60 protein-coding genes (2 of these 60 running past the window's edge) are annotated in these 55,071 nt (G+C 66.6%); 29 read left to right on the top strand and 31 right to left on the bottom strand.

Annotated elements, in window-relative coordinates:
- Positions 1–226, top strand: the final stretch of a protein-coding gene (gene ptsP, locus LX81_RS04605; RefSeq protein WP_111536123.1) for a phosphoenolpyruvate--protein phosphotransferase. 2,027 nt of this gene lie to the left of the window's left edge; only the last 226 of its 2,253 coding nucleotides appear in the window; its start codon lies beyond the left edge, outside the window; the stop codon is at positions 224–226.
- 72 nt (positions 227–298) lie between these two features.
- On the opposite strand, the gene LX81_RS04600 is transcribed toward ptsP, so the two are convergent.
- Together LX81_RS04600 and LX81_RS04595 are read right to left on the bottom strand one after the other, a co-directional pair.
- Positions 299–1,081 (bottom strand): EcsC family protein, encoded by a 783-nt coding sequence (locus LX81_RS04600; protein ID WP_111536375.1) that lies wholly within the window; start codon positions 1,079–1,081, stop codon positions 299–301.
- 47 nt (positions 1,082–1,128) lie between these two features.
- Positions 1,129–1,614: a GNAT family N-acetyltransferase gene (locus LX81_RS04595; protein WP_111536122.1), complete on the bottom strand. Its 486-nt coding sequence runs from the start codon at positions 1,612–1,614 to the stop codon at positions 1,129–1,131.
- A 72-nt stretch (positions 1,615–1,686) separates the two neighbouring features.
- On the opposite strand from LX81_RS04595, the gene LX81_RS04590 reads away from it, so the two are divergent.
- Both LX81_RS04590 and chrA read left to right on the top strand, forming a co-directional pair.
- Positions 1,687–2,292 (top strand): flavin reductase family protein, encoded by a 606-nt coding sequence (locus tag LX81_RS04590; protein WP_111536121.1) that lies wholly within the window; start codon positions 1,687–1,689, stop codon positions 2,290–2,292.
- A gap of 97 nt (positions 2,293–2,389) precedes the next feature.
- Complete coding sequence (gene chrA, locus LX81_RS04585; protein ID WP_111536120.1) at positions 2,390–3,604, top strand: chromate efflux transporter; 1,215 nt, start codon at positions 2,390–2,392, stop codon at positions 3,602–3,604.
- Positions 3,605–3,806: 202 nt separating this feature from the next.
- Here chrA and LX81_RS04580 read toward each other — a convergent pair whose 3' ends face one another.
- Positions 3,807–5,765: a bifunctional 2',3'-cyclic-nucleotide 2'-phosphodiesterase/3'-nucleotidase gene (locus LX81_RS04580; protein ID WP_111536119.1), complete on the bottom strand. Its 1,959-nt coding sequence runs from the start codon at positions 5,763–5,765 to the stop codon at positions 3,807–3,809.
- 145 nt (positions 5,766–5,910) lie between these two features.
- Between LX81_RS04580 and LX81_RS04575 the strand changes: the two genes are divergently transcribed.
- The 5 genes from LX81_RS04575 (at position 5,911) to LX81_RS04555 (ending at position 10,743) form a co-directional block, all read left to right on the top strand.
- Positions 5,911–6,921 (top strand): zinc-dependent alcohol dehydrogenase family protein, encoded by a 1,011-nt coding sequence (locus LX81_RS04575; protein ID WP_111536118.1) that lies wholly within the window; start codon positions 5,911–5,913, stop codon positions 6,919–6,921.
- A gap of 122 nt (positions 6,922–7,043) precedes the next feature.
- The gene (locus LX81_RS04570; protein WP_111536117.1) at positions 7,044–7,922 is read left to right on the top strand and encodes an S-methyl-5'-thioadenosine phosphorylase; all 879 of its coding nucleotides are present in this window, start codon (positions 7,044–7,046) and stop codon (positions 7,920–7,922) included.
- A 232-nt stretch (positions 7,923–8,154) separates the two neighbouring features.
- A complete protein-coding gene (locus tag LX81_RS04565) occupies positions 8,155–8,691 on the top strand; it encodes an adenine phosphoribosyltransferase (RefSeq protein ID WP_111536116.1) in 537 nt (178 codons plus the stop codon).
- Between the two features lie 4 nt (positions 8,692–8,695).
- Positions 8,696–9,391, top strand: a complete 696-nt coding sequence (locus tag LX81_RS04560; RefSeq protein ID WP_111536115.1) for a type 1 glutamine amidotransferase — start codon at positions 8,696–8,698, stop codon at positions 9,389–9,391.
- Positions 9,388–10,743 (top strand): glutamine synthetase family protein, encoded by a 1,356-nt coding sequence (locus LX81_RS04555; protein ID WP_111536114.1) that lies wholly within the window; start codon positions 9,388–9,390, stop codon positions 10,741–10,743. The genes LX81_RS04560 and LX81_RS04555 overlap by 4 nt, the downstream gene beginning before the upstream one ends.
- A 15-nt stretch (positions 10,744–10,758) precedes the next feature.
- Here the strand turns inward: LX81_RS04555 and phaR are convergent, their stop codons facing one another.
- From phaR to LX81_RS04540, 3 genes are all read right to left on the bottom strand, one after another.
- On the bottom strand, positions 10,759–11,319 hold the full coding sequence (gene phaR, locus LX81_RS04550; RefSeq protein ID WP_111536113.1) for a polyhydroxyalkanoate synthesis repressor PhaR: 561 nt from the start codon (positions 11,317–11,319) through the stop codon (positions 10,759–10,761).
- 118 nt (positions 11,320–11,437) lie between these two features.
- The gene (locus LX81_RS04545) at positions 11,438–11,890 is read right to left on the bottom strand and encodes a phasin family protein (protein ID WP_111536112.1); all 453 of its coding nucleotides are present in this window, start codon (positions 11,888–11,890) and stop codon (positions 11,438–11,440) included.
- 240 nt (positions 11,891–12,130) lie between these two features.
- A complete protein-coding gene (locus LX81_RS04540) occupies positions 12,131–13,933 on the bottom strand; it encodes a PHA/PHB synthase family protein (protein WP_111536111.1) in 1,803 nt (600 codons plus the stop codon).
- Positions 13,934–14,062: 129 nt separating this feature from the next.
- Between LX81_RS04540 and phaZ the strand changes: the two genes are divergently transcribed.
- Positions 14,063–15,385, top strand: a complete 1,323-nt coding sequence (phaZ, locus tag LX81_RS04535; protein ID WP_111536110.1) for a polyhydroxyalkanoate depolymerase — start codon at positions 14,063–14,065, stop codon at positions 15,383–15,385.
- A 7-nt stretch (positions 15,386–15,392) separates the two neighbouring features.
- Here phaZ and LX81_RS04530 read toward each other — a convergent pair whose 3' ends face one another.
- Positions 15,393–16,145: an alpha/beta hydrolase gene (locus LX81_RS04530; protein ID WP_111536109.1), complete on the bottom strand. Its 753-nt coding sequence runs from the start codon at positions 16,143–16,145 to the stop codon at positions 15,393–15,395.
- A 140-nt stretch (positions 16,146–16,285) separates the two neighbouring features.
- Between LX81_RS04530 and thrS the strand changes: the two genes are divergently transcribed.
- Positions 16,286–18,232: a threonine--tRNA ligase gene (gene thrS, locus LX81_RS04525; protein ID WP_111536108.1), complete on the top strand. Its 1,947-nt coding sequence runs from the start codon at positions 16,286–16,288 to the stop codon at positions 18,230–18,232.
- Here thrS and LX81_RS04520 read toward each other — a convergent pair.
- Entirely contained in the window at positions 18,229–18,552 is a 324-nt protein-coding gene (locus tag LX81_RS04520) for an arsenate reductase family protein (protein WP_111536107.1), read from the bottom strand. The genes thrS and LX81_RS04520 overlap by 4 nt on opposite strands.
- A gap of 187 nt (positions 18,553–18,739) precedes the next feature.
- On the opposite strand from LX81_RS04520, the gene LX81_RS04515 reads away from it, so the two are divergent.
- Entirely contained in the window at positions 18,740–18,946 is a 207-nt protein-coding gene (locus LX81_RS04515; protein WP_111536106.1) for a cold-shock protein, read from the top strand.
- Between the two features lie 491 nt (positions 18,947–19,437).
- On the opposite strand, the gene LX81_RS21845 is transcribed toward LX81_RS04515, so the two are convergent.
- A complete protein-coding gene (locus tag LX81_RS21845) occupies positions 19,438–20,172 on the bottom strand; it encodes a hypothetical protein (protein ID WP_146259388.1) in 735 nt (244 codons plus the stop codon).
- Positions 20,169–21,074 carry an FAD-dependent thymidylate synthase gene (gene thyX, locus LX81_RS04505; RefSeq protein WP_111536104.1) on the bottom strand — a complete coding sequence of 302 codons (906 nt, stop codon included), beginning with the start codon at positions 21,072–21,074 and terminating at the stop codon, positions 20,169–20,171. The genes LX81_RS21845 and thyX overlap by 4 nt, the downstream gene beginning before the upstream one ends.
- A 166-nt stretch (positions 21,075–21,240) precedes the next feature.
- Between thyX and LX81_RS04500 the strand changes: the two genes are divergently transcribed.
- Positions 21,241–21,675: a VOC family protein gene (locus tag LX81_RS04500; RefSeq protein WP_111536103.1), complete on the top strand. Its 435-nt coding sequence runs from the start codon at positions 21,241–21,243 to the stop codon at positions 21,673–21,675.
- Positions 21,642–22,358: a DUF1194 domain-containing protein gene (locus LX81_RS04495; RefSeq protein ID WP_234822489.1), complete on the top strand. Its 717-nt coding sequence runs from the start codon at positions 21,642–21,644 to the stop codon at positions 22,356–22,358. The genes LX81_RS04500 and LX81_RS04495 overlap by 34 nt, the downstream gene beginning before the upstream one ends.
- On the opposite strand, the gene LX81_RS04490 is transcribed toward LX81_RS04495, so the two are convergent.
- The 3 genes from LX81_RS04490 to LX81_RS04480 all read right to left on the bottom strand — a co-directional run bounded on the left by LX81_RS04490 (position 22,352) and on the right by LX81_RS04480 (position 23,598).
- Positions 22,352–22,849, bottom strand: coding sequence for a MarR family winged helix-turn-helix transcriptional regulator (locus LX81_RS04490; RefSeq protein WP_111536102.1), 498 nt, complete (start codon positions 22,847–22,849; stop codon positions 22,352–22,354). The genes LX81_RS04495 and LX81_RS04490 overlap by 7 nt on opposite strands.
- Before the next feature lie 75 nt (positions 22,850–22,924).
- Complete coding sequence (locus LX81_RS04485) at positions 22,925–23,194, bottom strand: succinate dehydrogenase assembly factor 2 (protein WP_111536101.1); 270 nt, start codon at positions 23,192–23,194, stop codon at positions 22,925–22,927.
- Positions 23,191–23,598 (bottom strand): helix-turn-helix domain-containing protein, encoded by a 408-nt coding sequence (locus tag LX81_RS04480; RefSeq protein WP_373280270.1) that lies wholly within the window; start codon positions 23,596–23,598, stop codon positions 23,191–23,193. The genes LX81_RS04485 and LX81_RS04480 overlap by 4 nt, the downstream gene beginning before the upstream one ends.
- Positions 23,599–23,693: 95 nt before the next feature.
- On the opposite strand from LX81_RS04480, the gene LX81_RS04475 reads away from it, so the two are divergent.
- On the top strand, positions 23,694–24,896 hold the full coding sequence (locus tag LX81_RS04475) for a pyridoxal phosphate-dependent aminotransferase (RefSeq protein WP_111536100.1): 1,203 nt from the start codon (positions 23,694–23,696) through the stop codon (positions 24,894–24,896).
- A gap of 23 nt (positions 24,897–24,919) precedes the next feature.
- Entirely contained in the window at positions 24,920–25,336 is a 417-nt protein-coding gene (locus tag LX81_RS04470; RefSeq protein ID WP_111536099.1) for a GlcG/HbpS family heme-binding protein, read from the top strand.
- 119 nt (positions 25,337–25,455) lie between these two features.
- Here LX81_RS04470 and LX81_RS04465 read toward each other — a convergent pair whose 3' ends face one another.
- The gene (locus LX81_RS04465) at positions 25,456–26,355 is read right to left on the bottom strand and encodes a UTP--glucose-1-phosphate uridylyltransferase (protein ID WP_111536098.1); all 900 of its coding nucleotides are present in this window, start codon (positions 26,353–26,355) and stop codon (positions 25,456–25,458) included.
- A 435-nt stretch (positions 26,356–26,790) separates the two neighbouring features.
- Here LX81_RS04465 and LX81_RS04460 point away from each other — a divergent pair, with 435 nt between their 5' ends.
- From LX81_RS04460 to ggpS, 3 genes are read left to right on the top strand one after another with little or no spacing between them, the layout of a single operon-like run.
- Positions 26,791–27,906, top strand: a complete 1,116-nt coding sequence (locus tag LX81_RS04460) for an NAD(P)H-dependent glycerol-3-phosphate dehydrogenase (protein ID WP_111536372.1) — start codon at positions 26,791–26,793, stop codon at positions 27,904–27,906.
- The gene (locus tag LX81_RS04455) at positions 27,903–28,670 is read left to right on the top strand and encodes an HAD-IIB family hydrolase (protein ID WP_111536097.1); all 768 of its coding nucleotides are present in this window, start codon (positions 27,903–27,905) and stop codon (positions 28,668–28,670) included. The genes LX81_RS04460 and LX81_RS04455 overlap by 4 nt, the downstream gene beginning before the upstream one ends.
- A gap of 10 nt (positions 28,671–28,680) precedes the next feature.
- A complete protein-coding gene (gene ggpS / locus LX81_RS04450; RefSeq protein WP_111536096.1) occupies positions 28,681–30,165 on the top strand; it encodes a glucosylglycerol-phosphate synthase in 1,485 nt (494 codons plus the stop codon).
- A 10-nt stretch (positions 30,166–30,175) separates the two neighbouring features.
- Here ggpS and LX81_RS04445 read toward each other — a convergent pair whose 3' ends face one another.
- A complete protein-coding gene (locus LX81_RS04445; protein ID WP_111536095.1) occupies positions 30,176–31,288 on the bottom strand; it encodes a polysaccharide biosynthesis/export family protein in 1,113 nt (370 codons plus the stop codon).
- A 138-nt stretch (positions 31,289–31,426) separates the two neighbouring features.
- Between LX81_RS04445 and LX81_RS04440 the strand changes: the two genes are divergently transcribed.
- Complete coding sequence (locus LX81_RS04440) at positions 31,427–32,260, top strand: NAD-dependent epimerase/dehydratase family protein (protein WP_111536094.1); 834 nt, start codon at positions 31,427–31,429, stop codon at positions 32,258–32,260.
- Positions 32,257–32,871, top strand: coding sequence for a sugar transferase (locus LX81_RS04435; RefSeq protein WP_211322707.1), 615 nt, complete (start codon positions 32,257–32,259; stop codon positions 32,869–32,871). Before LX81_RS04440 ends, LX81_RS04435 begins: the two co-directional genes overlap by 4 nt.
- Here LX81_RS04435 and LX81_RS04430 read toward each other — a convergent pair.
- From LX81_RS04430 to LX81_RS04420, 3 genes are read right to left on the bottom strand one after another with little or no spacing between them, the layout of a single operon-like run.
- Complete coding sequence (locus LX81_RS04430) at positions 32,868–33,524, bottom strand: YjbF family lipoprotein (RefSeq protein ID WP_170133847.1); 657 nt, start codon at positions 33,522–33,524, stop codon at positions 32,868–32,870. The genes LX81_RS04435 and LX81_RS04430 overlap by 4 nt on opposite strands.
- On the bottom strand, positions 33,515–35,698 hold the full coding sequence (locus LX81_RS04425) for a YjbH domain-containing protein (protein ID WP_170133841.1): 2,184 nt from the start codon (positions 35,696–35,698) through the stop codon (positions 33,515–33,517). The genes LX81_RS04430 and LX81_RS04425 overlap by 10 nt, the downstream gene beginning before the upstream one ends.
- Before the next feature lie 25 nt (positions 35,699–35,723).
- Positions 35,724–37,784, bottom strand: coding sequence for a polysaccharide biosynthesis protein (locus tag LX81_RS04420; protein WP_373280269.1), 2,061 nt, complete (start codon positions 37,782–37,784; stop codon positions 35,724–35,726).
- Positions 37,785–38,049: 265 nt separating this feature from the next.
- Here LX81_RS04420 and LX81_RS04415 point away from each other — a divergent pair, with 265 nt between their 5' ends.
- Positions 38,050–39,285, top strand: a complete 1,236-nt coding sequence (locus LX81_RS04415; RefSeq protein ID WP_111536370.1) for a putative DNA modification/repair radical SAM protein — start codon at positions 38,050–38,052, stop codon at positions 39,283–39,285.
- A complete protein-coding gene (locus tag LX81_RS04410) occupies positions 39,286–40,731 on the top strand; it encodes a UdgX family uracil-DNA binding protein (protein ID WP_111536090.1) in 1,446 nt (481 codons plus the stop codon).
- Here the strand turns inward: LX81_RS04410 and LX81_RS04405 are convergent.
- The 4 genes from LX81_RS04405 to LX81_RS04390 form a co-directional block, all read right to left on the bottom strand.
- Positions 40,728–41,120: a type II toxin-antitoxin system death-on-curing family toxin gene (locus LX81_RS04405; RefSeq protein WP_272939471.1), complete on the bottom strand. Its 393-nt coding sequence runs from the start codon at positions 41,118–41,120 to the stop codon at positions 40,728–40,730. The two genes, LX81_RS04410 and LX81_RS04405, sit on opposite strands and share 4 nt — an antisense overlap.
- Positions 41,117–41,341, bottom strand: coding sequence for an AbrB/MazE/SpoVT family DNA-binding domain-containing protein (locus LX81_RS04400; RefSeq protein WP_111536089.1), 225 nt, complete (start codon positions 41,339–41,341; stop codon positions 41,117–41,119). Before LX81_RS04400 ends, LX81_RS04405 begins: the two co-directional genes overlap by 4 nt.
- A gap of 60 nt (positions 41,342–41,401) precedes the next feature.
- Positions 41,402–42,499 (bottom strand): redox-regulated ATPase YchF, encoded by a 1,098-nt coding sequence (gene ychF / locus LX81_RS04395; protein WP_111536088.1) that lies wholly within the window; start codon positions 42,497–42,499, stop codon positions 41,402–41,404.
- Between the two features lie 64 nt (positions 42,500–42,563).
- On the bottom strand, positions 42,564–42,755 hold the full coding sequence (locus LX81_RS04390) for a hypothetical protein (RefSeq protein ID WP_111536368.1): 192 nt from the start codon (positions 42,753–42,755) through the stop codon (positions 42,564–42,566).
- Positions 42,756–42,837: 82 nt separating this feature from the next.
- On the opposite strand from LX81_RS04390, the gene trpA reads away from it, so the two are divergent.
- From trpA to LX81_RS04355, 7 genes are all read left to right on the top strand, one after another.
- Positions 42,838–43,629 (top strand): tryptophan synthase subunit alpha, encoded by a 792-nt coding sequence (gene trpA / locus LX81_RS04385; protein WP_111536087.1) that lies wholly within the window; start codon positions 42,838–42,840, stop codon positions 43,627–43,629.
- A 153-nt stretch (positions 43,630–43,782) separates the two neighbouring features.
- The gene (locus LX81_RS04380; RefSeq protein WP_111536367.1) at positions 43,783–44,451 is read left to right on the top strand and encodes a 50S ribosomal protein L25/general stress protein Ctc; all 669 of its coding nucleotides are present in this window, start codon (positions 43,783–43,785) and stop codon (positions 44,449–44,451) included.
- Positions 44,452–44,635: 184 nt separating this feature from the next.
- The gene (locus LX81_RS04375; RefSeq protein WP_111536086.1) at positions 44,636–45,724 is read left to right on the top strand and encodes a PAS domain-containing protein; all 1,089 of its coding nucleotides are present in this window, start codon (positions 44,636–44,638) and stop codon (positions 45,722–45,724) included.
- Complete coding sequence (locus LX81_RS04370; RefSeq protein ID WP_111536085.1) at positions 45,721–46,107, top strand: response regulator; 387 nt, start codon at positions 45,721–45,723, stop codon at positions 46,105–46,107. The genes LX81_RS04375 and LX81_RS04370 overlap by 4 nt, the downstream gene beginning before the upstream one ends.
- 54 nt (positions 46,108–46,161) lie before the next feature.
- On the top strand, positions 46,162–46,836 hold the full coding sequence (gene pth, locus LX81_RS04365; protein WP_111536084.1) for an aminoacyl-tRNA hydrolase: 675 nt from the start codon (positions 46,162–46,164) through the stop codon (positions 46,834–46,836).
- Positions 46,837–46,880: 44 nt separating this feature from the next.
- Positions 46,881–47,270 carry a DUF2237 family protein gene (locus LX81_RS04360; protein ID WP_111536083.1) on the top strand — a complete coding sequence of 130 codons (390 nt, stop codon included), beginning with the start codon at positions 46,881–46,883 and terminating at the stop codon, positions 47,268–47,270.
- On the top strand, positions 47,267–47,848 hold the full coding sequence (locus LX81_RS04355) for a DUF4893 domain-containing protein (RefSeq protein WP_170133846.1): 582 nt from the start codon (positions 47,267–47,269) through the stop codon (positions 47,846–47,848). The genes LX81_RS04360 and LX81_RS04355 overlap by 4 nt, the downstream gene beginning before the upstream one ends.
- A gap of 9 nt (positions 47,849–47,857) precedes the next feature.
- Here the strand turns inward: LX81_RS04355 and trpB are convergent, their stop codons facing one another.
- The 9 genes from trpB to aroA form a co-directional block, all read right to left on the bottom strand.
- Entirely contained in the window at positions 47,858–49,090 is a 1,233-nt protein-coding gene (trpB, locus tag LX81_RS04350) for a tryptophan synthase subunit beta (protein WP_111536081.1), read from the bottom strand.
- A 22-nt stretch (positions 49,091–49,112) separates the two neighbouring features.
- Entirely contained in the window at positions 49,113–49,562 is a 450-nt protein-coding gene (locus tag LX81_RS04345; protein WP_111536080.1) for a GNAT family N-acetyltransferase, read from the bottom strand.
- Positions 49,559–50,203: a phosphoribosylanthranilate isomerase gene (locus tag LX81_RS04340; RefSeq protein WP_111536079.1), complete on the bottom strand. Its 645-nt coding sequence runs from the start codon at positions 50,201–50,203 to the stop codon at positions 49,559–49,561. The genes LX81_RS04345 and LX81_RS04340 overlap by 4 nt, the downstream gene beginning before the upstream one ends.
- Positions 50,204–50,208: 5 nt before the next feature.
- Entirely contained in the window at positions 50,209–50,568 is a 360-nt protein-coding gene (locus LX81_RS04335; RefSeq protein ID WP_111536078.1) for a LapA family protein, read from the bottom strand.
- 7 nt (positions 50,569–50,575) lie between these two features.
- Positions 50,576–50,857, bottom strand: a complete 282-nt coding sequence (gene ihfB / locus LX81_RS04330) for an integration host factor subunit beta (protein WP_111536077.1) — start codon at positions 50,855–50,857, stop codon at positions 50,576–50,578.
- Between the two features lie 419 nt (positions 50,858–51,276).
- Positions 51,277–53,115, bottom strand: coding sequence for a 30S ribosomal protein S1 (gene rpsA / locus LX81_RS04325; RefSeq protein ID WP_272939470.1), 1,839 nt, complete (start codon positions 53,113–53,115; stop codon positions 51,277–51,279).
- Between the two features lie 21 nt (positions 53,116–53,136).
- Entirely contained in the window at positions 53,137–53,751 is a 615-nt protein-coding gene (locus LX81_RS04320) for a (d)CMP kinase (protein WP_111536075.1), read from the bottom strand.
- 37 nt (positions 53,752–53,788) lie between these two features.
- Positions 53,789–54,214 carry a GFA family protein gene (locus tag LX81_RS04315; protein ID WP_234822487.1) on the bottom strand — a complete coding sequence of 142 codons (426 nt, stop codon included), beginning with the start codon at positions 54,212–54,214 and terminating at the stop codon, positions 53,789–53,791.
- Positions 54,211–55,071: the 3' portion of a 3-phosphoshikimate 1-carboxyvinyltransferase gene (aroA, locus tag LX81_RS04310; protein WP_111536074.1), read on the bottom strand. The gene runs 492 nt beyond the window's last position; 861 of the gene's 1,353 nt are visible here — the last part of the coding sequence; its start codon lies beyond the right edge, outside the window; its stop codon occupies positions 54,211–54,213. The genes LX81_RS04315 and aroA overlap by 4 nt, the downstream gene beginning before the upstream one ends.

The following is a 55,071-nucleotide window of genomic DNA, read 5'->3' as shown; positions in this document are numbered from 1 at the left end:
CTGCGGCGAGGATGCGGGCCGCCCGATCGAGGCGATGTGCCTCGCCGCTCTGGGCCTCGACGGGCTCTCGATGCGCCCGGCCTCGATCGGTCCGGTGAAGCATCTCCTGCGCCGCGTCGATCTCGGCGAGGTCCGGGACGTGATGGAAGCGGCCCGCGCCGACGGCGCGCAGACGGTCCGCCCGGCGGTCAACGACTATCTCGGCCGCGCCCTGTCCTCGGGCTGACGCCCCGCGCCCCGCCGCCCCGGACCTGATCCGGGGCCTCGCGCCATGAGAAACCGCGCGCCGGGGCCGCGGTCAGACCACCATGCGCGGCGGCTTCACGCGCAAGCGAAACTCGCGCAGGATCGTCTCCACGTCCGCCTCCTCGTCGCGGGCGAGCGCGCGCAGCCCGAAATAGACCCGCGCCATCTCCTGGTAGTAGTTCGTGAAGGCGAAATTCGTCGTGGCCCCCGCCGCCGCACCGATGATCGGCACGGTCTGCGTGGCGAGCTTCTGGCCCAGCACGGTCGCGAGCCGCGGCGCCACCCGCGCCACGATCCCGTGGATCGCCGCCCCCGTCAGCGTCACGCGCGCCGACAGGAACGCCATGTCGGTGCCGTCGTCGCGCGAGAGCGGCCCGGCGGCCGCGAAGATCTGCAGGCAATGCGCGCGCACGGTCGGATCGGACGGATCGAAGCCGTGATCGGCCGCGATCCCCTGGATCGCCCTGAGAAGCATCGTCGTCGTCACCGGCAGTTCGGCCAGCGCCGTGGGAAGTCCGCCGGTGCCGCCGGCGGCCCCCATCGCGGTCGTCATCACGGTGTTGACCCAGTCGGGCCGGTCACCCATCCGCGTACGCGACCGCGCGGCGGCGCTGAACGCCACCTCGAGCGCGCGCTTCGTCGCCCGGTCGAGCTGGCTGCGCACCGACATCGGCAGCCGTTCGAGCAGATCCTCGGCCTGCCCGCCCACGAGGCTCAGAACCTGCATCCCGATCCCGTCCGCGGCGCGGAAGCGCAGGGCGAGGGCATCGAGCTTGGCCTGCGCTTCCGCGCCGAGTTCGACGTATTTCACGGGTTCGCGCTTCGGCGTGTCCATCTGGTCCATGCTAGAGATGATGGGGTCGGCGCGCGGCGATTCCAAGATCAGATCGCGCGCATGACCGAACCCGCGATCCCGTCCCAGGCTCCGGGCACGAGCGCCAGTCCCAGGACCCGCTCGGGATTGGTCGGCGGCGGCATCTCGACCTCCGCGAGCTTCGCGAAGCCGTAGCGCCCGTAATAGGGCGCGTCGCCCACCAGCATCACCCGCGGATGGCCGAGCGCCGTGGCCCGGCCGAGGCTCTCGCGGATGAGGAGCGCGCCCATCCCCTCGCCCTGCCGCGTCGGATGCACCGCCACGGGTCCGAGCAGCAGCGCGGGCACCTCCCCCACCCGGACGGGCCAGTAGCGGATCGCCGCCCCGAGGATCCCGCCCGCGTCGCGCGCCACGAGGCAGAGCGGTGCCACCGGCGCAACGCCCTCGCGCAGGCGGTAGGACGACAGCGCCTCGCGTCCCGGCGCGAAGCTGAGATCGAAGAGCGCCTCGACCTCCCACCGATCCTCCGGACGTTCCTCGCTGAACTGCCGCACCCGCGTCTCCCCGACCCCACTGGCGCCGCGCCTAGCACGACGCTAGGTCGGGGGGCAAACCGAGGAGCCCACATGTTCTACCGCCCCGAAGATGGCCACGGCCTGCCGCACAACCCCTTCAACGCGATCGTCTCGCCCCGTCCCATCGGCTGGATCTCCACCCGCGCCGCGGACGGGTCCGACAATCTCGCGCCCTATTCCTTCTTCAACGCCATCGCCTACACACCCCCGCAGGTGATGTTCTCCTCCACGAGCGCGAAACCCGATCGCGGCGACACCAAGGACAGCGTCGCCAATATCCGCGAGACGGAAGTCTTCTGCTGCAACATCGTGGGTCATGCGCAGCGTCACGCGATGAACGACAGCTCCGGCCCGTGGGACCGCGGCGTGGACGAGTTCGACCATGCCGGGATCGCGCGCGCCGAATGCGACACGATCCCGTGTGCCCGCGTCGCCGACGCCCCCGCCGCGCTCGAATGCCGCCTCACGCAGATCGTGCAATTGCCGGGCAAGACGAATTTCCTCGTCCTCGGAGAGGTCACCGGCATCCATATCCGCGAGGATTGCCTGCGCGACGGCCGCTTCGACGTGACCTTGTTCGAGCCCCTCGCGCGTCTCGGCTACCGCGACTACACCCGCGTCACCGACGTGTTCGAACTCTCCCGCCCCGGAGAGTGACACCCACCCCCGCTCCGCGCGCGCGCGCCCCGTGTGGCAGGTCCGGCCACGGGGATGTAGAAGGCGCGCGGGGAGCGGCGACGCGGACGGGGACGGCATGGCCGAGCGGATGACGGAACAGGCCGGACGCGCGGGCGAGGTGTTCCGCGCCTTCCTCAAGCTCGGGCTCACGAGCTTCGGCGGCCCGATCGCGCATCTGGGTTATTTTCGCGACGAGCTGGTGACGCGGCGGCGCTGGCTCGACGACGCGGCCTATGCCGACCTGGTGGCGCTCTGCCAGTTCCTGCCCGGTCCCGCATCCTCGCAGGTAGGCTTCGCGCTGGGCCTCCTGCGCGCGGGCTGGCTGGGCGCGCTCGCGGCCTTTACCGCCTTCACCCTGCCCTCGGCCCTCCTTCTCCTCCTCTTCGCGGCGAGCGCCGCGCGTCTCGACGGGCCGGTCGGCGCGGGCGCTCTGGAGGGCCTGAAGATCGTCGCCGTCGCCATCGTCGCGCAGGCGGTCTGGGGCATGGCGCGCACGCTCTGCCCCGACCGTCCGCGCGCCGCCATCGCCGTGGGCGCCGTGGCGCTCCTCGCGTTCCTGCCCGCCGCCACCGGCATGATCGCCGCGATCGCGCTCGGTGCCGCGGCCGGGCTCGCCCTCCTGCGCGGGACCCCCGCAAACGGGGGCGGGCCGGTCGCCCTGCCCGCCACGCTGCCGGTCACGCGGGCACAGGCGACGGGCGCGCTCGCCGCGTTCGTGGCCCTCCTCTTCCTCCTGCCGCTTCTCGCCGGAACGTCGCAGGCGATGGCCGTCCTCGACGCCTTCTACCGGTCGGGCGCCCTCGTCTTCGGCGGCGGCCATGTCGTCCTGCCGCTTCTCAAGGCGGAGATCGTGGCGCCCGGCTGGATGACGCCCGACACCTTCCTCGCCGGCTACGGCGCGGCACAGGCGGTGCCGGGGCCGCTCTTCACCTTCGCGGCCTATCTCGGCGCGGCGCTCGGACCGGCGCCCAACGGGATCCTCGGCGCCGCGCTCGCGCTCGGTGCCATCTTCCTGCCGGGCTTCCTGCTGCTCGTCGGTGTCCTGCCCCATTGGGACCGGGTGCGCCGCCTCACCTGGGCGCAATCGGCACTGCGCGGCGCGAACGCCGCCGTCGTCGGCATCCTCGGCGCCGCGCTCTACGATCCCGTCTTCACGAGCGCAATCGCCGATCTCCGCGACCTCGCCCTGGCGCTCGCCTGTTTCGTGCTCCTCACGCTCTGGAACACGCCCCCCTGGATCGTGGTCCTCGTGGCCGCGACGGGCGGCATCCTCCTCGCGCTTCTCGCGTGACACGCCCGTCCCGCACCGAAGGGCCGCACCGCACGCGGAACCGGGCGCGGGCGCAACGTACGTGCATACACCTGCTGCACATCCGCCATACGATCCGTGTACGGCCGATGTACCCTCGCCGCACATCTGCGGTACGCCCGCCATACGGATGCTGCACGTCCCGTGTACGGCTGCCGCACACGCGGTGTACGCCCCGTGTACGTCAGAGCGTGATGCGATAGCGGTAGAACCCGCCCTCCGCCTCCCCGAGCGGCTCGATCTCCACCCCCTCCACCTGATCGGCATAGCGCGTTCCGCGCGGCCCGGTATCGAAGATCACCGTCGTCCCCTCCATCGGCGCGAAGGTCCAGTTCGCGTCCGCTTCCGGGCTCACCGTGCCCTGTTCCACGATGTAGCGCACGATCACGTCGCGGTTCGTGTCGGGCCCCTCGAAGACCGTGTTCGACCCGTCGAGCGTCGGGAAAGAACCACCGCCCCCGGCACGGTAATTGTTCGTCGCAACGATGAATTCCTGATCCTCGTCTATGGGTTGCCCCTCGAAGCTCAACTCCTTGATCCGGTTCGCATCGGGGTTCGCGACCTCTCCCTCCGCGCCGTATTTCGCGGGCTCCGACAGGTCGATCCTGTAGGTCACGCCGTCGATCACGTCGAAATTGTAGGACGGGAAGTCGGGGTTCAGGAGCGACTGATCCGCCTCTCCGGGCGTGATCTGGTTGAACATCCCCGCGCTCCGCTCGAGCCATTCGCGCACGGTCGCCCCGTCGACCTTCACCGCCCGCACGGTGTTGGGATAGAGATAGAGGTCCGCCACGTTCCGGATCGCCACGTCGCCCGCCGGAACGTCGGTGTAATACTCCGCCCCGCCCCGTCCCCCGGCCTTGAACGGCGCCGCAGCGGAGAGGATGGGAAGTCCTTCGTTTTCCGTGCCTTGCATCATCTGGCTGATGTACCAAATCTGCGCATTCGAGACGATCTGGACCGAAGGATCGTCGGCCACGAGCGCGAAGTAGGAGTGCAGCGGCGCGTCGGTCCGGCCCACCGCGCGGCGCACGTAGTCGAGCGTCGCCTGATGTTCGTCGGCCACCGATTGCAGCACCGGCTCCACGCTCTCCACCGTTGGCGTCACCTCCCCGTCCTCGTCCCTGAGATAGATCGGCCGCGCCTCCACCTCGGCCTCTACCACCCGCCAGCCCTCGCCGTCGCGCTCCAGAAGCAGATCGACGAGGCCCATGTGGCTGCCCCAGAACCCCGCCATCACCGCGGGCTTGCCGTGGATCGTCCCGGCCTCCGCATCGACGCCCTCGATCCCCTCGTAATCCGGCCCCGGGAAGACGAGGTGGTGATGCCCGGTCAGCACCACGTCGATCCCCTCGACGGCCGCAAGCGGCACGGAGGCATTCTCCATCATCGGTTCGTGCTCCGCCGGACCGATGCCGGAATGGCTGAGCGCGACGATCAGATCCGCCCCTTCCTCCTTCATCTTCGGTACGTAAGCCCTTGCAGCCTCGACGATATCGCGGACCTCGACACGGCCTTCGAGATGCTGGCGGTCCCATTGCATGATCTGCGGCGGGACGAAGCCGATGACGCCCACGCGGACCGCCCGCGCCTCGCCCGCCCCGTCGGTCACGGTCGCGTCGAGGATGACGTAGGGCGGCACAAGCGTCTCGTCCTCGGTCGGCGTCTTGCCCATCGTCGTCACGACATTGGCCGAGACGACCGGATAATCGGCACCAGCCAGCGCTCTTTCGAGGAATTGCAGACCGTAATTGAACTCGTGGTTCCCGAGCGTCGACGCATCGACACCGAGCGTGTTCATCGCCGCGATGACGGGATGGGCCTGTCCCTCTTCCATGCCCCGCTCGTAGGCGATGTAATCTCCGAGCGGATTGCCCTGCAGAAAATCCCCGTTGTCGAGCAGAAGGGCGTTCGATGCCTCCGCCCGGACATCCTCGATCAGCGCGGCCGTCCGGGCGAGGCCCACCGTGTCGATCTCCTTGTCGGCATAGTAATCGTAGGGCCAGACATGGACGTGCAGGTCGGTCGTCTCCATCAGCCGGAGATGCGCCTGACCCGCCTGCGCGCGAAGGGAGAACGGGTGCATCGCGGCGGCGCCGGCGGACGCGGCAAGGAAACCGCGGCGGGTCAGGTGGACGGGCATGGGATCTCTCCGGGTTCGGGCATGGTGCGCGCAGAGTGACGCGTTATCTTTTCGGAGAACAGCCCCCCTTCGCAGCGCTCCGGGGCTGGCCATGCGGGTCCGAGGCCTTAGCTCCTCGCCGAAGCAACAAGCAAAGGACCGCGCAATGAAGGCGATCAGAGTTCAGGCGCCCGGCGGGCTCGACAAGCTGGGCATGACAGAGATGAAAGCGCCCGGCGATCCGGGCGCGGGCGAAATCCGCGTGCGCCTGCATGCGAGCTCGCTCAATTTCCACGATTACGGGATCGTCTCCGGCGCGATGCCCACCGAAGACGGCCGCATCCCGATGGCGGACGGCGCCGGCGTCGTCGAGGCGGTCGGAGATGGCGTTGCGGAATTCGCCGAGGGCGATCACGTCGTCTCGGTCTTCTTCCCGCAATGGGCGGACGGTCCGGCCCCGGTGGCCGATTTCACCGGCACCCCCGGTGACGGTATCGACGGCTATGCGCGGCAGGCCGTCACCTGCCCCGCGCATTTCTTCACGCGCGCCCCTGCTGGCTGGAGCCATGCGGAAGCCGCCACGATCACCACGGCGGGGCTGACCGCCTGGCGCGCGCTTGTGGTCGATGGCGGGCTCAAGGCCGGGGACGACGTGCTGGTGATGGGTACGGGCGGCGTCTCCATCTACGCGCTCCAGATCGCGACCGCGATGGGCGCACGGGTCTTCGCCACGTCCTCCTCGGAGGAAAAGCGCGCGCGGCTCGCGGAGATGGGCGCGAGCGAGACGCTGAACTACGCCGAGGATGGCGATTGGGGTACCACCGTCGCGGAGTGGACGAACGGGCGCGGCGTCGATCACGTCGTCGAGGTCGGCGGCCCCGCCACCCTCGCGCAGAGCATCGACGCCTGCCGCATCGGCGGCCATCTGGCGCTGATCGGCGTCCTGACGGGGCGCTCGGGCGAAATTCCGACCGCCAAGCTTATGGCGCGGCAGCAGAGGCTGCAAGGCCTCATCGTCGGCTCCCACGCGATGCAGCGCGACATGGTCCGCGCGATGGAGGTCACGGGCATCCGCCCGGTGATCGACCGCAGTTTCGCGCTGGAAGAGATCGCGGATGCGTTCCGCCATGAGGAATCGGGGGGTCATTTCGGCAAGATCGTGCTCGAGATCGACTGATCCCTTGAGGGCATTCACGGGGGTGCAACACCTGCGCGGATCGCCGATGATCGCAGCCGACGGAACTGGACATTCCCGATGACGGATCACCGGCGCACCCCGCCAGGATAGGAGAGGCAGGCATGACGCAGACGATGATCGGGATCGTGGGTGGATCGGGATTGTACGACATTCCCGGCCTCGCCGGGGCCGAATGGCAGGAGGTCGAGACGCCTTGGGGCGCGCCTTCGGACGCGATCCTCGTCGGTGAACTGGGCGGCGTGAGGCTCGCCTTCCTGCCCAGGCACGGGCGGGGACATGTCCATTCGCCCACGACGGTCCCCTACCGGGCGAATATCGACGCGATGAAGCGACTGGGTGTCACGGATCTCGTCTCCGTCTCCGCCTGCGGCTCGTTCCGGGAAGAGATGGCGCCGGGCGACTTCGTAATCGTCGACCAGTTCATCGACCGCACCTTCGCGCGTGACAAGACGTTCTTCGGCGACGGCTGCGTCGCGCATGTCTCCCTCGCGCATCCGACCTGTCCACGGCTCGGCACCGCCTGCCGGGAGGCCGCGTCGGCCCAGGGCGTCCACGTGCATGACGGCGGAACCTATCTCGCGATGGAGGGCCCGCAATTCTCCAGCGCGGCCGAATCCAAGCTCTATCGCGCCTGGGGTGCGGACGTGATCGGAATGACCAACATGCCGGAGGCCAAGCTCGCCCGCGAGGCGGAGCTCTGCTACGCCTCCGTCGCGATGATCACCGACTACGACAGCTGGCATCCCGATCACGGCAGCGTCGACATCACCGCGATCATCGAGACGCTCGGCGCTAATGCGGAGGCCGCGCGCGGGCTCGTGGCCGCCCTTCCGGGCAAGTTGGACGCGGAGCGCGCGACTTGCCCGCATGGCTGCGACCGGGCGCTCGATCATGCGATCATGACCGCGCGGGACAGACGCGACCCAAACCTCGTCGCCCGCCTCGACGCGGTGGCGGGGCGGGTGCTCGCGGCGCGATGAGTTTGGCGTAAGCTGCCCTCCGTTCGAACCGTGGCGGCAGTTTGGAGCCATGCGGTTCGTTCTTTTCCCCTGCCCGCGATCTGTTTCCTCTCGCGCGTACCGGCGAAACGAACGGCCGGCCTTGGAGCATGACCCGCCTCTTCACCTGCCCGCGGCGGCTTCCGGCTTTCACGCCGCGCCCGGCGATGCTAGGGGCATGGGCAACGGACGAGCCGGCCGGAGACGCCTGACGATGAGCACCAAGACCGTGCGCGATTACATCCGCACAATTTCGGACTTTCCCGAGCCGGGCATCAAGTTCCGCGACGTCACGACACTCCTCGCCGATCCGCGCGGCTTCCGCATGTGCGTCGATCAACTGCTCCATCTTTTCACCGGGCAGAAGATCGAGAAGGTCGTGGCGCTCGACGCGCGCGGCTTCATCCTCGGGGGCGCGATCGCGCACCAGCTGGGCCTCGGCTTCGTGCCCATCCGCAAGAAGGGCAAGCTGCCCGGCCCGACCCTCTCCCAGGACTACGATCTGGAATACGGCTCCGCGGTCATGGAGATCCACGAAGACGCCCTCGTCGCCGGAGAGCGGGTACTCCTCGTCGACGATCTCCTTGCGACGGGTGGAACCGCGGAGGCGGGCGTGAAGCTCATCGAACGTCTGGGCGGGGATATCGTCGGATGCGGCTTCGTCATCGACCTGCCCGATCTGGGCGGTCGCGCGCGGCTCGAGGGGCTCGGCCTCAGGGTCGAGGCGCTCTGCAGCTTCGAAGGCGATTGATCCGGTGCATCTGGGGCTCCTGCAATGCGGTGCCACGCCCGAGGCGCTCGACCCGGTCCACGGCAGCTATCCCGCCCTCTACGGCAGGCTGCTCGGAACGGGGTTCGAATGGACGACGTGGCGGGTCTTCGATGACGAGTGGCCGGACGGGCCGGGCGATGCCGAAGGCTGGCTCGTCTCGGGATCGCGGCACGGCGCCTACGAGGACCATGCCTGGATCGCCCCGCTCGAGGCATTGCTGCGCGACATCGCTGCCTCGGGACGGCCGCTCGTGGGCATATGCTTCGGCCACCAGATCGTCGCGCAGGCCCTCGGTGGACGGGTGGAGAAGTTCGGCGGCGGCTGGTCGATCGGGCGACGCGCCTACGAGATCGACGGGGAGACCTGGCATCTGAATGCCTGGCACCAGGATCAGGTGGTCGTGCCGCCTTCCGGCGCGCGCACATTCGCGGCGAACGATTTCACGCTCCATGCGGGGCTCGCCATCGGCGAGAATATCCTCACGTTGCAGCCGCATCCTGAATTCTCGCCCGACTACATCGCCGACATGATCGCGTCCCGCGAAGGCGGCAAGGAGCCGCAGCACCTCCTCGACGCCGCGCGGGACGCATTGCCGCTCGAGGTCGACAATGGGCGAATGGGACGGCGCCTCGCGGAGTTCTTTCGCGAAAAAGCGCGCGACGCAAAGGAAGACGCATGACCGATTGGCTCGACCAGATCCCAGACGCGGCCCGCGCCTATCTCGAAGGGCGACGGCTCGACGAGGTGGAATGCATCGTCTCCGACCTGCCGGGGATCGCCCGGGGCAAGGCCATGCCCGCGCCGAAATTCGCGCGGCAATCGCGGTTCTTCCTGCCACGGACGATCTTCCATCAAACGATCACCGGCGTGTGGGCAAAGGTACCGATCCCGGAATCGCGGACCGAGCCCGACATGATCCTGACGCCGGATTACGCCACCGCGACCGCCGCGCCCTGGACCGCCGACACGACGTTGCAGGTCATCCACGACATGACGCTGCAGAACGGGCAGCCGGTGCCGGCCGCACCGCGCAACGTCCTCAAGCGCGTCATCGCGGCCTACAAGTCGAAGGGCTGGACGCCTGTCGTCGCGCCGGAGATGGAATTCTATCTCGTCGCGCGCAACACCGATCCGGCGATCGAAATCACGCCGATGACCGGGCGCACCGGACGGCCGGCGGCGGCGCGACAAGCCTATTCGCTGAGCGCCGTCGACGAATACGGATCGGTCATCGACGATCTCTACGACTTCGCGGAAGCGCAGGGATTCGAGATCGACGGCATCACCCAGGAGGGCGGCGCAGGACAGCTTGAGATCAACCTGCGTCATGGCAACCCGGTCAAGCTCGCCGACGAGGTCTTCTTCTTCAAGCGCCTGATCCGGGAGGCGGCGCTGCGGCACAATTGCTTCGCGACCTTCATGGCCAAACCCATCGAGGGAGAGCCGGGAAGTTCGATGCACATCCACCATTCGGTGCTCGACAAGGCAGGGCGCAATATCTTCTCCGGCCCGAACGGGGAAGAGACGGACGAGTTTCGGCATTTCATCGGAGGATTGCAGACCTACCTCCCGGCGGTGATCGCCCTCCTCGCACCTTACGTGAATTCCTACAGGCGCTACGTGAAGGATTTCGCCGCGCCGGTGAACCTCGAATGGGGCCGCGACAACCGCACGGCCGGCTTGCGGATTCCCGTCGCGGGGCCGGAAGCACGGCGGGTGGAGAACCGGATCGCGGGCATGGATTGCAATCCCTATCTCGGGATCGCCGCGTCCCTCGCCTGCGGGTATCTCGGCATGACGGAACGCGTCGAGCCAGCGCCGGAACGCAGCGAGGATGCCTACACGGTCGATCGCGCGATCCCGCGGAGCCTCTACGATGCGTTGCAGCTCCTCGACGCGTCGGCCCCGATCCAGAAGCTTCTCGGCGAGGAGTTCGCGCAGGTCTATTCGGTCGTGAAGACCACCGAGCACGACGAATATCTGCAGGTGATCTCCCCTTGGGAGAGGGAACACCTGCTGATCAATGTCTGAGACCTAACCGAAGTTTCAGGTATTCAGCTTGGAAAGCTGCGCCTGAAGCTCGGCGAGTTGCTTGCGGATGTCCTCGATCTCGCCCCGCGACAAGGCAGGTTCCGCATCATCGTCGTTGCCCTTTCCGGAGGGCGACCATTGCTCGGACATGCCGCCGGTCACCGCCTTCAGGAACGCGCGCTGCTGCGCCTGCATCGCCTCAAAACCGGGGACGGACGCCATCGGCTTCATCGCCGTCTCCATCATCTTCGACTGTCCCTCGCGCAGGATGTCGAAGCTCGCGGCGAGGAATTGCGGCACGACGGAGTGTGCTTGCGTCGTGTAGCTGCGCACGAGATCGGTCAGGACGGCGAGCGGAAGAACGCTGTCGCCCTTCGACTCGTGCTCCGCGACGATCTGGAGCAGATATTGCCGGGTGAGATCGTCACCGGACTTGAGATCCACGATCTGGACATCGCGGCCCTGGCGGATGAACCGCGCGATATCCTCAAGCGTCACGTAGTCGCTCGTCTCGGTGTTGTAGAGACGCCGGCTGGCGTACCGCTTGATCAGCAAGGGCTTTGGTTCGTCGGCCAAGGCGGACCTCCTTTGGCAATGCAGCAGAGATGCTAGGACGACGCGGCGCAGAAAGAAAGAGGCGGACCGGACGGTCCGCCTCTTCAATCGGTCAAAATCAGGTTGACCCTGGAATGACTTACTTCGCGGTCGACGCGGCCTTCTTCGCGGCGGAGCTCGCCTCGTTCGTCGCCTTCTTCGTCGCGGCGGTCATGTCTTCGGACATGTCCTTGCCGGCGGCGAGCATCAGTTCGACCGTCTCCATCTGCACCTTCTTCGCGATCTCGGCGAAGGAAGCCATCGTCTCGGCGGTCATTTCGGCTTGCGAGGAGGCGAACTCGCTCATCGCCTTGCCGTAATCGCTGGGCTCGTCACGCGCGACGGCCATGTCGTTCATTTTGGAGAGCGTCTCCATCGTCCACTGGGACGAAACCTCGGTGGACTTGCCCGCGGCATCGAGGACCACCTTCGACATCTTCTCGCCGAAGGACGCGTAGGATTTGAAGCTCTCCTGGATCGAGCTCATGTCGCCGGGGAACGACGCCATCATTTCCTGCATCATCTTGGTGTAGTCCTGGGTCTTGGTAGCCATTCCAAACTCCGTTTCTGCGGATCGCTTCTACGCTTTGCTTCCGCTACGTAATATGCATGCTGCAGCGCGGCATTTCAAGATGATTTTCTGCGACGCGACAAAACCGGACGATGAAGACATGAAAGTGGTACGCCAGAAGCGTGCTTCTGACGGCTCGACTAGTCATACATCGAAAAAACGAGGGAGACAGTCATCCTGCCTCCCTTCTCGAATAGGTCTGTCAGGCGAGTCGATGTCGGATCAGGCAGACCGGACAGAGACGACGTACTCGCCCGGCGCATCCCCCAGGACCTCGCGATCCTCGCCCGGAACACGAGCGGGAACCTGTTTGCCCGACCGCTTCTCGAGCCATTCCCCCCAAAGCCCCCACCAGGACCCTTCGTGGAATTCGGCCGCTTCCCGCCAGCCGTCCGGATCGCCGGACCAGTCGCCGTTCGTGTAATGGCCGTACTTCTTCTTTGAAGGAGGATTGACGATCCCGGCGATGTGCCCCGATTCGGACAGGATGAAGGTCTTCGAGCGGCTGCCCATCCTCTGCACGCCCCGGAAGCTCGATTTCCAGTTCGCGATGTGGTCGGTCTCGCAGGCGATGGCGATCAGGGGAACGTTCACGTCCTCGATCTGAACCTTCTCACCGAGCAGATCGAACCCGTCCGTCGCGAATTGGTCATCCTGGCAAAGGCCGCGCAGATACTCGATGCTCATTCGGGCCGGGAGGTTGGTCCCGTCCCCGTTCCAGTAAAGCAGGTCGAAGGCGGGCGGCGTCTCCCCCATCATGTAGCTGCGGATCGCGGGCTGATAGATCAGGTCGTTCGACCGGAGGAACGAGAACGTCCGCCCCATGTAGAAGCTGTCGAGGATGCCGTTGGCCTTAACCTCCTGCTCGATCCCGTCGACGAAATCGTCCTCGAGAAAGACCCCCACCTCTCCGCGATCGGAGAAATCGGTCAGGGTGGTGAAGAACGTCGCGGCGTTGACCGACTTGTCCCCCCGCCGCTTCATGAGCGCGAGCGTCAGGGCGAGCGTGGTGCCGCCGATGCAATACCCGACGACGTTGGTCTTCTCCTCTCCGGTGATCTTCTTCACCTCGGAGATCGCCGTGAGGTAGCCCTTCTCGACGTAATCGCCGAGACCGACTTCGGCATAGCTCGGATCGGGGTTGACCCAGGAAACGACGAAGAGGGTGAACCCCTGCTCTACGAGCCACCGAATGAGGGAGTTCTTCTCCTTCAGATCGAGGATGTAGAACTTGTTGATCCAGGGCGGGAAGATCACGAGAGGTGTCTTGTGAACAGTTTCCGTCGTGGGAGCGTACTGGATCAGTTCGAACATCTCGTTGCGGAAAACGACCTTGCCGGGCGCGGTCGCGATGTTCTCGCCGATCTTGAAGGCCTCCCGATCCGCCAGCGTGACGAGAAGCTCGCCGTCATTGGCCTCCAGATCCCGAACCAGGTTCTCCAGGCCATCGACGAGGCTCTGCCCCTCCGTCTCCACCGCGCGGCTCAGCGCCTCGGGGTTCGTGCCGAGGAAATTCGTCGGGCTGAACATGTTCACGATCTGGTCGGAGAAGTAGGAAATCCGCTTCTTGTCGCGCGGATCGAGTCCGTCGAGATCGGAGATCGCCCGTGACACCGCCTCCGCGTTGAAGAGGTATTGCTGCTTGATATAGTTGAAGAAGGGATGCTCCGCCCAGAGCGGGTCGGAGAACCGCCGGTCGGATTTCGTGCTATCCGCGGGCGGGCTCAGGTCGCCGCGGGCGAGCCTTTGCTGCGCCTCGACATAATGGGTCAGCGACTTGCCCCAGTAGGAAATCTGGTGCTCCAGCATCTTGGCCGGATTGCCCATCACCTCCGCCATCCACGCGGTGGCGGCCTTCATGTAGAGATCCTGATTGGGAGCCTGGAGCGATTGCGGGACCTGCCGCTTGCGTGAAAGAACCGCCACCAGACGCTTTGACAGCGCATCGAGCTTGGCGATATTTTCCGTCAGACGCGCCGATGCCGGCAACTCATCGGCCGGATCGATCTTCTCGTCGGTTGCCATTCGCAGACCTCCCCCCTAAGTTTCTGCGCAGCAGCATCGGTTTAAGCATCGGCTTAATGATACCGTGCTACAGTTTACGGGCTTGTCGCGACGATTGAAACCCGCGTCATCGCCGAGAGAGGAACTCCGATGGGACCAATGCTGACCTACGATCTGATGGAGACGGCGCGGGTGACGAACCAGTGGCTTGGCGCCACCGCGCAGGCCATCGGCGCCTATCCCGCCACCGGCCTCATGGCCAATCCGGCCCTGCAATGGATCGCCGCATGGGGCGAGGTGACGGAACGCTCGTTCGGGCGGATGATCATGAAACCCGACTGGGGCATCCCGAGCATTGTCGGTGATGATGGCCGCGATCATGTCGTATCGATCGAGCGCGTCGTGACCCGGCCGTTCGGCGATCTGATCCGCTTCCGAGTCCTCGGCCGCCCCGAGAAGCCCCGCCGAGTGCTGGCGGTCGCGCCGATGTCGGGACATTACGCGACGCTCCTTCGCTCGACGATCGTCTCCCTCCTGCCCGATTGCGAGGTATGGGTCACCGACTGGCACAATGCCCGCGACATTCCTGTGTCGGCCGGGAAGTTCGACGTCGACGACTACACGCTCTACCTCGCCGACTTCATTGAGGAGCTCGGGCCCGACATCAACGTCGTCGCGGTCTGCCAGCCGGTACCCCTCGCGCTCGCCGCGACCGCCTATCTCGCGGAGAAGGAGCCGTCCGCGCAGCCGGCGACCCTCACCCTGATCGGCGGGCCGGTCGACCCCGATGCGAAGGCCACCGACGTCACCGATTTCGGTCGGCGCGTCACGATGGGCCAGCTCGAGCACATGGTGATCCAGCGCGTGGGCTTCAAATCGGCCGGGGCCGGACGGATGGTCTATCCGGGACTGCTGCAGCTTGCCTCCTTCATCTCGATGAACCTCGAAATGCATACCGACGCCTTCACGCAGCAGATCTTCCGCGTGGCCAAGGGCGAAGCGGGCGATCACGACCGGCACAACAAGTTCTACGACGAATATCTCGCGGTCATGGACATGACCGGAGAATTCTACCTCTCCACGGTCGAGCGCATCTTCAAGCGGCGCGACATCGCCCGCAACGCGTTCAGCGTCAACGGCACGCCTGTCGACATCTCCAAGATCACCGACGTCGCCGTGCATGTCGTGGAAGGAGAGGAGGACGATATCTCCGCGCCGGGCCAGTGTCTCGCGGCACTCGATCTCCTGACGGGGCTGCCGGACGAGAAGAAGGCCGCGCATCTCGAACCGGGCGCGGGCCATTACGGCATCTTCGCAGGCCGGTCCTGGCGGGAGAACATCCGTCCGCTCGTGCTCGATTTCATCGACGAGCAAGCTGGACGTTCGGGATCGCGCAAACCCGCCAATGATGAGAAGGCGCCGCAGCGCCGTCGCCCCAAACCTGTCGTCGAAAAAGGCGCGACACCCGTCTGAGCGACGGTCAGGCCGTCGCGCCGTCGATCCGGGCGAGCACCTCCTCCACCGTTTCGGTCAGGAGGTCGAGGCAATCGGGCGTGGAGAAGCGATGGTCCGCGCCCCGTACGAGCGTCAGGCGGACGTCGCCCTCGAGATGGGCGAGAAGGCGGAGCGCGACCGACATTTCCACGTCCGCATCCTCCGTCCCGTGCAGGAGCCGGACCGGGCCGGGGCTCCGGACAGGTGCGCGCAGGACGAGGTGACGCCGTCCGTCTTCGATGAGGCGGCGGGTGACGCGATAGGGCGCGTCGTAATCGCTCGGCATGAGTATTTGGCCGTCCCGTGCGAGCGCGGCCCGCTCCTCCTCGGAGAAGCCGGCCCACATGCTGTCCTCGGTGAAGTCGGGCGCCGCGGCGATCCCGACGAATCCTGCGACGCGCGGAACCGCGTTCGCCACGAGGAGCGAGATCCATCCTCCCATCGAGGATCCGACGAGGAGCACGGGGCCATCGGTCAACGCTTCTATCGCGGCCCGCGCATCCGCGGCCCAGTCGCCGATCGCGCCGTCTTCGAACGCACCCGATGACGCGCCGTGGCCGGAATAGTCGAACCGGAGGTAGGCTTGGCCGCTTTTCCGCGCCCACTCCTCCAGATGGACGGCTTTCGTGCCCGCCATGTCGGACATGTATCCGCCGAGGAAGACGACCCACGGCCCTCTCCCCTCGCTGCGATTGTAGGCGATGCGTCGCCCCTCGGGCGTGTCGATGAAATCTGTCATGCGCGCAGACTGCACGAGATCCCGTGCGGCGCAATCGCTTCGTGTCGCGCGGCTTGACAGGCGGGGGCATCTTGGCCATGTCGAGCCGACATACTTGCAACCGGGCGTTCCGTAGGCGCCGAACCGACGAGGAGGCCCCGATGGCCCAGATCTCCCTGACTTTTCCCGACGGCAATTCCCGCGATTACGAGGCGGGGGTAACTCCGCAGGAAGTCGCGGCATCGATCTCCAAATCGCTGTCGAAGAAGGCCGTCTCCGCGCAGATCGACGGACGCCACTGGGACCTGCAATGGCCGGTGGAGCACGACGCTGCGATCGCGATCAACACCAACGACGATCCCGCCCCCGCTCTCGAGCTCATCCGCCACGACCTTGCCCATATCATGGCCCGTGCGGTGCAGGAGATCTGGCCCGACGTGCAGGTGACGATCGGCCCGGTGATCGAGAACGGGTGGTACTACGATTTCGACCGCGCGGAGCCCTTCACCCCCGATGATCTCGGCCGGATCGAGGCGAAGATGCGCGAGATCATCGCCGCGCGTGACCCGGTCCGCACGGAGATCTGGGAGCGCGACCGCGCCATCGCGCATTACCGCGAGCGTGGCGAGCCCTACAAGGTCGAGCTGATCGAGGCCATTCCCGGCGACGAGCCGCTGCGGATGTACTGGCACGGGGAGTGGCAGGATCTCTGCCGCGGGCCGCATCTGCAACATACCGGACAGGTGCCCGCGGACGGGTTTCGCCTCATGTCGGTCGCGGGGGCCTATTGGCGCGGCGACAGCACCCGGCCGATGCTCCAGCGAATCTACGGCGTCGCGTTCCGCACCAAGGCGGAACTGGCCGCGCATCTTACCATGCTCGAGGAGGCCGCGCGGCGCGACCACCGCAAGCTCGGGCGGGAGATGGACCTTTTCCACATGCAGGAAGAGGCGCCGGGCCAGGTTTTCTGGCACCCGAACGGCTGGAGCATCTACACCAGCCTGCAGGATTACATGCGGCGCATGCAGCGCGCCCACGGCTATGTCGAGGTTAACACGCCGCAGGTCGTGGACCGCAAGCTCTGGGAAGCGTCGGGGCACTGGGACAAGTACCAGGAGCACATGTTCATCGTCGAGGTCGACGAGGAGCACGCGCGGGAGAAAGCGATCAACGCGCTGAAACCGATGAACTGCCCCTGCCACGTCCAGATCTACAACCAGGGGATCAAGTCCTACCGCGATCTGCCGCTCCGGATGGCGGAGTTCGGGTCGTGCAACCGCTACGAGCCGTCGGGCGCGCTACACGGGATCATGCGGGTACGCGGGTTCACCCAGGACGACGCGCATGTGTTCTGCACCGAAGAGCAGATCGAGGGAGAATGCGCGCGCTTCATCGACATGCTCGCGCAGGTCTACCGCGATCTCGGCTTCGAGAGCTTCGACATCAAGTTCTCCACCCGGCCCGAGAAGCGCGTGGGGTCGGAGGAAAGCTGGGACTATGTCGAGACCGCGCTCGAGAACGCGATCAAGGCGACGGGTCATCCCTACACGCTCGATCCGGGGGAAGGCGCGTTCTACGGGCCGAAGCTCGACTTCAAGCTCACCGACGCGATCGGGCGGGAATGGCAGCTTGGGACGTTCCAGGTCGATCCGAACCTGCCGGAACGGCTGAATGCCAGCTATGTCGCGCCGGACGGGGCGAAGCGTCGACCCTACATGCTGCACCGGGCGATCCTCGGCAGCTTCGAGCGGTTCATCGGGATCCTCATCGAGAACTACGAGGGCAAGCTTCCGTTCTGGCTCGCGCCGCGTCAGGTCGTGGTCGCCTCCATCGTTTCCGACGCGGACGGGTTCGTTGGCGAAGTCACCGATATGCTTCGTAAAAACGGCATTCGTGCGGAGGCGGATACGCGCAACGAGAAGATCAACTTCAAGGTCCGGGAGCATTCGGTGGGCAAGGTGCCGGTGATCCTCGCGGTGGGTGCGCGGGAGGTCGAGGAGCGGAGCGTTTCCGTGCGGCGGCTTGGCGATAAGGGGACGCGGAGCGTCGATCTCGACACGCTGGTGGCGGAGCTTTCCGCGGAGGCGGCGGCGCCCGACCGGCGCTAGAGAAGGGCGGCGCGGGCCTCTTCCGTCCACCCGAGATGGAGGGTCGCGCCGTCGTCGATCACCGGGCGTTTCATCAGCGTCGGGTGGCGGCCGATGAGGGTCACGGGGTCCTCCGCCCGCTCCGCATCGTCGAGATCGCGCCAGATTCGGGCGCTGCGATTGACGAGCCTGTTGCCGAATTCGGCGTGAAACCGGGCGATCTCCGCCTGCGGGATGCCGTCTGCGCGGATATCCACGACCTCCGGATCGTGTCCGGCGTCGCGTAGCGCTTTCAAGGCCTTACGGCACGTATCGCAGGTTTTCAGGAGGAATATCCGCATAATCCGGGGGGCCCGCGTCATTCTGTTACGAGACTTTCTCTTGCAATCGTGAGCCGATTTGGCAAGCGTCGAGGGTGTGACATCAGACTTTCTACGGCGACCGCTCCGGCTGGGGCAGCCTATCCGGAAGACCTGGCTGCACAATCCCGCCGGCAATGGTGCGGGCGGGCGAGCGAAGGAGAACGGCATGCCCACTGGCACCGTAAAGTGGTTCAACACCACCAAAGGTTATGGATTCATCGCGCCCGACGATGGCGGCAAGGACATCTTCGTCCACATCTCCGCCGTCGAGCGGGCCGGGATGACGGGTCTCGCGGATAATCAGAAGGTCAGCTACGAGCTGATCTCCGGCCGCGACGGACGCGAATCGGCGGGCGACCTGCAGGCGCTCTAGCGCCCGTTCGGCGTACACGGGGCGTACACGGCACGTACAGCAGGCGTACACGATCCGTGCATCCCCTGTACCTATAGCGTGCAGCGGATGTACACGGGACGTCCGCACGACGTACACCGGACGTATGTACATCGTATGGCACCTGTACATACGCACGCTCGGAAGGGCCGAACGGCAACGTTCGGCCCTTCGGCGTTCGTGGGCGGATCGTTGATGGGGCGTGCGATGGGAACTGAATATTTTGTTCAACTCAAGTTTGAGAACGCTTGCAGGAAATCGCGGTTTTATGAGTTCAAACCGGGCTTATTCCTCGAATAGCGTTTCGCGGGCAAACGGGGCGATCAAGTTTAATATTTAATATCAAAGCTGCTCCACGCGAAAATTACGGCTCGCAGTGGGAAGCAGTCATTAAGCAGTATCGAAGAGAAATGCGTGGTAATCTACACTCCTCCTTTTGACCTAGAAATATTCTTGGCGACGATATCAAATTATTACGTAACGTCTAAAGAAATATTCCGCCCAAATCTCTGTCTCATTACCTCCTGCCCCTCCTCTATGAATTCGCGCACATACAGCTCAAGATTAGGAATTATTTCCTGAATCGTATCGAGTAAACTAGACATTTCGAAAAGGAGAGCGCTTTCGTACGGATCAGTATCGCCAAGTCGGCTCAAACTTGATCTAGTTTCAAGCGATCTCTGGCGTAAATCTCTCCACACGCTCCGATATTCATTCAAGTAGAAGTCGAGTTGTTTTGCTGTATGCTCAAGTCTGAAGGTCGAGTTGATAAAGTTTATGCGCCTAGTTTCAAAAATGAAGATCCATTCATTTCGTGAGAGCTGCACCTGAAATTTTGAGAGGAACTCGGGCGTAACAATATTACGGTCTATTTCGTGTATATGCTGTAATCCATCGGACATATCAACGTATCGTATCTTTGCGTCATGGACATCTTGCTTGAAGTATGTGGCGCTTTGAAGCACGATATATAACGTATTTCGATCTTCCGTATTAGCTTTCTGTTGGGAACTATGAAGATAGTAAAAAACAAGGAACAGTTGGGCAAAAACGGCAAATAAACCACCTATCAATGCGCCTGCGAAGCCGGCATTTTGTAGAAGCCGTGGAATGGCCTCATGGATAAAAAATAGTGCCGTAAAGCAGAGACCAAGAGTCAGACCTAATGCAAAATGCCCTCCTTGCCTGGTGAAAAGACCGTAATTCACCCGATCACCTCCCGAAATTCCCCCCATTCCCGCTTGCTCATCCCGCTGGTCTCCTGCGTGACCTCCTCGCCCTTCAGCATCCGCCGCACGCAGTCGAGCGCGGAGGCCGAGAGGGTGGCGCCGCCGAGGCGGTATTCCTCGAAAGCGCCCCAGGCGAGGGGCACCCAGTCGGCGACGCAGGCCGAGATCGCTTCGGCGTAGACGCGGATCTCGTATTGCGCGTGGGGGTCGGCGCGCAGGCGCAGGAAGTGGAAGAGGTTGTGGAGGTCCACCTTCCAGTACCACTGGGTGTAGATCGAGGCGGGCAGCGCCATGCGGGCGAGTTCGCGGGCGAGGCCCTGCTGATCGCCCTGGTCGAGCATCGCCTCGTAGCTGTCATAGGCGCGGTCGGCACCGGATTTGAGTAGCTCCAGCACGCGGGCGGCCTCCTCCCCTTCCAGCACGGTGCCGCGGCCCTGGTTGTTCTGCTTCGACTGCGCGGCCAGTTGTTCCGGCGCGGGGGTGTAGAATTCGCGGTCGAGGATCGAGTAGCGGGCGGAATACTCGTTCACGTTGGCAGTGCGGTGCCGGATCCATTGCCGCGCGACGAAGACCGGGAGCTTCACGTGCAGCTTCACCTCGCACATCTCGAAGGGCGTCGAGTGCCAGTGGCGCATGAGGTAGCGGATGAGCCCCTCGTCGTTCTGCACCGACTTGGTGCCGCGCCCGTAGGAGACGCGGGCGGCCTGCGTGATCGCGGCGTCGTCGCCCATGTAGTCGATCACTCGCACGAAGCCGTGGTCGAGGACCGGATGGGCGCGGTAGAGATGCGCCTCCATCCCTTCCGAGGTGGCGCGGAGCGTCTGGCGCGTCTCGGCGCGGGTTTCGTCGATCTCTGCCTGCTGGTCATGGGTCAAGGGCATCGGGCACTCCGTCGGGTTCGAGTCGCGCATGAAGGTATCTTGTGCCTCGCGCCTCGCAAACCGCGATATGTCGTGTTCACGCGATTTCCTGTGGACAGATGTCGGCTTTGACGGCTGCGCCACGGGCGCTAGGATCCGGCCTCGACACAATGAAGGGGGTGCCCTTATGGGGACGGAATATCTGCACACGATGGTCCGGGTGAAGGACCTCGACAAGACGCTCGAGTTCTTCAAGATGCTGGGGCTCGAGGAGCGGCGGCGCTCGGAAAACGAGAAGGGCCGCTTCACGCTCGTCTTCCTCTGCCCGCCGGGACAGGACGACGGACGCGCCGACGTGGAGCTGACCTACAACTGGGACGGCGACGACAAGCTGCCCGACGACAGCCGGCATTTCGGCCACCTCGCCTACCGCGTCGACGACATCTACGCGATGTGCGAGAAATTGCAGAACGCGGGCGTGACGATCAACCGGCCGCCGCGCGACGGGCACATGGCCTTCGTGCGCTCGCCCGACAACGTGTCGGTGGAGCTTCTGCAGCGAGGCGATGCGAAGGAGCCGCAGGAGCCGTGGGCCAGCATGGAGAATACCGGACACTGGTAGGCGCGGCCACGGCCACGCTCGCGCTTCTGCCCGGTTCGGCGGAGGCGGCGTGTCGGCTGGCGCTGCTCCTCGCGCTCGACATGTCCTCCTCCGTCGATGCGGAGGAGGGCACGCTGCAACGCGCGGGCCTCGCGCGGGCGCTCCTGTCGGAGCCGGTACGGGCGGCGGCGCTGTCGATGCCGGGCGAGCCGGTGGCGCTCGCAGCCTTCGAATGGTCGGGGCGCTACCAGCAGGTGCCGATCCTCGGCTGGACGCTCATCGAGAGCGCGGCCGACCTGGAGGCGGCGGCGGTGCGGATCGCGGGCTCCGAACGGATCCATTCCGAGTTTCCGACCGCGATGGGCTTCGCGCTCGGACATGCCGCGAGCTGGTTCGGGACGGCGCCCGCATGCCTCTTCCAGACGCTCGATCTGTCGGGAGACGGGGTGAACAACGACGGGTTCGGCCCACGCCTCGCCTACAAGCACTTCCCCTTCGAGGGGGTGACGGTGAACGGCCTGGTGGTGACGGGGCACGACGAGAACGTCGCGGCCTACTACGCCGCGGAGGTGCTGCACGGACCGGGCGCGTTCCTCGAGATCGCGGAGGGATTCGCGGATTTCGAGCGGGCGATGCGCCGCAAGCTCACCCGTGAGATGGCGATGCCGATCCTAGGATCGCTGGCATCGCCCTCCGGTCAGTAGATGTAGCGGATCTGGTCGGCCCAGTAGCGCTCCACGCGCTTCAGCGTGCCGTTGATCTCGCGGATCCGGTCGTGATCGAGCACGCCGCGGGTCTGCAGCCCGTCCGCATGGCGGCGGAAGAGCTCGGCCACAGCCTCGTGCACGGCGCGACCTTTCGCGGTCAGCTTCACCCGCACGGCGCGGCGGTCGATCTCGCAGCGCTGGTGATGCATGTAGCCCATCTCCACGAGCTTCTTGAGATTGTAGGAGACGTTCGAGCCCTGGTAGTAGCCGCGCGACTTGAGCTCGCCGGCGGTGACCTCGTTGTCGCCCACGTTGAAGAGCAGGAGGGCCTGGACCGGATTGATCTCCAGCACGCCCACGCGCTCGAATTCGTCCTTCAGAACGTCGAGCAGCAGACGGTGCAGCCGTTCGACAAGGGAAAGGGAGTCGAGATATTCCGCGATGAAACCGCGATCCCGATCGGTTGCGATGTTCCGCAAAACGCTCATGACATCCTCGCGCAGTGAAGCCTTGGATGCATCTACGCCCGGAAAACCTAAGATTCCGTCAAAATTCAGAGACGTTTAGACGGAATCCGCCTCGCGGACGGAGGCCTCGATCCGGGCCAGGAGCGGGGCGAACCGCTCCGGCGGGGGCTCCTGTCCGCTGACCCAGCGGTAGAGGTCCTGGTCGTTCTCCCCGAGAAGGGCGTCGTAGGTGTCGAGCGTGGCCGGGTCGAGCGACGCGAGCTGCGCGTCGGCGAACCGGCCGAGGATCAGGTCCATCTCCTTCATGCCCCGCCGCCACGACCGCAGGCGGAGACGTTTGAGGCGGATCTCCGACGTCTCCGTCATTTGCCGGCCATCGTCTGGCGCAGACGCTTTTCGAGAAACCCCAGACGGTCGGCCGCTTGGACGATCTCCGATTGGAGTGTCCGCATCTCCATCAGGATATCGTGCGTGCCGTCGGGGACCGTCCCGGTGGCGCCGGGCGCGGTGATGCCCTCCCCTTCCCCGGTCAGCAGCCAGCGCAGCGATACGTTGAGGATCCCCGCGAGCATGCTGAGGCGGTTGGCGCGCGGCTCGCTGAGATCGTTCTCCCAGGATTCGAGCGTCGCGCGCTTCACGCCCAGGCGCTTCGCGAGCTCGTCCTCGCTCATCCCGACCGCGTTGCGCGCCCCGGCGAGCCTGTCGCCGAGCGTCGCAGTCTCGTTCGAGTACCAGTCCTTGTCTTCCAATACGGCGTCGTCGGCCATCATGTCCTCCCGCAGCATCATATGTTCGGCTTCGTTGTTGAAGACCATGCCGTCGAAGCCTAAGAGTTCGCAGACCGATTTACCACCGAGGGGCGACGATGGACCAGCTTTCCGCGACATTGACCCGTGTAAAACCGTCGCCGACGATTGCGGTGACGACGATGGCGGCGGAGCTCAAGGCACAGGGCCGCGACGTCATCGGCCTGGGCGCGGGCGAACCCGATTTCGACACGCCCGACAACATCAAGGCGGCCGCGAAGGCCGCGATCGACGCGGGCAAGACGAAATACACCGCCGTCGACGGGATCCCGGAACTCAAGCAGGCGATCTGCGACAAGTTCAAGCGCGACAACAACCTCACCTACACCCCGTCGCAGGTGAGCGTCGGGACCGGCGGCAAGCAGGTCCTCTACAACGCGCTGATGGCGACGCTGAACCCCGGCGACGAGGTCATCATCCCGGCGCCCTACTGGGTGAGCTACCCGGACATGGTGCTGCTCGCGGGCGGCACGCCCGTGACCGTCGAATGCGGCATCGAGCAGGGCTTCAAGATGAGCCCCCGGCAGCTCGACGACGCGATCACCGACAAGACCAAGTGGCTGATCTTCAACTCGCCGTCGAACCCGACCGGCGCGGGCTACAGCCGGGAGGAGCTGAAGGCGCTGACCGACGTGCTCGTCCACCACCCGCATGTCATGGTGATGTCGGACGACATGTACGAGCACCTGCGCTTCGGGTCGTTCGAGTTCTGCACCCCGGCGGAGGTGGAGCCGGAGCTCTACGACCGGACCCTGACCGTCAACGGCGTGTCGAAGGCCTACGCGATGACGGGCTGGCGGATCGGGTATGCCGCGGGACCGGAGAAGATCATCGGCGCGATGCGGAAGATCCAGTCGCAATCGACCTCCAACCCCTGCTCCATCAGCCAATGGGCGGCGGTCGAGGCGCTGAACGGGCCGCAGGACTTCCTGAAGGAATGGTGCGCGGTCTTCGAGCGGCGGCGCGATCTCGTGGTCGAGGGGCTCAATGGGGCGAAGGGGGTCACCTGTCCGGTGCCCGACGGCGCCTTCTACGTCTATCCCTCGATCGCGGAGCTGATCGGCATGGTCTCCGCCGGCGGGGCGGCGATCGACAGCGACGAGGCCTTCGCCAAGGCGCTTCTCGAGGAGGAAGGCGTGGCGGTCGTGTTCGGAGCGGCCTTCGGTGTCTCGCCGTGCTTCCGCGTGAGCTATGCCACGTCGGACGCGGCGCTCGAGGAGGCCTGCACGCGGATCCGGCGCTTCTGCGCCGGCTGCAGCTAGATCAGAGACCAAGGGAGAAGAAGATGAGCTATACGCGCGAGACGGCGGCCCTGACCCATGCGGGCGTGCTGAAGATGCTGCATGCGGCGTCCGAGAAGGCCACCGAGATCGGCCAGCCGCAATGCATCGTGATCGTCGATGCCAGCGGCGAGCTCCAAGGGGAGCTTCGGATGGACGGCGCGAAGTTCCTCAGCCGCAAGTCGGCCCATGCGAAGGCGCGCACGGCCGCGGCGACCCGCAAGCCCACCGCCGACGTGCCCGACGCGATGAAGCAGGGCCTCGGCATGGCGACGCAGGGCGAGGTGACGGGCCTGCCGGGCGGGCTGCCGATCTTCGTGGGCGGACAGCATCTGGGCGGGATCGGCATCGGGTCGGGCACCGGCGATCAGGACGTGGCCTGCGCGACGGCCGCGCTGGAGGCGATCGGCGCGGATATGTAGCCCGCTCCGCCCCGTGGGGGAGGCGGCGCGACGGCCGGCGGATCCCCCCGCCCGGCCGCGGACAAAAAAATGCCGGCCCCGCGAGGGACCGGCAAGGCGGGGAGAAGACGCAGTCGAACCTAGGCCGCTTCGGTCATGTCGGCAGGCTGTGCGCAGAACTCGGAAAGAACATCCGCATAGGCCGGATCGAGGCTCGCCATGAAGAGCGTGGCCGCGAGCATGCCCTGCTTGGAGCCGCAATCGAAGCGCCGGCCGGAAAAGGCAAAGCCCGCGAGACCGATCCGCCGGGTCCCGGCGGCGATGGCGTCGGTGAGCTGGTACTCGCCGCCCGCGCCGGGCGTCAGCGCGTCGAGATCGGCGAAGATCGACCCGTCGAGGACGTACCGGCCGACGACGGCGTGGCGCGACGGCGCGTCGGCGGGCTCGGGCTTCTCGACCATGCCGGAGGCGAAGATCAGGCGGCCTTCCGTGCGGGTCGGCGCGAGAACGCCGTAGGACGAGACGGCCTCCTCCTCGACTTCCATTGAGGCGACCATGTGGCCCGCCTCGCCCTTGGCGTAGGCGTCGACCATCTCCTTGATGCATCCCTTGCGGCCGACGATCAGGTCGTCGGGCAGGATGACCGCAACGGCGCCCGGCAGGACGTGGGGCGCGGCGCAGTTGACGGCGTGGCCGAGGCCCAGGGGCTCGTCCTGCATGACGAAGACGACATCGTGCTCCGCCTCGTCGAGGGCGGCCGATTCGAGGCTGCGGGCGATCTTGTTCTTGCCCTTCAGTCGCAGCGTGCGCGAAAGATCGGCATCGTGCCTCACATACCGCTCGATCGCCGATTTCGACGGATGGGAGACGAAGATCATCCGCTCGATCCCGGCCTCGCGCGCCTCGTCGATCGCGTACTGGATGAGCGGGGTGTCGATCACCGGCAAGAGCTCTTTCGGCGTCGCCTTCGTGGCAGGCAGGAAGCGCGTTCCAAGTCCGGCGACGGGAAAGATGGCGGTCCTGACGGGGGATGTCGGCATGTGGTGGTCCTCGGCATGTTCAACGGCCGCCCTGTCCGCTGGGAATGAAGGACGACACTCTCTGCAATGCAGAATATACGCGTCAGTTCCCCTGACCAAATGACAACTGCGTCTATTTGGAGGAAACAGATTGTTCGTCAGCCAGCGGGTATCCGTAAAAAAGTTCTGTCCGACAGATATTTGGCGCAGGATCGGCAAAATCTCCCCGCGATCGGCGGGATGCCGCGGGATAGCGAGAAATGTGCGATCTGCCCGTGGGCGACCCGCCATGCCCGCAAACCGGGCAGATCGTAAATGCTTCCGCAGGGTTCGGAGGCGTCTGGCCAGTCCGGCGGAGGGATGGCACAAGGAACCGCCGGCGCCTCGAAACCTTTCCCGTCGGGGGAGGAGCCGGGAGCGCGCCGGAGCGGTGCCGCATGGAAGGAGTCGACCGACATGACGCTTAGCAAGGCGGAACAAACGAAGCTGCCGGCCAATGCGCGGCCCTACCGCCGGATCGCCGTGATCGGGACCGGGTCCTGGGGCACGGCGCTCGCGAGCGTGGCGCGGCGCGCGGGACGCGAGGTCATCGTCTGGGGTCGGGATGCGGACACGGTCGAGGCGATCGCCGAGCGGCGGGAGAACCCGAAATACCTCCCCGGCATCGAGCTGCCCGAGGGGATCGAGGCCACGACCAGCATGGAGGCCGCGCTGAAGGGCGCGGAGGCGGTGCTCATCGTCACGCCCTCGAAGACGCTGCGGGAAGTCTGCGGCAAGATGCGCCCGCACCTGCCCGACGGCGTCCCCGTCGCCCTCTGCGCGAAGGGGATCGAGGCGCAATCGGGATTGCTGCTGGGCGAGGTCGCGGGATCGGAGCTTCCCGGCCATCCGGTCGGCGCGATCTCCGGTCCGACCTTTGCCAAGGAGACGGTGCTGGGCCATCCGACGGCCGCGACCGTGGCCTTCGAGTTCAGCTATGCCGACCGGCTCGACCCGCAGGAGAGCCCCGCGGCGCGGTTGGCGCTGTCGATGTCGTCGGACGTGTTCCGCTGCTACATCTCTGACGACCTCGTGGGGGTGGAGATCGGCGGCGCGGTGAAGAACGTGATCGCCATCGCCTGCGGGATGATGTCGGGCGCGGGCTTCGCGGAGAACACGCGCGCGGCGCTCATCACCCGCGGCATGGACGAGATGAAGACGCTGGCCGAGGTGCTGGGCGGGCGGCGCGAGACGGTGACGGGGCTCTCGGGCGCGGGCGATCTCACGCTCACCTGCTCTTCGACCACGTCGCGCAACATGTCGCTCGGCACGCAGCTCGGCCAGGGGATCGCGCGGGAGGATTGCTTCGACGGCAAGCCCGTCGTCGTCGAGGGCGAGGTCAACTCGATCTCGGTGATCGACCTCGCCTCCCGGATCGGGGTCAGCCTGCCGATCTGCGAATCCGTCCACGCGGTCCTGCATCGCGACGCGGACCTGAAACAGACGTTCCGCGATCTCTGGTCGCGCCCGATCGAGGCCGAGCCGAAGGGCTTGGGCATCTTCCTGGACCATCCTTTCGGAGAACCTGCATGAGTGGCGCCCCCATCCCATCTACCAGTATCAGCGCAAGGCGCTTCGTCCTCGCGACCGATCTCGACGGCACTTTCCTCGGCGGCTCGGACGAGGACCGCAAGACGCTCTACCGCTGGATCGAGGACAATCGCGAGACGATCGGACTGATCTTCGTCACCGGTCGCGACCCGAAATTCATCGCGGCGCTCTGCGACGGGGGCGTGCCCTGGCCGGAATACGTGGTGGGCGACGTGGGCACCACGATCGCCAGGGTGAACGGGCTCGAGGTCGAGCCGATCGAGACGCTCGAGCAGGAGATCGCTGAGGCGTGGGACGATTCGGGCGACCGCGTCCGCACCGAACTCGCCGGCCATCCCGGCCTAACCGTTCAGGAGACGGAGTTCCGCTACCGCGTGAGCTTCGACATGAACCCCGACGAGGTCACGCAGGCGAGCATCGACGCCGTGGACGAGATGGGCCTCGACCATCTGATCTCCGACAACAAGTATTTCGACGTGCTGCCGAAGGGGATCAGCAAGGGCCCCTCGCTGAAACGCCTGATCGCGCATCTGGGGATCTCGCCCTCCTCGGTCCTCGCGGCGGGCGACACGTTGAACGACCTCTCCATGCTCGAATGCGGATTGCCCGCCGTGGCCGTCGGCGGCGCCGAGACGGCCCTCGTCGAGCGGGTCTCGCCGCTCGATCACGTCTATATCGCCAAGGGGATCGGCGCGGCCGGCATCCTCGAGGCGGTTCGCGAACTCGATCTCCACGACACGCCATAAAGGACATTTCATGCCGAGCGATCTGGTCATCGTCTATCACCGCCAGCCCTACGAAGAAGTCGAGGAAAACGGCAAGATCGTCTTCAAGGAGAACAAGAGCCCCAACGGCATCGTGCCGACGCTCAAGGGCTTCTTCTCCCGCGTCGACAAGGGCGCCTGGGTGGCCTGGAAACTCGCCGAGGATCCGTCGAACCCCGATTTCGAGCGGGTCGTGGAGATCGACGACAGCTACGGCAAGTACGCCGTCTCCCGCCTGCCGCTGACCGAGGCGCAGGTGAAGTCGTTCTACCACGTGACCTCGAAGGAGGCGTTCTGGCCGATCCTGCACTCCTTCAAGGAGAAGTACGATTACGACCCCGTGGACTGGCCGACCTTCCGGGAGGTGAACTGGGCCTTCGCGGAGGCCGCCGCCGCCGAGGCCGCGGAGAACGCGGTCGTCTGGGTCCACGATTATAACCTCTGGCTCGTGCCCGGCTATCTGCGGAAGATGCGGCCCGACCTCAGGATCAGCTTCTTCCACCACACGCCGTTTCCTTCCGCAGACATGTTCAACGTGCTGCCCTGGCGGCGGGAGATCATCGAGAGCCTGCTCTCCTGCGACGTGGTGGGCTTCCACATCCCGCGCTATGCCGCGAACTTCGTAGGCGTGGCCGAGAGCCTCTTCGATATCGAGACCGGCCCGCGTGAGCCGGTGAACCCCGATTTCATCTCGGAAGGGGTGGCGCTGAGCGAGCGGAAGACGGCGCAATACGTCGTCTGGAAGGACCGCAAGGTGCAGATCACGGCTTCTCCGGTGGGCGTCGATGTCGATTACATCGAGAGCAAGGCGCAGACCGACGAGACGATCGAGAAGGCCAAGCAGATCCGCGAGGAACTCGGCGACGTTCGGATGATCCTGTCGGTCGGGCGCACCGACTACACGAAGGGCGGCGCGGACCAGCTTCTGAGCTTCGAGCGGGTCCTCGACGACAACCCCGATCTGCGCGGCAAGCTGCGGCTGATGCATGTCTCCGTCTCCGCGAACCGCAACATGACGGTCTACGAGGGGATCCAGAACGAGATCGAGCAGACGGTGGGCCGGATCAACGGGCTCTACGGCACGTTCGACTGGACCCCGGTGACGCTGATGAGCCGGGCGATCCCCTTCGATGAACTCGTCGCCTATTACCGCGCGGCCGACGTGGCGTGGATCACGCCGCTCGCCGACGGGATGAACCTCGTCGCCAAGGAATTCGCCGCCTGCCGGGGCGACAATGACGGCGTGCTCGTCCTGTCGGAATTCGCGGGCGCGGCGGTGGAGATCAATTCCGCGATCCTCGCCAATCCGTTCTCCCACAAGTCTATGGACCGGGCCCTCGTGCAGGCGCTCAACATGGAGCCGGAGGAGCGGGAGCACCGGATGCGCAGCATGCGCGAGACGATCCGCAAGTACGACATCCGCCACTGGGCGGAGGATCAGATGGCGGGTTTCGCGGGGGATGACGGCCGGCTCTGACCGGCCGGCCTCAATTCGTCACGCGGGTGGCGAGGCCGACGCCGCCCGCGAGCAGACCGATGGCGAGCTGGATCGAGCTCACCGGGCTCTCGGTCGCGAGCACCACGTCCTTCGGCATGATCTGCATGTTCTGCGCGCTGAAGAGCCCGTCCGCCGTGGTCAGGTCGATGGAGAAGATCACCCGTGTCTGGCGCGGGCCGCGCAGGCCGGTCGCCAGCGCCGAGGGGGGGTATTCGCGCAGAACGAGGACGCCCTCGGGATCCGCACGGGTATCGGTGATCCCGCCGATGAGCGAGATCGCCTCGAGCGCGGTCAGCTCGTCTTGCGGGAAGTTCACGATCGCCTCCCGCCCGGCGGCGCCGAGCGACAGGAAGAAGCGCTCGTCCTCCTCCACGATCACCCGGTCGCCCGCGCGGACGAGCGCGTCGCGCGCGGGGTTCTCGTAGAGGCTGTCGAGCGAGGTGGCGTAGAGCGTGCCGCCGCGTTGCAGCTTGACGCGCGGATTGCGCAGGTTCCCGTTCACGCCGCCCGCCTCGCTCAGCACCGACAGGATCGAGACGTTGCGCCCGACGAGCGGATAGGTGCCGGGGCGGCCCACCCCGTCGACCACGGCGACCGAGTTGAGGTTGCCCTCCTCCAGCGCGAGCTGGACCTGGGCCGACGGAGCGATCTGGGTGAGCTCGTTCTGGATCGCCTCCCGCGCGCGTTCCGGGCTCATGCCCGCGATCCGGACCTCGCCCACGTAAGGAACGAAGACGCGACCCGCGGAGGAGACGGTGAGCGGGCCGAGCTCCGCCGAGCGCTGCTCGATCGAGGTCAGGAGCGAATTGTCCGACGAATCCCAGATCCGCACAACGACCGTGTCGCCCGCGGCGATGATCTGCCCGTCGGAGCCCGCGCTCTGCCGTGGCCAGCCCGCGGAGCGTTCGGCGTTGATCGCGGGCCAGGCCGCGAGGGTGGGCAGGAGGCCGCGGGTGACGGGATAGAAGGCGAACTCGCCCTCCTCGGCGGCCGCGTCGCGGCGGATCTCCGACTTGAGCGCGGCCCCGCGCGGCAAGCCGCTGCAGGCGGTGAGGCCCGTCAGCGCGCAAAGGAGCAGCGCCGAGGCGCGCGATATCGTCATGGGAAGTCCCTCCGGCCCGACGGCCACCCTGAGCGCCGCCCCGTTCGAGCCGGGACTGGCGAAGCGCCGTTTCGCGTTGCGTGCCAAGATACTAAGCTCTACCGCGATGGCAATCGGGCGCGGCGGATTTGGGGAGTCATGAGGCGGGAATTCACCACGAGGCCGGTCCTTCTCGGCGCATCCGGGCGGGTCGGGCTGCGGATCGCCCGCGCCTGGCGCGCGGCCGGTCAGGATTTCGTCGCGGTGTCGAGCCGCGAGGGCATGGCGGACCTGCACTGGGACATGGACACGGCCCCGCCCCCGATGCCGCAGATGGCCGGACAATCGGTCTTCGTCCTCTCGGGCGCCGTGCCCGGACCGGGCGCCGATCTCGCGCGCAACGTGGCGCTGGCGGAGGCGGGTGCGGCGGCGGCGCGGACGAACGGGGCGGCGCGCTGCTTCCTCGTCTCGAGCTCCGCCGTCTACGGCCCGACGGGCGCCGATGCGGTTCCCGAAAACGCGGCGCTCGCCGGCGCGTCGCCCTATGCGCGGGCGAAGATCGCGATGGAGCGGGCGGTCGCGGGGCCCACGATCACGGCGCTCAGGGTGTCGAACGTCGCAGGCATCTCCGAGCCGTTCCTGTCGATCGAGGCGGGCGGAGAGCCGGCTCTCGACCGCTTCGCGGATGGCCGGGGCCCCTCGCGCAGCTATGTGGGGCCGGGCGCGCTGGCCCGGATCCTCGCGGGCCTCGCCGCGGCCGTCGAGGCGGGCCGGGACATCCCGCCCGTGCTGAACGTCGCGGGCCCGGAGCCGGTGGCGATGGCCGACATATTCGCGGCGGCGGGACGGGAGGTGGTCTGGCGCAACGCGCCCGAGGGAGCGGCGCAGCACGTCCATCTCGACACGTCCGCGCTCGCGGCCCTGGTGGCGGTCGAGCCGCAGGATGCCGCGGCGCTCTGGGCCGATGCACGGGCGACGGGGGGTGCCGCGTGAGCCCCGGCAAGCGCGCGATGGATATCGGGCTCGCGCTGTTTCTCGGCGTGGTCCTCGCTCCGGTCGCGCTGATCCTGATCGCCTGCCTTTTCGCGACGCAGGGGCGCCCGCTCCTCTACCGCGCGGAACGGATGCGGAGCGTCGACGAGGGGTTCCTGCTCTGGAAATTCCGCTCGATGCGGCCCGATCCCGGCGATAGCGGCGTGACGGGCGGCGACAAGTCGGACCGGATCACGCCGATGGGACGAACCCTGCGCCGCACCCGCCTCGACGAGTTGCCGCAGCTCTGGAACGTGCTCAGGGGCGATATCAGCTTCGTCGGTCCCCGCCCGCCGCTGCGCCGTTACGTGGAACTCGAACCCGAACTCTACCGGGAGGTGCTCAAGAGCCGGCCGGGGATCACCGGGCTTGCCACGCTGCGCTTCCATGCCCACGAGGAGCGGCTCCTCGCCGCTTGCGGTTCGGCGGAGGAGACCGATCGCGTCTACCGGCGGCGCTGCGTGCCGCGCAAGGCGGCGCTCGATCTGCTCTACGCGCGGCACCGGAGCTTCTGCTTCGATCTGGTGCTGATCGCGGAGACGGCGCGGAAGGTCCTGCCCCGCCGCGCCTAGCGTAGGCCGGTATGGACGTCCTGGATGAAGAGATAGCCGATCTCCTCGCCGGCGAATTGCCGCGACTGCCGGACCACGCCGAGACCGTCGATCCAGTAGCGGTTCTCCACCTGCGCGCCGTCCTCCGTCTCGCATGTCTCCGTCAGGAGCGCGGTGTCGAAGGCCCGTCCCGTGACCACGACGCGTTCCGCGCCGGCGATCGCGAGCGTGCAGAAATACCGCGTGAGCTCCATCTCCTCGTCGCCGCCGAGATGGTACTGATCGCGCACGACCCGCCCCTGCCCCGCACCGATCGCGGGCGCGCGGGCGGAGGCGAGATCGTTGCCGAACCCCGCCGTGCCGATGAGCTGCCCGCCCTGGGTGGTGATCGTCACATCGCCGGGCGAGCGCCAGGTGATCGTGTCGCGATTGATCCCGTCGAGGACGAGCCCCGCCTGGTTGCCGCGCGATTCCACCTCGACGAGGAGGATGTTCGAGGGCGCGGCGTTCAGCGTCGCGTCGCTCGCCGTCACGCGGCCTGGCGCCTCCGTCCGTCCGGGCAAGCCGATCGTTGAGAGCGACTCGCCGAATTCCGAGAAGATCCCGCGCTCCGTGCCGGTGGCGCACCCGGCGAGAAGGAGGAGCGCCGCGCCGAAGACCGATCTCATCGCCATACCCGGCCCCATTGCTCGTCGAGCCGTCGCTCGTGTCCGTCGACCACCCGGTCGTAGAGCCGCCCCGAGACGTTGAGCCGCGCGCCGCCGTCGCGCGTGACGGGCCGGAGCGTGGTGCCGAGCGAGGACCGGCTCGGCCGCCCGGTGAACCAGGAGAGTGGAATCGAGAACCGGATGCCCTTGTCGAAGGACCCCTCCCCGAACTCGTCCGAACTCACGTCGGTCAGCGTCGCGAAGGCGCCCACCGACCAGCCATTAGCGAAGGTCCGGTCTAGCCCGAGTGTCGCGCCGGTATCGCCCGCGAGGTAGCGGCCCATGTCGAGCTGCACGCGGAAGCCCTCGGGCAGCTCGTAGTAGACGGAGACATGGCCGGTCGCGACGTCGTATTCCTCGATTTCCTCGCGGGCGAGGCAGTTGACGGTGCAATCGGCGAAGCCGAGGCCCAGATCGGCGTCGCGCTGGCGCACGTAATTGAGCTCCGCGCCCACGGCGAGGCGGCTCGTGACGGGCTTCCAGAGGATCTCTCCCGAGACACCGCCGAACATCCGCTCCAGATAGCCCGCGGTCACGCGACCGTAGAGATCCCGGCCGGGGCGGAAGTAATAGGCCGCCTGCAACCGGTCGAGCGAGGGGTCGCCCTCCTCGTTGTAGATCGCCTGGTCGGTGCGGACGCGGGGCAGGACGGAATTGCTCTGCCGCACGCTGTCGGTCGTCCCGGCATAGAGACGCTTGGAAACCTGGCCCGAGAAGACGAGGCCGGGCAACGGCTCGTAGGAGGCGTCGGCCTGCACGCCGATGTCGAAGCGATAGGGATTCTCGGGTTCGAAATAGAGGCGGCGGATGAAGGGGCCGATGCCGTAATCGAAGCGCGGGAACATCTCCGGATTGAGATAGGCGCCACGCGGGCGCGGCCCGGCATCGCCGATCCCCGCCACGGCGCGCAATTGCGCGGCGGCGTCGGGCGCGTTGACGATCGCCTCCAGATCGGAACGGCGGAGCGTCACCGCCGAGACGGGCAGGCCGCCCGACGAGGTCACGATGCGGAAGGTCTCGACCGAGGTGGGCATCGTGCGGGTGAGGGCACGCGCGATCCGCCCGACCGCTTGCGCCGAGGCGTCGTAGGTGTAGTTGCGCACCCGGATCTCGACGGTATTCGCGTCGAGGACGGTGAAGGATTCGACCTCCATCCCGGCATCGGTCAGCTCGTCGTTGACCACGCGGGTGAGCTGCGGGGCCGCGTTCGGATCCGCGACCCAGCTCTCGACCCAGAGCTCCGGCGCCGCGGCGCGGGGGGTGCGCGCGTTGACGGGCCGCGGGGCGGGGCCGACGCTGCCGTTCTGCGGCGGCCGGTAGGGATTGGCGGAGAAGGTGAGTTTCACCCCGATCTCGGAGCCGTAGAGATAATGCGCACCGAGCGAGACGGCGTCGTTGATCCGGTAGGTGGCGCCGAAATTGAAGGGCGAGGAGCGATCGACGATGGCAGAGCTCGGCGCGCGGCCCTGCCCCGTTTCCACGTCGTAGGCGTCGGAGGAATATTCCGCCATCAGCGACCAGCGGTCGTCCGGACGCCAGATCACGCTGCCGAAGGGCGCCGCGGGACCACGGAACCACTGATCCACGTTGAATTCCCCGCCGCGGCCCGCATCGGGCGCGGGACGATCGCCGAAGGGCGCGCCGATATCCTCGTAGCTGCCGAGCCGCCCCCAACCGAGACCCGCCGAAAGCGTCAGGCGCCCGGACGCGAAGCTTTTGGTGGCGACGAGATACTCGCCGGAGAAGAGCCCGGTGCCGACGAAATCCTGCAGGCCGATCTTCAGCGCGGGAAGCACGCGCCCTTCGCGCAGGACGACGGCCGAGAGATCGAAGCTGCGGTCGTAGTAATCGTCGAAGCCGAAGTAATCGAGGCCCGAGAACTTGGCATAGCGGAAGCTGCCTTGGATGCGGGGCAGAATCTGGAACGACAGCGTGTTGCGGTTCACGCCCGACCAGTCGGAAACCGTCACGTCGAGCTGCCCGTCCGGGCGGCTTTCGGCCGTGGGCGTGTCGATCGCGCCGGTGACGCCGTAGAAGTTCAGATCGGAGCGCGAGTCCTGCGCGACGGCGGGCAGTGCCGCGACGGCGAGGGCCGCCACGACGGGGATCGTCCGGCTTGCGCCGCGTGCTCGATCGGCCAAATTCGTTCCCCCGCAGGCTCTCACGTCAGGCGATATGCCCGGTTCCCGGCGGGGCGTAAAGCGGGTGCGGCGTGCCTCCCCCGCCCCGTGCGTCCGGATGGATGTCAGCGCCGGATGTCGGCCGGTCGCGCGAAGGCACGGGAGACGGAAGCGGCGCCGCGAGCCCCGCGGGACGCACGCCGCCATACCCCTCCACCCAGCGGCGCGCGACCGCCGCGGCCGCCTCCGCATCGCCGGTGGCGAGCGCCTCGCGCAACGAGCGGATCGCGGAGGCGATCTCGATCTCGCTCAGCGCCGCCTCGCGCGCGCAGAAGATCTTGGCGTGATCCGTCGTCTCGTGCCCCTTCCCGATAATCAGCTCCTCGTGGAGCTTCTCGCCGGGTCGCAGGCCTGTCTCCACGATCTCGATATCGCCGTCGGGATTGGCCTCGTCTCGGACGGTGTAGCTCGCATCGTGGATGAGCGTGCGCGCGAGGTCCCAGATCCGGAGCGGCGTGCCCATGTCGAGGACGAAAACCTCGCCGCCCTTCGCGAAGGAGCCCGCGATGAGGACGAGGCTCACCGCCTCCTCCACGGTCATGAAGTAGCGCGTCACCTCCTTGTGGGTGACGGTGACCGGTCCGCCGCGGGCGATCTGCTCCTTGAAGAGCGGGATGACGGAACCGGAGGAGCCGATGACGTTGCCGAAGCGCACCATCGAGAAGATCGTGCCCTCCGTCCGGGCGGAGAGGTCCTGCACGACGAGTTCCGCGAGCCGCTTCGAGGCGCCCATGACGTTGGTGGGGCGGACCGCCTTGTCGGAGGAGACGAGGATGAACCGCTCCACCCCCGCTGCCGCGGCCTCCCGCGCGAGCGCCCAGGTCCCGAGCACGTTGTTGGCCAGGCCTACGAGCGGGTTCTGCTCCACGAGCGTGACGTGCTTGTAGGCGGCGGCATGGAGGATCACCTCGACCCCGTGATCGAGCAGGACGCGGCGGCAGAGGCGCGGCTCCGTCACCGATCCGAGCACCGGGACGAGCTCGATCCCCGCTTCCGCGGCGAGCGGGGCGAGGGTCTTCTCCACCTCGTAGAGCGCGAGCTCGGAGAGCTCGAAGATCACCAGCCGGCGGGGACGGCAGCCCAGGACCTGCCGGCAGAGTTCCGATCCGATCGAGCCGCCGCCGCCCGAGACGAGGACGGAGCGTCCGGCGATCTGCTGCGCGCCCTGATCGGCGTGGCGGTCAACCGTTTCGCGGCCCATGATCTGCGCGGGCGAAAGCGCCTGCAGGCGCTCCACGAGCGGTTCGGTGCCGATGAGCTGCGAGAAGGAGGGCACGGTCTGCACCTCGACCCCCATCGCCTCGAGCCGGCGGGCGATCTGGGCGAGCTTCGGCCGCGAAAGCGACGGCATGGCGAGCAGCACGCGGCGCACGCGCAGATCCCGCACAATCTCCTTGATATCCACGGGCCGCAGGACGGGCAGACCCGCGATGGTCAGGGTCTGCAGCGTCGCGTTGTCGTCGACGAAGGCCACCGGCTCGATCGCGTCGTGGGCGGTGAGCGCGCGGGCGAGGTGCATGCCCGTCGTGCCCGCGCCGTAGATCATCACCCGCGTGCGGTTGCCGCGCAGCCGATAGATCGCGGTCAGGGCCTCCAGCATCACGATCCGGCTGGTCGCGCAGAGCAGGAAGAGGACGAGGCCGAAAACGAAGAACGTCCGGCCCTCGACCGGGGCCGCACCGATCTGATGGAGCGCCGCGCCGATCGTGGCTACGATCACGGCGAGCACCGCAAGGCGTCCGAACCCGGTGATGTCGTAGGCGCGCAGACGGATGTTCGGGATCGTCAGGATGGTGGAGGTCACGCCCGTCACCATGACGAGGAGCGCGAGCGTCTGGATCCCCGCCCAGGTCGAAAGCATCCGCTCGACCGGCGCCTCGGTGATCGCGAGCGCGAGGACGTAGGCCACGACCGTGAGGCCCAGATCGACGGCGAGAAGCAGCGTGCGCTTCAACCCGCGGTCCATCTTATGAAACAGGTCGACGACGCCATGGCGAAGCCGCTGCACGCGCTCGACGCCCAGCCGGTCCTCGATCCAGTCTCTCATCGCCATGGCTGAGCCCTGTCTTCTCGCCCGGATCGGACCGAAACGGCCCTGCCCCTCCGCGTGGCCGGGTTGCCATCGCTCATAGGCCAGAATGCCTGGCTGCGGCAAGGCGGGCCCATCCGCGCAACCGTCGCATCCGCCGATTTCCGCGCGCCGTTGCGGTCGCGACATGGTTTGCCGCCGGCGATCCGACACGAGCCACAGGGGCGAGATGTCGCGATGTTCCACGCTTGTTCCAATCCCTGCGCCGCTCTATATCCTCAAGATGGGTAAGCATGATCTCCGCCAGAAGCTGGCGATCCTTTCGGATGCGGCGAAATACGACGCCTCCTGCGCGTCTTCGGGCACGGCGAAGCGGTCGTCGCGGGACGGATCGGGCATTGGGTCGACGGAAGGCTCCGGCATCTGCCATGCCTACGCGCCGGACGGGCGATGCATCAGCCTTCTGAAGATCCTGATGACGAACTTCTGCATCTACGACTGCGCCTACTGCGTGAACCGGGTGAGCTCGAACATCGAACGGGCGCGGTTCACCCCCGACGAGATCGTCACGCTGACGCTCGAATTCTATCGCCGCAACTACATCGAGGGGCTGTTCCTGTCGTCGGGCATCATCCGCTCGCCCGATGCGACGATGGCCGACATGGTGCAGGTCGTCCGGACCCTGCGTGAGACGCATAATTTCCGCGGCTACATCCACCTCAAGACCATTCCCGACGCCGATCCCCTCCTGATCGAGGAGGCGGGAAAACATGCCGACAGGCTGTCGATGAACGTCGAGCTGCCGACCGATGCCAGCGTGAAGCAATACGCGCCGGAAAAGGATCCGGCGACGATCCGCAAGGCGATGGCGAAGGTGAGGCTCTCGAAGGAGGCCGCCGGGGAGAAGAGCCATTCCGGCAAGCGGCCCGCGCGTTTCGCGCCCGCCGGGCAATCGACGCAGATGATCATCGGGGCGGACGCCTCCACCGACGCGACGATCCTGGGGCAATCGACCCGGCTCTATTCCTCCTACAAGCTGAAGCGGGTCTATTACTCCGCCTTCTCGCCCATTCCGGACGCCACCGCCGCGCTGCCGCTCATCCGTCCGCCGCTCGAACGGGAGCATCGGCTCTACCAGGCGGACTGGCTTCTGAGGTTCTACGGGTTCGGGCTGGAGGAGATCACCGGGGCGACGAAGGACGGCAATCTCGATCTGCAGATCGATCCGAAGCTCGCCTGGGCGCTCGCCAACCGGCACCACTTCCCGCTCGATGTGAACCGCGCGCCACGCGAGATGCTCCTGCGGGTACCGGGGTTCGGGGTGAAGAGCGTCGACCGGATCGTCGCGACCCGGCGGCATCGTTCGCTGCGCTACGAGGACCTGACGCGGATGGGGGCGAACCTGAAGAAGGCGCGCGCCTTCGTGACGGTCCGCGGCTGGACGCCCGGGGCGCTCACCGACAGCGCCGATCTGCGCGCGCGCTTCGCGCCGCCGCCCGAACAGCTGGCGCTCTTCTAGATGCGGCGCGTCGCGCTGCCGCGCCTCGGCACCGCCGCGGCCTGGCGGAACGCGGCGCGCGGCTGTCTCGCCGCGTCGATCCCGCCGGAGGACCTGGTCTGGAGCTACGACGGGGCGGACGGCGATCTATTTTCTGCGCTGGCGGAACCGGCGCCCATGGAGGGAACGGTGAGCGTTCCGAAGAGCTTCGTTCCGCTCGCCGAGACGGTCTGCTGGCACGAGGATCCGGAACGCTTCGCCCGGCTCTATGCGTTTCTCTGGCGGCTCCGGGGGCATCCCGCGCTCATGGCCGATCGCGGGGATGCGGGGCTCGCGCGGCTGAGGGAAATGGAGAAGGCCGTGCGGCGCGACATCCACAAGATGCGCGCCTTCCTGCGGTTCCGGGAGATCGACGGCCTGGGTGCGCGACGCCGCTTCGCCGCCTGGTTCGAGCCCACCCATCATATCGCGGAGCCGAACGCACCCTTTTTCGCGCGGCGCTTCGGCGACATGGACTGGGTGATCCAGACACCCGATCTGCAGGTCACCTTCACCGAGGGCGAGATCGCCTTCGGGCCGGGAGCTGCGAAGCCGCCCCTGCCCGAGGATGCGACAGAAGCGCTCTGGTCCACCTATTTCCGGAACATCTTCAATCCCGCGCGCCTCAAGGTGAAGGCGATGCAGGCGGAGATGCCGAAGAAATACTGGAAGAACATGCCCGAGGCGGCGGCGATCCCCGAACTCATCGCGGGCGCCGCCGCGCGCGCCCGGGCGATGCAGGAGGCCGCGCCGACCCTCGCCCCGGCTCGCGCGGCCAGGATCAAGGAGAGATTGCCGATGCCCGGATTGCTGCCCGACGACGCCCCCGAGGCGGACACGCTCGACGCGCTTCGCGTCGAGGCCCAGGGCTGCACGCGCTGCCCGCTCTACCGCGACGCGACGCAGGTGGTGATGGGCGAAGGCCCGCCCGACGCGCCGCTTATGGTCGTGGGCGAGCAGCCCGGCGATCAGGAGGATCTCGCCGGACGGCCCTTCGTCGGCCCCGCGGGACAGCTCTTCGACCAGATCGCCGAGGAGGCGGGGCTCGACCGATCAAGGGCTTACGTGACGAATGCGGTCAAGCACTTCAAGTTCACCCCGCGCGGCAAGCGACGCATCCACCAAAAACCCGACGCGGGCGAGGTCGCGGCCTGCCGCTGGTGGGTGGAGGCGGAGCGGGAACTCCTGCGCCCCAAGCTGATCCTCGCCATGGGCGCCACGGCGGCGGCGAGCGTCACCGGGCAAGGCGCGGGCATCATGAAGCGGCGCGGCACGTTCGAGCAGACGGAGGACGGCACGCCCGTGCTCCTCACGCTGCATCCATCCTACCTGCTCAGGGTGCCGAACGAGGCGGCGAAAGCGGCGGCCACGCGGGATTTCCGCGCGGACCTGGAACTCGCGGCGGCGCGGATTGCGGAACTCGCCTAGAGCGCGGATACGCCCCCGCGAAGCCAGGCGGCGAACTCGGCCTCCGGAACCGTGCCTTCGGCGAGGCCTTCCATCATGCGAACCACGTCGGCGTCCGGCGCGTGGAAATCCTGTCCGTTCGTGTAAAGAAACACGAACGCCGCCTGAAACGCCGTGCGCTTGTTGCCGTCGATGAAGGCATGCGCCTTGGCGATCCCGAACGCATAGGCAGCGGCCATTTCGCAGAGATCGGGCGCCCCGTATGCCCAGAGATTGAGCGGTCGGGCGCATCCCATCTCCAGAAGGGCCACGTCGCGCAGGCCGGGCGTCCCGCCATGGCGGGAGATCATGCGGTCGTGGATCGCACGGATGGCCGGGAGCGGGACCCAGTTGGGCCCGTCCCGTTTCACGCCAGCGCGTCCATCGCCTTGCTGAAGCGTTTCGCGCCGATCTCCGCCGCATCCATCGCCGCGGCGAAGTCGTCGTCGTGGCGGCGCACGGCGAGCGAGCCGTCATCGGTGCGCACGAGATAGACCGTGTCGCCCTCCGCCGCGTCGAGCACGGCGAGCGCTTCCTTCGACAGCGTGATGACGGCGGAATTGCCGACCTTGCGGATCCGGGTCTCGAACATGGGAACCTCCGACGGTATATACGGATGTGGTGTATATACGATCGTGTGTGACGTCAAGTCTCAGGCGTTGAAGAGGAAGTGCAGCACGTCGCCATCCTTGACCTCGTAGGCCTTGCCCTCGACGCGCATCTTGCCCGCCTCCTTCGCGCCCGCCTCGCCGCCGAGCGCCACGTAATCCTTGTAGGCCGTCGTCTCCGCACGGATGAAGCCGCGCTCGAAGTCTCCGTGGATCACGCCCGCGGCTTGGGGGGCCTTCGTGCCCTCCGGGATCGTCCAGGCCCGTGCCTCCTTCGGACCGACGGTGAAATAGGTCTGTAGACCCAGAAGGGCGTAGCCCGCACGGATCAGCCGGTCGAGCCCCGCCTCCTCGAGGCCGAGCTCGGCGAGAAACTCCGCCGCTTCCTCGGGAGAGAGCTGCGCGAGTTCCTCCTCGATCTGGGCGGAGATGACGATGGACCCGGCCCCGTCGGCCTCGGCCATCTCGGCGACGCGGGCAGATAGCGCATTGCCCTCCGCCGCCTCGTCCTCGGCCACGTTGCAGACGTAGAGGATGGGCTTCGCGGTCAGGAGCTGCAGCATCCGCCAGGCCTTCGCATCCTCCTCGGACACCGTGACTGTGCGCGCCGGACGACCCTCCGCGAGCGCGGCCTGCGCGTCCTTCAGGAGACGTTCCTGCTGAACGGCTTCCTTGTCGCCGCCGCGCACCTTGCGCACGAGGCCCTGCAGACGTTTCTCGACCGATTCGAGATCGGCCAGCATCAGCTCCGTCTCGATCGTGGCGGCGTCGGCCACGGGATCGACGCGCCCCTCCACATGGGTCACGTCGTCATCCTCGAAGCAGCGCAGCACATGGGCCACGGCATCGCATTCGCGGATGTTGGCGAGAAACTGGTTGCCGAGCCCCTCCCCCTTGGAGGCACCCTTCACGAGCCCCGCAATATCCACGAAGGTCATCCGCGTGGGCACGATCTGCTTCGACTTCGCGATCTCCGCGAGGGCGGCCAGGCGCGCGTCCGGAACCGCGACCTCGCCGACGTTCGGCTCGATCGTGCAGAACGGGAAATTGGCCGCCTGCGCCGCGGCGGTGCGGGTCAGCGCGTTGAAGAGGGTGGACTTGCCGACATTCGGCAGACCCACGATGCCCATCTTGAATCCCATGATCGCGCCCTCCTGTTCGGCGAGCGCGTTCTAGGGACAGGTCGCGCGGGACGCAAGCGGACGCTCAGCGCACCCGTCTGTCGGCATGGGCCTGATAGATCAGGATCCACGCCAGGACGATGAACATCGGATGGGTGAGGCCGCCCGAGAAGATGATGGCGGGAACCCAGATAATGAACGTGATGATGGCAACGAAGATCCGGCCCGTGAGCAGGATCGAGAGCGGGGGCAGGAAGAGCGCGAGTACATAATTCATGAGGCATAGATAGGAAGGCCGCGGCCATTGAACAATCCTGTCCGCCACGCCAAAGACGGAACGCGTCAGACCGGAGGATCCCATGAGCCGCATCGCCAAACGCTTCGCCGATCTGCAGCGGGAGGGCCGCAAGGCCTTCGTCAGCTACGTGATGGCGGGCGATCCCGACTACGACCGTTCCCTCGCCGTGCTGACGGGCTTGCCCGAGGCCGGCGTCGACGTCATCGAGCTCGGCCTGCCCTTCACCGATCCGATGGCCGACGGGGAGACGATCCAGCTCGCCGGCCAGCGGGCGCTCGCCTCTGGCCAGACCCTCGAGCGGACGCTCGAGATGGTGCGGGATTTCCGCACGCGGGACGAGGCGACGCCGATCGTGCTCATGGGGTATTACAACCCGATCTATTCCCGGGGCGTCGCGCGGTTTCTGCACGAGGCCAAGACGGCGGGGATCGACGGGCTCATAATCGTCGACCTGCCGCCGGAGGAGGACGAGGAGCTCTGCCTCCCGGCGCTCGAGGCGGGGATCGACTTCATCCGCCTCGCCACGCCGACGACGGACGACAAGCGCCTGCCGCGCGTGCTCGAGAACACGTCGGGCTTCGTCTACTACGTCTCGATCACCGGGATCACCGGGGCGGCGGCGGCGAGTGCGGCGGATGTTGGTCCGGAGGTCGCGCGGATCAAGGCATCGACCGACCTGCCCGTGGTCGTGGGTTTCGGCATCCGCACGCCGGAAGTGGCAAGGGAGATCGCCGGGGTCGCCGACGGCTGCGTGGTCGGATCGGCGATCGTGGCGGAGATCGGACAGGGCAAGCCGCCCGAAGACGTGCTGGCCTTCGTGCGCAGCCTCGCCGAAGGCGCCCATAACGCCTGACGGCCGCTCCGCCCCGAGGGACGCACGGAACGGGCGCGATGCCGCACCCCCGGGGGCTTCCCATGCCGCCGACTTTATCCTATACGCCCGCATCCGCGCGGACACCCTTGGAGGCCGCGCGGTTTTTTTTCGTATCTCATGAGGACCATCGATATGGCCGGCGAAACACCAGACATCATCGCCATGGAACGGACGGGGACAGGCAAGGGGGCCGCCCGTCAAGCCCGCAGGGACAATCTCGTCCCGGGCGTCGTCTATGGCGGCGGGAGCGATCCCGTCACGATCAACCTCCCCTACAACGAGCTCCTGAAGAAGCTGAAGGCCGGGCGGTTCCTCGCCACGCTCTTCAACCTCAAGGTCGAGGGCCACGAGGACGTGCGGGTCATCTGCCGCAGCGTCCAGCGCGACGTGGTGAAGGACCTGCCCACGCACGTGGATTTCATGCGCCTGCGCCGCACGAGCCGCGTGAGCCTCTACATCCCCGTGGAGATCGCCGGCGAGGAAGAGAGCCCAGGGCTCAAGGCCGGGGGCGTGCTGACGATGGTGCGGCCGGAAGTCGAACTGCGCTGCACGGCCGGCGACATCCCCGAAAAGATCGTGGGCGACATTTCGTCGCTCGAGATCGGGGACACGCTAACCATCTCGATGGTCGACCTTCCGAAGGGCACGCGCCCGACGATCGACCGCGACTTCGTCATCGCCAACATCCAGGCGCCGTCCGGCCTTGCATCGCAGAAGGACGACGAGGAAGACGTCGCTCCCGACGAGGTGCCGAGCACGGAGATGGGACCGCCCGACGGCGAAGGGAACGAGGAAGCCTGATCGTCGTTTGACGATCGGGCGGCCGGTGCGCCTCGTCGCACCGGCCGCCTTGCGACGATCCCCTGCGCGGTCCCCCGAAGGCGATCGCCGGGTGGCGAGAATGAAAGGTAGCTCTATCTCTCAACCTAAGGTAGAGTAGTTTGCGAGCGTGGTTCGCCATGCCGCTGAAAGTAACTGGAAGTAGATGACCGACGAGCCGCACGAGACGACCCCCCCGACAGGCAGTCAGGCATCGATGGTTTTCGACGACAGTCCGAACCGCTTCCGTGCCTCCAACGTCGAACAGAAGTTCGACGGAGCGTCGGGCGTCCTCTTCGAGCAGGCGATGGCGCAGACGCGGATGGCGATCGTTCTGGCCGATCCCGCGCAGGAGGACATGCCAATCGTCTTCGTCAACCGCGCCTTCACGGAGTTGACGGGGTACAGCGAGGACGAGGTTGTAGGCAAGAATTGCCGGTTCCTTCAGGGAGAGAAGAGCGATCCGGCGGTGGTCGCGCGGATCCGGCAGGCGCTCGAATCCGAGGACGTCGTCGTGGTCGAGCTTCTGAACTACCGCAGGGACGGAACGCCCTTCTGGAATGCCCTGCACCTGGGGCCGATCTACAGCACCGAGGGCAAGCTGCTCTACTATTTCGGCTCGCAATGGGACGTGAGCGACGTCCGTGCCGCCCGGGCGGAAGAGCAGCACGCGAAGATGATGGCCCGCGAGCTCAGTCACCGTATGAAGAACATGTTCGCCGTGATCGGCGGACTCATCACCGTGACCGGTCGGACCAAGAACATCCGGGAGGAAGCCGCAGAGATCAACGACCGGATTCGTGCGCTTGGTCGCGCCTTCGAGACGACGCTCGACGAGGCGTCGCGGGGCTCGGTCGAACTTGAACCGGCTGTGAAAGCGGTGCTCACACCCTATGATCCGGATGGCAACCGCATCCGCTTCGAGGGAGAGAGCCTGCGTGTCGATCCGAACGTAATTTCCACGGTGGGCCTTGCGATGCACGAACTGGCGACGAATGCGATCAAGCACGGGGCTCTGCGAGAGCAGACGGGCGAGATCACGCTGAAATGGGTCGCCCAAGCCGATGACGGCCTCGAATTCGTCTGGCGGGAATCGGGAGGGCCGACGATCGAAAAACCGGAATGCGGGGTTGGCTCGGGCCTCGGCATCATCGACAACCTGCTGAAGACCGTCGGCGGATCGCTGGAACACGATTGGCAACCCGGCGGCTTCGTCGCGCGCATCAGTTTCCCCCACCACGGCCGCGCCTCATGAGTGCGACGAATGGGAACGCTGCACCGGTCATCCTGATACTCGAAGACGAAGCGATGATCCTTCTGGAGATGTCCTTCGCGATCGAGGATCATGGCGCGGAAGCCATCCAGGCACCGAGCGTCCGGTCCGCCCTCGAGGCGATAGAGAAGGCGCGCCCCGATGCCGCGATCCTCGACGTGAACTTGGGGCGGAACACGACCTGCGAAGCGGTCGCGACGCGCCTGGGGGAGCTGAACGTGCCTTTCGTCCTCCATTCAGGTGATCTCGTGCGACAGGGCGAACTCATCGCGCGGATCGGAGCCGAGGTCATTCCGAAGCCCTCGTCCAGCGATCACGTCGCCAGCCGGGCCATAGCGCTTGCGCGGGAAACCCGCGAAACCTGAGCCCTCATGCCCCGGGTTCTGGATTACCGCGGACAGCCATCGTAAGGTCCCGCCATGCTTCTACTCTCAGGTCTCGGAAATCCCGGCGCAAAATACGCGCGCCAACGCCACAACATCGGCTTCATGGCGATCGACCGGATCGCCGCCGATCACGGGTTCCCGACGTTCCGCGCCAAGTTCCAGGGGGAAATCTCCGAGGGGCGGATCGGGACCGAGAAGGTGGTGCTCCTGAAACCCTCGACCTTCATGAACAATTCCGGGCAATCGGTCGGGGAGGCGATGCGCTTCCACAAGCTCGCACCCGAGGAAATCGTCGTCTTCCACGACGAGATCGACCTCGCCCCCGGCAAGCTCAAGACGAAGACGGGCGGCGGGCATGCCGGCCACAACGGGCTGCGCTCGCTGCATCAGCATATCGGACCAGACTATCGCCGCGTCCGTATGGGCGTGGGCCACCCCGGTCACAAGGATCGCGTCCCGGGCTACGTCCTCCACGATTTCGCAAAGGCAGACGAGGCCTGGCTCGACGACATGCTCCGCGGCATCTCCGACGGGGCGGAGGCGCTGGCGCGGGGCGACCTGGCGGCCTTCTCGAACGCCGTCGCTCTCCGTCTCTCGCCGCAGCGACCGCACTCCTCTCCCACGCCGGAGGCGAAGGCCGTGCCCGCCCCGGAAGAGGCCTCCGATCCGCGCAGTCCGATCGAGAAGCTGATCGACCGCTTCCGCTAGGCCGCAGGCTGGACGCGGCGCCGGCCGGGATCTAGGTTCGGCACATGGAAAAGCTCCCTGCCCTCAACGTCCGAAACGCGGCGCTATCGCCCTGCTCGAACGACCCGGTGACCGGGTTCTTCCGCGACGGCCATTGCAATACCTGCGCCGCCGATCAGGGCTTGCATACCGTCTGCGCGGTGATGACGGACGAGTTCCTCGCCTTGTCGAAGTATTTCGGCAACGATCTGAGCACCCCTCGCCCTGAGTTTCGCTTTCCCGGGCTCAAGGCCGGCGATCGCTGGTGTCTCTGCGCGGCGCGGTTCCTGCAGGCCCATGCGGAAGGCGCGGCGCCGCAGGTCGATCTCGACGCCACGCATCTGAGGGCGCTCGAGATCGTGCCCATGGAAATCCTGGAAACCTGCGCGATCGACGCGGACCCGGACGCATCGTGAGACGTCTCTGCATCGGCCTCTTCCTGGCCGTGGCTCTGCCCGCATTCGCACAGACCCCGCCCCTGCGTGACGCCGAGCGCGAGCGGCTCGATAGGTTCGAGGAGGCCGCGGGACGAGGCTTGCTGACGGCGTTTTCCGAAGGAATGACAGGCGAGATCGCGGCTCTGACCGGGGCGCTCTCGGGGCGGGCACGGACGCCGTCGCCGGAGGGCGACTGGTCGTGCCGGATGATCCGGATGGGTGAGCTCACCCCTCTCGTCGTCTTTGATCGGTTCACCTGCCGGATCGGCAGGATCAGCGCCACCGAATGGCAATTCGACAAGCTCGACGGGTCGGAGCGGATGACGGGTATCATCGCCATCGAGGACGGGCGGGCCCTTTATCGCGGCGTCGGCTTCAGCGGCGACGGGCCGGAAATGACCTATGCCGAACTACCCGAACGCCAGGATATGCTGGACCTCGGCCGGGCGATTCCGCAAGTCGCGGTATTCGAGCAGACGGGGGGCGGCGCCGCGCGGCTGATGTTCCCCTATCCGTTTCTCGAGGGGACGTTCGACGTGCTCGAACTCACGCGGTAATGGCGCCGGTCAGCCCGGCGCCTCCATCGCCTCTCCGAACGCCTTGGCCACCGTGAAAATGTCCTTGTCGCCCCGGCCGCACATGTTCATGCAGATGATGTGGTCGCGCGGCAGGTCCGGGGCGATCTTCATCACGTGGGCAAGCGCGTGGCAGGGTTCGAGCGCGGGGATGATCCCCTCCATCGCGCAGCAGAGCTCGAACGCCCCGAGCGCTTCCCGGTCGGTGATCGCCACGTATTTCGCGCGCCCGATCTCGTGGAGCCAGGCATGCTCCGGACCGATCCCGGGATAGTCGAGCCCCGCGGAGATCGAGAACCCTTCTAGGATCTGTCCGTCGTCGTCCTGCAGCAGATAGGTGCGGTTGCCATGCAGCACGCCGGGCCGTCCGCCGGTGAGCGACGCGCAATGCTCCATCTTGGCATCGACCCCCTTGCCGCCAGCCTCCACCCCAATGATTGCGACCTCCTTGTCGTCGAGGAAGGGATAGAAGAGGCCCATCGCGTTCGACCCGCCGCCGATCGCCGCGATGATCGTGTCGGGCAGGCGCCCTTCGGCCTCCTTCATCTGCGTCTTCGTCTCCTGGCCGATGATGGCTTGGAAGTCGCGCACCATCGCCGGGTAGGGATGCGGCCCCGCAACCGTGCCGATGCAGTAGAACGTGTCGCGCACGTTCGTCACCCAATCGCGCAACGCGTCGTTCATCGCATCCTTGAGCGTACCGCGGCCAGAGGTGACCGGCACCACTTCGGCGCCGAGGAGCTTCATGCGGAACACGTTGGGCTTCTGCCGCTCGCAATCATGCGCGCCCATATAGACGACGCATTTGAGCCCGAACTTCGCGCAGACGGTCGCCGTCGCCACCCCGTGCTGGCCCGCCCCCGTCTCCGCGATGATGCGGGTCTTGCCCATGCGCCGGGCGAGGATGATCTGGCCCAGCACGTTGTTGATCTTGTGCGCGCCGGTATGGTTCAGCTCGTCACGCTTCATGTAGATCTTGGCGCCGCCCAGATGCTCCGTCAGCCGCTCGCAGTAATAGAGCGGGCTCGGACGGCCGACGTAGTGGGTCCAGAGATAGTGCATCTCGTCCCAGAAGCTCTGGTCGGTCTTGGCACGCTCGTATTGCGCCTCGAGCTCAAGGATCAGGGGCATCAGCGTCTCGCTGACGAAGCGGCCCCCGAAATCGCCGAACCGGCCCTTCTCGTCCGGGCCTGTCATGAAGCTGTTGAAGAGGTCGTTGGCCATGCCTGCGCCTTTCGCGGACGGTTCAATCCAGTGCGCGTTTAAAGCCGATATGGGAGGCGGTAAAGCCGTGCCGCTCGTAGAAGCTGCGCGCGCGTCCGCGCGATACGTCGCTCGTGAGCTGGAGGAGCCGGCATCCCGCCGCGCGCGCCCGCGCCTCCGCGTCCGCGAGAAGCGCCGCGCCGAGCCCGCCGCCGCGCGCGTCTGACGCGACCCGCACCGCCTCGATCTGCGCCCGCCGCGCGGCTTGGCGCGAGAGCCCGGAGATAACCGTGATCTGGTAGGTCGCGACGATCCGACCGTCCCGTTCCGCGACGATGATCTCATTCGCGGCTTCGGATGCCATCGCGTCGAAGGCCGCGAGATACGGGGTGAGGTCGCTGCTCTCCCGTCCGGCGCCGAGGGTGTCCTCACTCAGAAGTGTGACGATCCGCTCGATATCCTCCCGGCGCGCGGTGCGGAAACGGAGGCTCACGGCTCCATCGCCGCGGAGCAGAACGCGCGGATCCTCTCGCCGTCCTTCAGTCCCGGAGCGCTTTCGACCCCGGAGCTGACATCGACCTGCCGTGCGCCGGTAAGCCGAATCGCCTCTCCGACGTTCTCGGGCGTCAGTCCGCCGGCGAGCATCCAGGGCGTGGACCAGCGCCGGCCTGCAAGGAGGTGCCAGTCGAAGGCGACACCATTGCCGCCGGGCAGCTTCGCTTCCGGATTCGGCTTGGCGTCGACGAGGATCTGGTCTGCGGCCCGGCCGTATTCCTCAAGCGCGGCAAGGTCGGATTCTCCCGCGATCCCCAAGGCCTTCATCACCGGCAACCCGAATCGCGCGCGGATGTCGGCGACCCGCTCCGGGGTCTCCGATCCGTGGAGTTGCAGCATGTCGAGGGGGACGCGGTCCAGGAGCCGGTCGAGAAAAGCGTCGTCGGCATCGACCGTAAGCGCGACCTTGCACGGGCCGGGCGGCACGGATCCCGCCATGAAGGACGCGGCCTCGAGCGCGAGATTCCGGGGCGAGCGGTCGAAGAAAACGAATCCCAGATAGGCGGCACCGGCCATCAGCGCGGCCGGGATGTCGGACGTTTCCGTCAGGCCACAGATCTTGACGCGGATTCCGTTCATCCCGGTCAACGGGGGACGCTGCCATCCTCGAGCAGGGCCAGGACGTCGTCCTGCTTGCCGCGGCGCTGCGCGCGCAATTCGGTCACTTCACGACGCAGGGATTCCTTCTCCCGCCGTTCGGAACGGACCGCGGCGCGATATTTTCCCTCGCGGACGAATTCCCAGAAGAAGCCGATCAGCAGGCCCACGATCACCGCGCCAAGGACGACGACGAACATCGGCAGCGAAAGCTGCCACGACCAACCGAGGAAGCCCGACATCGCCTCCGGCAGGACCCTGAGCGTCACCATGTTCGCATTCGCCAGCGCCACGACGATGAGCAGAAGCGCAAGCAGAGCGAGAATCAGATATTTCACATAGGTCATCGGCGTCTCAATCCTCGTTCAGGCGGTCGCGCAGGAGCTTGCCGGTCTTGAAGAACGGCACGTGTTTCTCGTCTACCTGAACCGCGTCGCCGGTGCGAGGGTTTCGCCCGATCCGCGCGTCACGTTTCTTTACCGAAAACGCCCCGAACCCGCGCAGTTCCACGCGATCGCCCCGGGCCATGGCATCGATGATCTCCTCGAAGATCGTGCTGACGATCCGCTCGACGTCGCGCTGGAATAGATGGGGATTCTCATCCGCGATCCGCTGAACCAGTTCCGATCGGATCATGCCCTCGTCCTCCAACTCACGCCGCAACACCCATATCAATCTTCAAGGCCACGGCGACGGACTATACCCGCGTTTACCAATTCGGCAATCCGCGATTGGCTACATTCGTCCGTGTTTCGCTTCGCCTAAATCATTGTTCTCTAATCACCTTACCGGGCAAAAATGGTCGAAAGCGGGATGGGCGCCGACCATACCGGGGCATTCTTCCCGGGTTTTACGGTCGATTTCCAGAAAAAACCGATGCCGATGCCGACCGATCTTCGCCCTGCCCGCGGTGCCCGTCGTGCCTTCGGCAGGGCGCTCAGGGAGCGATGAGCGGTCTTTTGCCTGCAAATTCGCAGCACCCGCCCAAAAAGAAAGCCCCGCACGATTGGCGGGGCTTTCGAGATCGATGGCTGACGGGCGCGGAGCCCGCCGCGTCAATTGTCGGACTTGAGTGCCGCGCCGAGGATGTCGCCGAGGCTCGCACCGGAATCGGAGGATCCGTACTGCTCGACGGCCTCCTTCTCCTCGGCGATCTCGCGCGCCTTGATCGAAAGGCCCAGACGACGGGTCTTCTGATCCACGTTGGTCACACGGACATCGACCTTGTCGCCCACCTGGAACCGCTCCGGGCGCTGCTCGGACCGGTCGCGGCTGAGATCGGAGCGGCGGATGAAGGACTTGGCGCCCTCGTACTCCACCTCGATCCCGCCATCCTCGATCGACGTCACCGCGACGGTGATGATCGATCCGCGCTTCACGCCTTCCGTGGCACCGGTGAAGCTGTCGTCGAGTGCCTTGATCGAGAGGGAGATGCGCTCTTTCTCGACATCGACCTCGGTCACGATGGCCTGCACGACGTCGCCCTTCTGATAGGACTGGATCGCTTCCTCGCCGCGCATGTCCCAGCTCAGGTCGGACAGGTGCACCATGCCGTCGATATCGCCGTCGAGGCCCACGAAGAGGCCGAACTCGGTGATGTTCTTGACGTCACCCTCGACATGCGTGCCCTCGGGATGGGTCTCCGCGAAGATTTCCCACGGATTGCGCATGGTCTGCTTGAGACCGAGCGAGACGCGCCGCTTCTGCGTGTCGATCTCGAGAACCATGACCTCGACCTCCTGGGAGGTGGAGACGATCTTGCCCGGATGGACGTTCTTCTTCGTCCAGGACATCTCGGAGACGTGGACGAGACCCTCGACACCCGGCTCCAGCTCCACGAAAGCGCCGTAATCGGTGATGTTCGTGACCCGGCCCGTATGCGTTCCGCCGATCGGGAACTTGGCTTCGACCGTGTCCCACGGATCGTCCTGGAGCTGCTTCATGCCCAGCGAGATGCGGTGCGTCTCCTTGTTGATCTTGATCACCTGGACCTTGATGGTCTCGCCGATGGTCACGATCTCGGAGGGGTGGTTCACCCGGCGCCACGCCATGTCGGTCACGTGCAGCAGGCCATCGACGCCACCGAGATCGACGAAGGCGCCGTATTCGGTGATGTTCTTGACCACGCCGTCCACGGCCTGACCTTCGGCGAGGTTGGAGATGACCTCGGCCCGCTGCTCCGCCCGGCTCTCCTCGAGGATCGCACGGCGGGAGACGACGATGTTGCCGCGGCGGCGGTCCATCTTGAGGATCTGGAACGGCTGCTTGAGACCCATGAGCGGGCCCGCGTCGCGCACGGGGCGGACGTCGACCTGGGAGCCGGGCAGGAACGCCACGGCGCCGCCGAGATCGACGGTGAAGCCGCCCTTGACGCGGCCGAAGATCGCGCCCTCGACGCGGTTCTCGTCTGCATAGGCTTTCTCGAGACGGTCCCAGGCGGCCTCGCGACGGGCCATCTCGTGGGAGATCACGGCCTCGCCGCGCGCGTTCTCGACCTGGCGGAGATAGACCTCGACCTCGTCACCGACATTGATGTCGGCGGGCTGTCCGGGCTCCGCGAATTCCTTGAGCTCGACGCGGCCTTCCATCTTGTAGCCGACGTCGATGATGGCCTGGCCCGCCTCGATGGCGATGACCTTGCCCCTGACGACAGACCCTTCGTCGGGCGTGTCGATATCGAAGCTTTCGTTGAGGAGGGCTTCGAATTCCTCCATCGAGGTGTCTTTTGCCATGTGGCTTACGGATTCCTTTGGTTCATTATTCCGGCCGCGCGGTTGTCTCCGCCGGTCTTGCGATTTGGTCAGGTGGGTGGCCCAAACGGAGAAAGGGCCGGTGCGACCGACCCTGCCCGTTCGGGACTTGTGCCGCCCCTTCGACGCGAGCCTTCTAGACAAAAGCTCCCGACTTGGCAAGCATCACGGCATGCGGCGCCGGGACGCGACGATCTGCACGGCCCGCGCCGTCGCCTCCGCGATCGTCAGGTCGCTCGTGTCGAGCACGACGGCGTCCTTTGCGGGCCGGAGCGGCGCGTCCGCACGATCCATGTCGCGGGCATCGCGCTCCCTGACATCCGCGAGCACCGTCTCGAACTGCGTTTCCGCGCCACCTGCGCGTAATTCCTCGAAGCGGCGCCGCGCGCGTATCTCGGCCCGCGCCGTGACGAAGAGCTTCACCTCCGCCTCCGGGCAGATCACCGTGCCGATGTCGCGCCCGTCGAGCACCGCGCCGTCCGGATCGCGGGCGAAGTCGCGCTGGAAGGCCAGAAGCGCAGCACGAACGCCCGGGATCGCCGCGGCCCGGGAGGCTTCCGCTGCGGCTTCCGCACTGCGGAGCCCCTCGCGCTCCAGATCGGAGGGCACGAGCGCTTCGGCCGCGGCCACCGGATCGAGCCCGTCGAGCACCCGCATCCCCGTCGCGCGATAGAGCAATCCCGTATCGAGGTGACGGAACCCGAACGCCCCGGCGACGGCGCGCGAGAGCGTGCCCTTCCCCGCGGCGGCCGGACCGTCGATGGCGACGGTGAAGCTCATGACCGGCCGCGGTCCGCCTGACGGTCGCGCGGCCCGGTCATACCCCGTCCGTCATCTCGGGGGACGCCGCCTCGGCCTTGGGCAGATCGTCCGTGATCTCGTAGTAATCGCCGCGATCCGCACAGAAGATGTGCCCCGCGAGGGCGAGGCCGGTCGGCTTGTCGAGACAGCCGGCGAAGATCGAGAGCCGTCCGCCGCCGCCGTCCCAGAACAGGTTCGACCCGCATTCGGCGCAAAAGCCGCGCCGGGCATTCTCCGACGAGCGGTACCACGTCACGTCGCCCTCGATCTCGACCGCGTCGCGCGGAGCCGAGGTGGAGGCGGTATAATGGCCCGAGGTCCGGCGGCATTGCTGGCAATGACAGGCGATCACGGGCCGGAGCGGACCGCGGATCCGGAACGACACCTCATTGCAGAGGCATCCGCCCATGACGGGAAGTCCGGCGTCATCCATGATGGTCATGCATCCTCCAGGCTGAGATCGGCTCCGAGCGAGCGCATCAGTTCGACGAAGATCGGGAACGAGGTCGCGATGGGCCGGCCGTCATCGACGGCGACGGGGGCTTTTGCCGCGAGGCCGAGGATCAGGAAGGACATCGCGATCCTGTGGTCGAGCCGGGTCGCGACCGTCGCGCCGCCCGCCACGCCGCCGGGACCGCACCCCGTCACGCGCCACCAATCGGGGCCGTCCTCGACCGCGACGCCCGCGGCCCTGAGCCCCTCGGCCATCGTCGCGATCCGGTCCGATTCCTTGACCCGGAGCTCCGCGGTGCCGGGCATGTCGGTGATCCCCGTGGCACAGGCCGCGACGACCGACAGGATCGGATATTCGTCGATCATCGAGGCGGCACGTGCCTCCGGCACATGTACGCCGCGCAGATCGGGGGAGTAGCGCGCGCGGATATCGGCGACAGGTTCGCCCCCCTCGTCGCGGACCGCCTCGCGCGTCAGATCGGCGCCCATCTCCTCGAGCGTGTCGAGAAGGCCCGCACGGGTCGGGTTGAGGGCGATCCCGGGCACGAGCACGTCAGAGCCCGGCACGATCAGCGCGGCGCAGATCGGAAAGGCGGCGGAGCTCGGATCGCGCGGCACGGCGATCGTCTGCGGCACGAGGTCCGGTCGGCCGGTCAGCGTGATTACCCGCCCCTCCGGCGTCACCTCCGTGGTCACCTGCGCACCGAACCCCGTGAGCATGCGTTCCGTATGATCGCGCGTGGCCTCGCGTTCGATGACCACGGTCTCGCCCGGCGCATTGAGCCCCGCGAGCAGGATTGCCGACTTCACCTGTGCGGACGCGACCGGAGTCGTGTACCGGACCGG

It is taken from the genome of Palleronia aestuarii (assembly GCF_003253995.1).
Lineage (GTDB): Bacteria > Pseudomonadota > Alphaproteobacteria > Rhodobacterales > Rhodobacteraceae > Palleronia > Palleronia aestuarii.
The sequence above is the reverse complement of the archived record's forward strand: the minus strand, read 5'-3'. Positions and strand labels throughout refer to the sequence as shown.

Excerpts from the sequence above, each read along its gene's own strand:
- LX81_RS04600 (WP_111536375.1), bottom strand. The coding sequence starts at position 1,081 with ATGGACACGCCGAAGCGCGAACCCGTGAAATACGTCGAACTCGGCGCG.
- LX81_RS04590 (WP_111536121.1), top strand. The coding sequence starts at position 1,687 with ATGTTCTACCGCCCCGAAGATGGCCACGGCCTGCCGCACAACCCCTTC.
- chrA (WP_111536120.1), top strand. The coding sequence starts at position 2,390 with ATGGCCGAGCGGATGACGGAACAGGCCGGACGCGCGGGCGAGGTGTTC.
- LX81_RS04580 (WP_111536119.1), bottom strand. The coding sequence starts at position 5,765 with ATGCCCGTCCACCTGACCCGCCGCGGTTTCCTTGCCGCGTCCGCCGGC.
- LX81_RS04575 (WP_111536118.1), top strand. The coding sequence starts at position 5,911 with ATGAAGGCGATCAGAGTTCAGGCGCCCGGCGGGCTCGACAAGCTGGGC.
- LX81_RS04570 (WP_111536117.1), top strand. The coding sequence starts at position 7,044 with ATGACGCAGACGATGATCGGGATCGTGGGTGGATCGGGATTGTACGAC.
- LX81_RS04565 (WP_111536116.1), top strand. The coding sequence starts at position 8,155 with ATGAGCACCAAGACCGTGCGCGATTACATCCGCACAATTTCGGACTTT.
- LX81_RS04555 (WP_111536114.1), top strand. The coding sequence starts at position 9,388 with ATGACCGATTGGCTCGACCAGATCCCAGACGCGGCCCGCGCCTATCTC.
- LX81_RS04545 (WP_111536112.1), bottom strand. The coding sequence starts at position 11,890 with ATGGCTACCAAGACCCAGGACTACACCAAGATGATGCAGGAAATGATG.
- LX81_RS04540 (WP_111536111.1), bottom strand. The coding sequence starts at position 13,933 with ATGGCAACCGACGAGAAGATCGATCCGGCCGATGAGTTGCCGGCATCG.
- phaZ (WP_111536110.1), top strand. The coding sequence starts at position 14,063 with ATGGGACCAATGCTGACCTACGATCTGATGGAGACGGCGCGGGTGACG.
- LX81_RS04530 (WP_111536109.1), bottom strand. The coding sequence starts at position 16,145 with ATGACAGATTTCATCGACACGCCCGAGGGGCGACGCATCGCCTACAAT.
- thrS (WP_111536108.1), top strand. The coding sequence starts at position 16,286 with ATGGCCCAGATCTCCCTGACTTTTCCCGACGGCAATTCCCGCGATTAC.
- LX81_RS04520 (WP_111536107.1), bottom strand. The coding sequence starts at position 18,552 with ATGCGGATATTCCTCCTGAAAACCTGCGATACGTGCCGTAAGGCCTTG.
- LX81_RS04515 (WP_111536106.1), top strand. The coding sequence starts at position 18,740 with ATGCCCACTGGCACCGTAAAGTGGTTCAACACCACCAAAGGTTATGGA.
- thyX (WP_111536104.1), bottom strand. The coding sequence starts at position 21,074 with ATGCCCTTGACCCATGACCAGCAGGCAGAGATCGACGAAACCCGCGCC.
- LX81_RS04500 (WP_111536103.1), top strand. The coding sequence starts at position 21,241 with ATGGGGACGGAATATCTGCACACGATGGTCCGGGTGAAGGACCTCGAC.
- LX81_RS04490 (WP_111536102.1), bottom strand. The coding sequence starts at position 22,849 with ATGAGCGTTTTGCGGAACATCGCAACCGATCGGGATCGCGGTTTCATC.
- LX81_RS04485 (WP_111536101.1), bottom strand. The coding sequence starts at position 23,194 with ATGACGGAGACGTCGGAGATCCGCCTCAAACGTCTCCGCCTGCGGTCG.
- LX81_RS04480 (WP_373280270.1), bottom strand. The coding sequence starts at position 23,598 with ATGATGGCCGACGACGCCGTATTGGAAGACAAGGACTGGTACTCGAAC.
- LX81_RS04475 (WP_111536100.1), top strand. The coding sequence starts at position 23,694 with ATGGACCAGCTTTCCGCGACATTGACCCGTGTAAAACCGTCGCCGACG.
- LX81_RS04470 (WP_111536099.1), top strand. The coding sequence starts at position 24,920 with ATGAGCTATACGCGCGAGACGGCGGCCCTGACCCATGCGGGCGTGCTG.
- LX81_RS04465 (WP_111536098.1), bottom strand. The coding sequence starts at position 26,355 with ATGCCGACATCCCCCGTCAGGACCGCCATCTTTCCCGTCGCCGGACTT.
- LX81_RS04460 (WP_111536372.1), top strand. The coding sequence starts at position 26,791 with ATGACGCTTAGCAAGGCGGAACAAACGAAGCTGCCGGCCAATGCGCGG.
- LX81_RS04455 (WP_111536097.1), top strand. The coding sequence starts at position 27,903 with ATGAGTGGCGCCCCCATCCCATCTACCAGTATCAGCGCAAGGCGCTTC.
- ggpS (WP_111536096.1), top strand. The coding sequence starts at position 28,681 with ATGCCGAGCGATCTGGTCATCGTCTATCACCGCCAGCCCTACGAAGAA.
- LX81_RS04445 (WP_111536095.1), bottom strand. The coding sequence starts at position 31,288 with ATGACGATATCGCGCGCCTCGGCGCTGCTCCTTTGCGCGCTGACGGGC.
- LX81_RS04440 (WP_111536094.1), top strand. The coding sequence starts at position 31,427 with ATGAGGCGGGAATTCACCACGAGGCCGGTCCTTCTCGGCGCATCCGGG.
- LX81_RS04430 (WP_170133847.1), bottom strand. The coding sequence starts at position 33,524 with ATGGCGATGAGATCGGTCTTCGGCGCGGCGCTCCTCCTTCTCGCCGGG.
- LX81_RS04420 (WP_373280269.1), bottom strand. The coding sequence starts at position 37,784 with ATGAGAGACTGGATCGAGGACCGGCTGGGCGTCGAGCGCGTGCAGCGG.
- LX81_RS04415 (WP_111536370.1), top strand. The coding sequence starts at position 38,050 with ATGGGTAAGCATGATCTCCGCCAGAAGCTGGCGATCCTTTCGGATGCG.
- LX81_RS04410 (WP_111536090.1), top strand. The coding sequence starts at position 39,286 with ATGCGGCGCGTCGCGCTGCCGCGCCTCGGCACCGCCGCGGCCTGGCGG.
- LX81_RS04400 (WP_111536089.1), bottom strand. The coding sequence starts at position 41,341 with ATGTTCGAGACCCGGATCCGCAAGGTCGGCAATTCCGCCGTCATCACG.
- ychF (WP_111536088.1), bottom strand. The coding sequence starts at position 42,499 with ATGGGATTCAAGATGGGCATCGTGGGTCTGCCGAATGTCGGCAAGTCC.
- LX81_RS04390 (WP_111536368.1), bottom strand. The coding sequence starts at position 42,755 with ATGAATTATGTACTCGCGCTCTTCCTGCCCCCGCTCTCGATCCTGCTC.
- trpA (WP_111536087.1), top strand. The coding sequence starts at position 42,838 with ATGAGCCGCATCGCCAAACGCTTCGCCGATCTGCAGCGGGAGGGCCGC.
- LX81_RS04380 (WP_111536367.1), top strand. The coding sequence starts at position 43,783 with ATGGCCGGCGAAACACCAGACATCATCGCCATGGAACGGACGGGGACA.
- LX81_RS04375 (WP_111536086.1), top strand. The coding sequence starts at position 44,636 with ATGACCGACGAGCCGCACGAGACGACCCCCCCGACAGGCAGTCAGGCA.
- LX81_RS04370 (WP_111536085.1), top strand. The coding sequence starts at position 45,721 with ATGAGTGCGACGAATGGGAACGCTGCACCGGTCATCCTGATACTCGAA.
- pth (WP_111536084.1), top strand. The coding sequence starts at position 46,162 with ATGCTTCTACTCTCAGGTCTCGGAAATCCCGGCGCAAAATACGCGCGC.
- LX81_RS04360 (WP_111536083.1), top strand. The coding sequence starts at position 46,881 with ATGGAAAAGCTCCCTGCCCTCAACGTCCGAAACGCGGCGCTATCGCCC.
- trpB (WP_111536081.1), bottom strand. The coding sequence starts at position 49,090 with ATGGCCAACGACCTCTTCAACAGCTTCATGACAGGCCCGGACGAGAAG.
- LX81_RS04340 (WP_111536079.1), bottom strand. The coding sequence starts at position 50,203 with ATGAACGGAATCCGCGTCAAGATCTGTGGCCTGACGGAAACGTCCGAC.
- LX81_RS04335 (WP_111536078.1), bottom strand. The coding sequence starts at position 50,568 with ATGACCTATGTGAAATATCTGATTCTCGCTCTGCTTGCGCTTCTGCTC.
- ihfB (WP_111536077.1), bottom strand. The coding sequence starts at position 50,857 with ATGATCCGATCGGAACTGGTTCAGCGGATCGCGGATGAGAATCCCCAT.
- LX81_RS04320 (WP_111536075.1), bottom strand. The coding sequence starts at position 53,751 with ATGAGCTTCACCGTCGCCATCGACGGTCCGGCCGCCGCGGGGAAGGGC.
- LX81_RS04315 (WP_234822487.1), bottom strand. The coding sequence starts at position 54,214 with ATGACCATCATGGATGACGCCGGACTTCCCGTCATGGGCGGATGCCTC.